General features: G+C 33.8%; 55 protein-coding genes (1 of these 55 only partly in view). 40 read left to right on the top strand and 15 right to left on the bottom strand.

Going from position 1 to position 57,671, the window contains the following annotated elements; translation table 11 throughout:
- The first annotated feature begins 44 nt into the window (after positions 1 to 44).
- On the top strand, positions 45 to 1,487 hold the full coding sequence (locus EDD62_RS07655; protein WP_123808316.1) for a phosphate--AMP phosphotransferase: 1,443 nt from the start codon (positions 45 to 47) through the stop codon (positions 1,485 to 1,487).
- A 630-nt stretch (positions 1,488 to 2,117) separates the two neighbouring features.
- Here the strand turns inward: EDD62_RS07655 and EDD62_RS07650 are convergent.
- Positions 2,118 to 2,885: a CPBP family intramembrane glutamic endopeptidase gene (locus tag EDD62_RS07650; protein ID WP_123808314.1), complete on the bottom strand. Its 768-nt coding sequence runs from the start codon at positions 2,883 to 2,885 to the stop codon at positions 2,118 to 2,120.
- A 203-nt stretch (positions 2,886 to 3,088) separates the two neighbouring features.
- Between EDD62_RS07650 and groES the strand changes: the two genes are divergently transcribed.
- On the top strand, positions 3,089 to 3,373 hold the full coding sequence (gene groES / locus EDD62_RS07645) for a co-chaperone GroES (protein WP_123808311.1): 285 nt from the start codon (positions 3,089 to 3,091) through the stop codon (positions 3,371 to 3,373).
- Positions 3,374 to 3,393: 20 nt separating this feature from the next.
- On the top strand, positions 3,394 to 5,022 hold the full coding sequence (gene groL, locus EDD62_RS07640; RefSeq protein ID WP_123808308.1) for a chaperonin GroEL: 1,629 nt from the start codon (positions 3,394 to 3,396) through the stop codon (positions 5,020 to 5,022).
- A gap of 61 nt (positions 5,023 to 5,083) precedes the next feature.
- On the opposite strand, the gene EDD62_RS07635 is transcribed toward groL, so the two are convergent.
- On the bottom strand, positions 5,084 to 6,223 hold the full coding sequence (locus EDD62_RS07635) for a TIGR04053 family radical SAM/SPASM domain-containing protein (protein WP_123808305.1): 1,140 nt from the start codon (positions 6,221 to 6,223) through the stop codon (positions 5,084 to 5,086).
- Between the two features lie 312 nt (positions 6,224 to 6,535).
- Here EDD62_RS07635 and nrdD point away from each other — a divergent pair, with 312 nt between their 5' ends.
- Together nrdD and nrdG are read left to right on the top strand one after the other, a co-directional pair.
- Positions 6,536 to 8,377: an anaerobic ribonucleoside-triphosphate reductase gene (gene nrdD / locus EDD62_RS07630; RefSeq protein ID WP_123808302.1), complete on the top strand. Its 1,842-nt coding sequence runs from the start codon at positions 6,536 to 6,538 to the stop codon at positions 8,375 to 8,377.
- Positions 8,377 to 8,868 carry an anaerobic ribonucleoside-triphosphate reductase activating protein gene (gene nrdG, locus EDD62_RS07625; protein ID WP_123808299.1) on the top strand — a complete coding sequence of 164 codons (492 nt, stop codon included), beginning with the start codon at positions 8,377 to 8,379 and terminating at the stop codon, positions 8,866 to 8,868. Before nrdD ends, nrdG begins: the two co-directional genes overlap by 1 nt.
- A gap of 64 nt (positions 8,869 to 8,932) precedes the next feature.
- On the opposite strand, the gene EDD62_RS07620 is transcribed toward nrdG, so the two are convergent.
- Positions 8,933 to 9,136 (bottom strand): cold-shock protein, encoded by a 204-nt coding sequence (locus EDD62_RS07620; RefSeq protein ID WP_077139844.1) that lies wholly within the window; start codon positions 9,134 to 9,136, stop codon positions 8,933 to 8,935.
- Between the two features lie 266 nt (positions 9,137 to 9,402).
- Complete coding sequence (locus tag EDD62_RS07615) at positions 9,403 to 10,293, bottom strand: fructose bisphosphate aldolase (protein ID WP_123808296.1); 891 nt, start codon at positions 10,291 to 10,293, stop codon at positions 9,403 to 9,405.
- Positions 10,294 to 10,541: 248 nt separating this feature from the next.
- Between EDD62_RS07615 and EDD62_RS07610 the strand changes: the two genes are divergently transcribed.
- Positions 10,542 to 11,924 carry a hypothetical protein gene (locus tag EDD62_RS07610; RefSeq protein WP_123808293.1) on the top strand — a complete coding sequence of 461 codons (1,383 nt, stop codon included), beginning with the start codon at positions 10,542 to 10,544 and terminating at the stop codon, positions 11,922 to 11,924.
- A gap of 352 nt (positions 11,925 to 12,276) precedes the next feature.
- On the opposite strand, the gene EDD62_RS07605 is transcribed toward EDD62_RS07610, so the two are convergent.
- Complete coding sequence (locus EDD62_RS07605) at positions 12,277 to 12,927, bottom strand: SDR family oxidoreductase (protein WP_123808290.1); 651 nt, start codon at positions 12,925 to 12,927, stop codon at positions 12,277 to 12,279.
- 217 nt (positions 12,928 to 13,144) lie between these two features.
- Here EDD62_RS07605 and EDD62_RS07600 point away from each other — a divergent pair, with 217 nt between their 5' ends.
- The 5 genes from EDD62_RS07600 (at position 13,145) to EDD62_RS07580 (ending at position 17,579) form a co-directional block, all read left to right on the top strand.
- Positions 13,145 to 13,573: a VOC family protein gene (locus EDD62_RS07600; RefSeq protein WP_123808287.1), complete on the top strand. Its 429-nt coding sequence runs from the start codon at positions 13,145 to 13,147 to the stop codon at positions 13,571 to 13,573.
- A 196-nt stretch (positions 13,574 to 13,769) separates the two neighbouring features.
- Positions 13,770 to 14,222 carry a DUF6886 family protein gene (locus EDD62_RS07595; protein WP_123808284.1) on the top strand — a complete coding sequence of 151 codons (453 nt, stop codon included), beginning with the start codon at positions 13,770 to 13,772 and terminating at the stop codon, positions 14,220 to 14,222.
- A gap of 169 nt (positions 14,223 to 14,391) precedes the next feature.
- The gene (locus EDD62_RS07590; protein ID WP_123808281.1) at positions 14,392 to 15,828 is read left to right on the top strand and encodes an FAD/NAD(P)-binding protein; all 1,437 of its coding nucleotides are present in this window, start codon (positions 14,392 to 14,394) and stop codon (positions 15,826 to 15,828) included.
- A gap of 18 nt (positions 15,829 to 15,846) precedes the next feature.
- Positions 15,847 to 16,719, top strand: coding sequence for a patatin-like phospholipase family protein (locus tag EDD62_RS07585; protein WP_249037358.1), 873 nt, complete (start codon positions 15,847 to 15,849; stop codon positions 16,717 to 16,719).
- 8 nt (positions 16,720 to 16,727) lie between these two features.
- Positions 16,728 to 17,579 carry an N-acetylglucosaminidase gene (locus EDD62_RS07580; protein ID WP_123808279.1) on the top strand — a complete coding sequence of 284 codons (852 nt, stop codon included), beginning with the start codon at positions 16,728 to 16,730 and terminating at the stop codon, positions 17,577 to 17,579.
- Positions 17,580 to 17,633: 54 nt separating this feature from the next.
- On the opposite strand, the gene nagA is transcribed toward EDD62_RS07580, so the two are convergent.
- Positions 17,634 to 18,776 carry an N-acetylglucosamine-6-phosphate deacetylase gene (gene nagA, locus EDD62_RS07575; protein ID WP_123808275.1) on the bottom strand — a complete coding sequence of 381 codons (1,143 nt, stop codon included), beginning with the start codon at positions 18,774 to 18,776 and terminating at the stop codon, positions 17,634 to 17,636.
- 85 nt (positions 18,777 to 18,861) lie between these two features.
- On the opposite strand from nagA, the gene nagE reads away from it, so the two are divergent.
- From nagE to EDD62_RS07560, 3 genes are all read left to right on the top strand, one after another.
- Positions 18,862 to 20,325: an N-acetylglucosamine-specific PTS transporter subunit IIBC gene (nagE, locus tag EDD62_RS07570; RefSeq protein ID WP_123808273.1), complete on the top strand. Its 1,464-nt coding sequence runs from the start codon at positions 18,862 to 18,864 to the stop codon at positions 20,323 to 20,325.
- 5 nt (positions 20,326 to 20,330) lie between these two features.
- The gene (locus EDD62_RS07565; protein ID WP_123808271.1) at positions 20,331 to 20,855 is read left to right on the top strand and encodes a GNAT family N-acetyltransferase; all 525 of its coding nucleotides are present in this window, start codon (positions 20,331 to 20,333) and stop codon (positions 20,853 to 20,855) included.
- Between the two features lie 66 nt (positions 20,856 to 20,921).
- On the top strand, positions 20,922 to 21,299 hold the full coding sequence (locus tag EDD62_RS07560) for a hypothetical protein (RefSeq protein WP_123808269.1): 378 nt from the start codon (positions 20,922 to 20,924) through the stop codon (positions 21,297 to 21,299).
- A 105-nt stretch (positions 21,300 to 21,404) separates the two neighbouring features.
- Here EDD62_RS07560 and EDD62_RS07555 read toward each other — a convergent pair whose 3' ends face one another.
- The 5 genes from EDD62_RS07555 to EDD62_RS07535 form a co-directional block, all read right to left on the bottom strand.
- Positions 21,405 to 23,291, bottom strand: coding sequence for a PTS fructose transporter subunit IIABC (locus EDD62_RS07555; RefSeq protein WP_123808267.1), 1,887 nt, complete (start codon positions 23,289 to 23,291; stop codon positions 21,405 to 21,407).
- Between the two features lie 96 nt (positions 23,292 to 23,387).
- A complete protein-coding gene (gene pfkB, locus EDD62_RS07550; RefSeq protein ID WP_123808265.1) occupies positions 23,388 to 24,302 on the bottom strand; it encodes a 1-phosphofructokinase in 915 nt (304 codons plus the stop codon).
- A gap of 23 nt (positions 24,303 to 24,325) precedes the next feature.
- The gene (locus EDD62_RS07545) at positions 24,326 to 25,096 is read right to left on the bottom strand and encodes a DeoR/GlpR family DNA-binding transcription regulator (RefSeq protein WP_123808263.1); all 771 of its coding nucleotides are present in this window, start codon (positions 25,094 to 25,096) and stop codon (positions 24,326 to 24,328) included.
- Positions 25,097 to 25,257: 161 nt separating this feature from the next.
- Positions 25,258 to 26,103, bottom strand: a complete 846-nt coding sequence (locus tag EDD62_RS07540) for a YitT family protein (RefSeq protein ID WP_123808261.1) — start codon at positions 26,101 to 26,103, stop codon at positions 25,258 to 25,260.
- 116 nt (positions 26,104 to 26,219) lie between these two features.
- Complete coding sequence (locus tag EDD62_RS07535; RefSeq protein WP_123808259.1) at positions 26,220 to 26,645, bottom strand: Ohr family peroxiredoxin; 426 nt, start codon at positions 26,643 to 26,645, stop codon at positions 26,220 to 26,222.
- A 233-nt stretch (positions 26,646 to 26,878) separates the two neighbouring features.
- Here EDD62_RS07535 and EDD62_RS07530 point away from each other — a divergent pair, with 233 nt between their 5' ends.
- The 3 genes from EDD62_RS07530 (at position 26,879) to EDD62_RS07520 (ending at position 29,145) form a co-directional block, all read left to right on the top strand.
- Complete coding sequence (locus EDD62_RS07530) at positions 26,879 to 28,240, top strand: Na+/H+ antiporter NhaC family protein (RefSeq protein ID WP_123808257.1); 1,362 nt, start codon at positions 26,879 to 26,881, stop codon at positions 28,238 to 28,240.
- A gap of 184 nt (positions 28,241 to 28,424) precedes the next feature.
- Positions 28,425 to 28,799 (top strand): PaaI family thioesterase, encoded by a 375-nt coding sequence (locus EDD62_RS07525; protein WP_123808255.1) that lies wholly within the window; start codon positions 28,425 to 28,427, stop codon positions 28,797 to 28,799.
- Between the two features lie 43 nt (positions 28,800 to 28,842).
- Positions 28,843 to 29,145, top strand: a complete 303-nt coding sequence (locus tag EDD62_RS07520; RefSeq protein WP_148086844.1) for a hypothetical protein — start codon at positions 28,843 to 28,845, stop codon at positions 29,143 to 29,145.
- Between the two features lie 48 nt (positions 29,146 to 29,193).
- Here the strand turns inward: EDD62_RS07520 and EDD62_RS07515 are convergent, their stop codons facing one another.
- Positions 29,194 to 29,598 (bottom strand): RrF2 family transcriptional regulator, encoded by a 405-nt coding sequence (locus EDD62_RS07515; RefSeq protein WP_123808251.1) that lies wholly within the window; start codon positions 29,596 to 29,598, stop codon positions 29,194 to 29,196.
- Positions 29,599 to 29,840: 242 nt separating this feature from the next.
- Here EDD62_RS07515 and EDD62_RS07510 point away from each other — a divergent pair, with 242 nt between their 5' ends.
- From EDD62_RS07510 to EDD62_RS07485, 6 genes are all read left to right on the top strand, one after another.
- Positions 29,841 to 31,001 carry a globin domain-containing protein gene (locus tag EDD62_RS07510; protein WP_170152807.1) on the top strand — a complete coding sequence of 387 codons (1,161 nt, stop codon included), beginning with the start codon at positions 29,841 to 29,843 and terminating at the stop codon, positions 30,999 to 31,001.
- A 263-nt stretch (positions 31,002 to 31,264) separates the two neighbouring features.
- On the top strand, positions 31,265 to 32,236 hold the full coding sequence (locus tag EDD62_RS07505) for an ABC transporter ATP-binding protein (RefSeq protein ID WP_123808247.1): 972 nt from the start codon (positions 31,265 to 31,267) through the stop codon (positions 32,234 to 32,236).
- Positions 32,233 to 33,747 (top strand): ABC transporter permease/substrate-binding protein, encoded by a 1,515-nt coding sequence (locus EDD62_RS07500; protein ID WP_123808245.1) that lies wholly within the window; start codon positions 32,233 to 32,235, stop codon positions 33,745 to 33,747. The genes EDD62_RS07505 and EDD62_RS07500 overlap by 4 nt, the downstream gene beginning before the upstream one ends.
- 191 nt (positions 33,748 to 33,938) lie before the next feature.
- The gene (locus EDD62_RS07495) at positions 33,939 to 34,928 is read left to right on the top strand and encodes a DUF6612 family protein (RefSeq protein WP_123808243.1); all 990 of its coding nucleotides are present in this window, start codon (positions 33,939 to 33,941) and stop codon (positions 34,926 to 34,928) included.
- 72 nt (positions 34,929 to 35,000) lie between these two features.
- A complete protein-coding gene (locus EDD62_RS07490; RefSeq protein ID WP_077139868.1) occupies positions 35,001 to 35,456 on the top strand; it encodes a YaiI/YqxD family protein in 456 nt (151 codons plus the stop codon).
- A 78-nt stretch (positions 35,457 to 35,534) separates the two neighbouring features.
- Positions 35,535 to 37,019 carry an MDR family MFS transporter gene (locus tag EDD62_RS07485; protein ID WP_123808241.1) on the top strand — a complete coding sequence of 495 codons (1,485 nt, stop codon included), beginning with the start codon at positions 35,535 to 35,537 and terminating at the stop codon, positions 37,017 to 37,019.
- Here EDD62_RS07485 and EDD62_RS07480 read toward each other — a convergent pair.
- Entirely contained in the window at positions 36,950 to 37,348 is a 399-nt protein-coding gene (locus EDD62_RS07480; RefSeq protein ID WP_123808239.1) for a YolD-like family protein, read from the bottom strand. The genes EDD62_RS07485 and EDD62_RS07480 overlap by 70 nt on opposite strands.
- Before the next feature lie 138 nt (positions 37,349 to 37,486).
- On the opposite strand from EDD62_RS07480, the gene EDD62_RS07475 reads away from it, so the two are divergent.
- Positions 37,487 to 38,488, top strand: coding sequence for a lactonase family protein (locus EDD62_RS07475; protein WP_123808237.1), 1,002 nt, complete (start codon positions 37,487 to 37,489; stop codon positions 38,486 to 38,488).
- Positions 38,489 to 38,568: 80 nt separating this feature from the next.
- On the opposite strand, the gene EDD62_RS07470 is transcribed toward EDD62_RS07475, so the two are convergent.
- A complete protein-coding gene (locus EDD62_RS07470; RefSeq protein ID WP_123808235.1) occupies positions 38,569 to 39,495 on the bottom strand; it encodes a manganese-dependent inorganic pyrophosphatase in 927 nt (308 codons plus the stop codon).
- Between the two features lie 65 nt (positions 39,496 to 39,560).
- Positions 39,561 to 40,745 (bottom strand): MFS transporter, encoded by a 1,185-nt coding sequence (locus tag EDD62_RS07465; RefSeq protein WP_123808233.1) that lies wholly within the window; start codon positions 40,743 to 40,745, stop codon positions 39,561 to 39,563.
- Positions 40,746 to 40,852: 107 nt separating this feature from the next.
- Between EDD62_RS07465 and EDD62_RS07460 the strand changes: the two genes are divergently transcribed.
- The 16 genes from EDD62_RS07460 to EDD62_RS07385 all read left to right on the top strand — a co-directional run.
- Complete coding sequence (locus EDD62_RS07460; RefSeq protein ID WP_170152806.1) at positions 40,853 to 42,313, top strand: nicotinate phosphoribosyltransferase; 1,461 nt, start codon at positions 40,853 to 40,855, stop codon at positions 42,311 to 42,313.
- On the top strand, positions 42,310 to 43,134 hold the full coding sequence (gene nadE / locus EDD62_RS07455; protein WP_077139874.1) for an ammonia-dependent NAD(+) synthetase: 825 nt from the start codon (positions 42,310 to 42,312) through the stop codon (positions 43,132 to 43,134). The genes EDD62_RS07460 and nadE overlap by 4 nt, the downstream gene beginning before the upstream one ends.
- 155 nt (positions 43,135 to 43,289) lie before the next feature.
- Positions 43,290 to 43,859, top strand: a complete 570-nt coding sequence (locus EDD62_RS07450) for a DUF2179 domain-containing protein (RefSeq protein WP_077139875.1) — start codon at positions 43,290 to 43,292, stop codon at positions 43,857 to 43,859.
- Positions 43,840 to 44,022: an NETI motif-containing protein gene (locus EDD62_RS07445; protein ID WP_123808229.1), complete on the top strand. Its 183-nt coding sequence runs from the start codon at positions 43,840 to 43,842 to the stop codon at positions 44,020 to 44,022. Before EDD62_RS07450 ends, EDD62_RS07445 begins: the two co-directional genes overlap by 20 nt.
- A gap of 307 nt (positions 44,023 to 44,329) precedes the next feature.
- Positions 44,330 to 45,316, top strand: coding sequence for a phosphate/phosphite/phosphonate ABC transporter substrate-binding protein (locus EDD62_RS07440; RefSeq protein ID WP_077139877.1), 987 nt, complete (start codon positions 44,330 to 44,332; stop codon positions 45,314 to 45,316).
- A gap of 68 nt (positions 45,317 to 45,384) precedes the next feature.
- Positions 45,385 to 46,167, top strand: coding sequence for a phosphonate ABC transporter ATP-binding protein (phnC, locus tag EDD62_RS07435; protein WP_123808226.1), 783 nt, complete (start codon positions 45,385 to 45,387; stop codon positions 46,165 to 46,167).
- A complete protein-coding gene (phnE, locus tag EDD62_RS07430; protein ID WP_077139879.1) occupies positions 46,160 to 46,951 on the top strand; it encodes a phosphonate ABC transporter, permease protein PhnE in 792 nt (263 codons plus the stop codon). Before phnC ends, phnE (EDD62_RS07430) begins: the two co-directional genes overlap by 8 nt.
- A complete protein-coding gene (phnE, locus tag EDD62_RS07425; protein WP_077139880.1) occupies positions 46,948 to 47,757 on the top strand; it encodes a phosphonate ABC transporter, permease protein PhnE in 810 nt (269 codons plus the stop codon). The genes phnE (EDD62_RS07430) and phnE (EDD62_RS07425) overlap by 4 nt, the downstream gene beginning before the upstream one ends.
- Before the next feature lie 172 nt (positions 47,758 to 47,929).
- On the top strand, positions 47,930 to 49,225 hold the full coding sequence (gene purB / locus EDD62_RS07420; RefSeq protein ID WP_123808225.1) for an adenylosuccinate lyase: 1,296 nt from the start codon (positions 47,930 to 47,932) through the stop codon (positions 49,223 to 49,225).
- Positions 49,226 to 49,384: 159 nt separating this feature from the next.
- The gene (locus EDD62_RS07415; protein ID WP_123808223.1) at positions 49,385 to 50,200 is read left to right on the top strand and encodes a M15 family metallopeptidase; all 816 of its coding nucleotides are present in this window, start codon (positions 49,385 to 49,387) and stop codon (positions 50,198 to 50,200) included.
- Positions 50,201 to 50,242: 42 nt separating this feature from the next.
- Positions 50,243 to 50,929 carry a geranylgeranylglyceryl/heptaprenylglyceryl phosphate synthase gene (locus EDD62_RS07410; RefSeq protein WP_123808221.1) on the top strand — a complete coding sequence of 229 codons (687 nt, stop codon included), beginning with the start codon at positions 50,243 to 50,245 and terminating at the stop codon, positions 50,927 to 50,929.
- Positions 50,930 to 50,968: 39 nt separating this feature from the next.
- Entirely contained in the window at positions 50,969 to 53,155 is a 2,187-nt protein-coding gene (gene pcrA / locus EDD62_RS07405; protein ID WP_123808219.1) for a DNA helicase PcrA, read from the top strand.
- Entirely contained in the window at positions 53,152 to 55,137 is a 1,986-nt protein-coding gene (ligA, locus tag EDD62_RS07400; RefSeq protein WP_170152809.1) for an NAD-dependent DNA ligase LigA, read from the top strand. Before pcrA ends, ligA begins: the two co-directional genes overlap by 4 nt.
- Before the next feature lie 10 nt (positions 55,138 to 55,147).
- Entirely contained in the window at positions 55,148 to 56,332 is a 1,185-nt protein-coding gene (locus EDD62_RS07395; RefSeq protein ID WP_123808215.1) for a CamS family sex pheromone protein, read from the top strand.
- Positions 56,333 to 56,573: 241 nt separating this feature from the next.
- Positions 56,574 to 57,206 (top strand): hypothetical protein, encoded by a 633-nt coding sequence (locus EDD62_RS07390; RefSeq protein ID WP_123808213.1) that lies wholly within the window; start codon positions 56,574 to 56,576, stop codon positions 57,204 to 57,206.
- 184 nt (positions 57,207 to 57,390) lie between these two features.
- Positions 57,391 to 57,671, top strand: the 5' portion of a protein-coding gene (locus EDD62_RS07385; RefSeq protein ID WP_123808211.1) for a PD-(D/E)XK nuclease family protein. 3,943 nt of this gene lie beyond the right edge of the window; only the first 281 of its 4,224 coding nucleotides appear in the window; its start codon is at positions 57,391 to 57,393; the stop codon falls past the right edge of the window.

Below are 57,671 nucleotides of genomic sequence, written 5' to 3'. Positions count from 1 at the left end.
TTAATTATGATTAATTATTGTAAGGTTTGGAGAGGTGAGAGGAAATGTCGAGTAAAATAGAGAAGTTAGAAAATAAGCTTGGTGAGTTATCACGAGAAATCAATGAAAAGAAAATACCTGTGATGATTTTATTTGAAGGACCTGTTGCATCTGGTAAGTCACGTTTATCTAATGAATTATATATGAAGTTAGATGCTAAGTATACTGAATTTATTGCGACTAAAATGCCCTCCGAAGATGATTTAAGGTATCCATTTTTATATTCATATTGGAAGACGTTACCAAAGCGTGGAAGTTTTAATTTATATTTTAGAAGCTGGTATGCCCAGTTTATTCAATATAAAGAAAACCGTCTAAAGAAATCTGTTTATGAAGATTATGATGTGTTAATCGAGCAAATTAAACATTTTGAAGAGATGTTGATTGAAGATGATTATGAAATTATTAAGTTTTATTTAAACATTGATGATGATAAACGAAAAGAACATATCGAAAAAACAAAGAAGAACCCTCTGACAAAATGGAAAGCAGAAGAATATGAGCAAGCGATTGATGAGAGTGTATATAAAGAAACTATGGATAAACTCATGAAGAAAACAGATAGTAAACTTAGCCCTTGGCATAAAATTGATTATACAGAACGTGAAGAAACCGTTGAAGAAATGTATGAAATCATTATTGAAGCATTGGAAGATGCGTTAAAACGAAAATCTAAAAAAGATGAAAAACGTGAAGTCGATGGTGACTTCACAAAAGATTATAAAGCAGAAATTTTAACGAATAATAAAGAGAAAATTGATAAAGAAGATTACAATGAAATATTACCTAAGCTCCAACATCGCATGCGTGAATTGCAATACGCGCTGTATGAAAGAAAGATTCCGCTTGTATTAGTCTATGAAGGCATTGATGCAGCAGGTAAGGGTGGAAATATTAAACGGATACGCAAAGAATTGGATCCGACAGGATACAAAATCAATGCAATTAGTGCACCGACTGATGTTGAGTTAGACCATCACTACTTATGGAGATTTGCTACAGATATGCCACGAAGCGGTCATATAGAATTCTTTGATCGTAGTTGGTATGGACGGGTTTTAGTTGAGCGTGTTGAAGGATTCGCTTCAGTTAATGAATGGAAACGCGCTTATGACGAAATTAATCAATATGAAAAAATGTTATCAGATGATGGTGCGATTATTATGAAATTTTTTATTACAATTGATAAAGATGAACAACAAGAACGTTTTGAAGATCGACAGGAAGACGAGCATAAGCAATGGAAGATAACTGAAGAGGATTGGCGTAATCGAGAGAATTGGGATTTATATATTGAAGCAAGTGAAGATATGATCAATAAAACCTCTACAGATTATGCACCATGGCATGTTGTCCCAGGAAATCAAAAGAAATATGCAAGAATTTATGCACTGAAAGAAATTATTAAAGCATGTGAAAAACGTTTATTTGGTGTGGAAAGATATTAAAGAAGAAATACAAAGACACTACTTTATAATGTAAGTATTTATAATAAAGGAAGTGTCATTATGTATAAAAATATAATATATAACATCTTAATTGACCACTGTTCACAGATATTCTATTCAAAAAAATTGTGAAATCGAACCTAATTATACCTAAAAACTTCAACTCTTTTTCTGTATTCAGAGTAAATCGAAAATACTCTGAATACGAGAGAGAAATGGGTCAAAAATAGGTTGGTATTCAGAGTAAATCGAAAATACTCTGAATACGAGAGAGAAATGGGTCAAAAATAGGTTGGTATTCAGAGTAAATCGAAAATACTCTGAATACGAGAGAGAAATGGTCGAAAAATAGGCTGGTATTCAGAGTAAATCAAAAATACCCTGAATACAGAAAGGAAATGAATCAAAATCCCAAACGGAAGAGTGATATGGTTCATGAGTTAAAAGCCGAAAGTATAAGAAAATTAGTTACTGCAAGTAGTTAAATCTTTAATAAAATAAAAGAAATAGCGATAAAATTTGATCCTCATCAAATTTTATCGCTATTTTTATTGTGCGGTTTACTTACGTCCCAGACTCTATTGTAATTAAAGTAATGATGCACACCTTTTTTAATCAAATTAGGATTTATTAAATAAAGAAATAGAATATTAGATTTGATAATTCTTGGAATTGTTCTAAATCTTTAATCGTATCTTTAAATGTAAATTGTAAAATCACTACAATAGTATTCATTAAAGCATGTGCAATAATAGGTACAATAATTCGGCCTGTCATGACATAGATTAATGAGAATACAAATGACATACCTAAATAAATGATAATGTGTGTGAAGTCCATATGTGCGATTGCAAAAATAAATCCACTAATTAAAAAGGCAATGGTAAATGCAACGTATTTATTAATTTTTAACGCATTGAAAATTTCACCAAATAATACTTTACGAAATACGAGTTCTTCAAGAATTGGCCCTAAAATTGCAACAATTAATATAAAGAAAGGATATTGAAAAGCGATTTCCATAATTTCCATCGTATTCTCGGATTGCATTGGATTTTTGAGTACTTGTGTATTAATGATTGAAGTAATGATTTGTGTAATATAAGCAAAGACAACTCCAAATACTAACCACCCAAGTGACACGAGCCAAGGTTGTCTATACTTCAGTTCGAAGTCAAAGGGTGCTTTAATCTTTATGAATAAAATACCTATAATGATTAAAGCAATAACAAATCCGATAATATTTGCAATCAATGATATTCTTGTTACGGCTTCTTCATCAACTTGACCTTGATTCATAATCATATATACTAACGCAACTGGCAGTACAATAAGTTGTGCCATAATATATAAGACGATGATACTAATGTGTTTGATCCAACGTGCTTTCTGATTCATTTAATAATGCTCCTATTCTAATTAATTCATTCAATGGACCTATTATATCATGGATTAAATTTTTAAAAAAACAAGAACAAAATAGTTGCAATTTTGACCAACTTTGATTAATATAATAAATGTATTAGCAATCAAATGTATAGAGTGCTAATACATTTGATAATATTTATAATAAAAAAATACTAAATAAGGGAGGATTTACAATGTTAAAACCTATAGGTCATAAAATTGTCGTAGAACGTACAGAAGAAGAAACTAAAACAAAAAGCGGAATAATTCTGACTGAATCAGCGACTGAGAAACCAGCAGAAGGAACGGTTGTTGCAATTGGTAATGGACGTTTGTTAGACAATGGAGAGCGAGCTCCAATCGAAGTAAATGTTGGAGAGCGTGTTGTGTTTGGTAAATTTTCTGGGACTGAAGTAAAACAAAATGATAAAGAATATTTAATTTTAGATGCTGATGAAGTATTAGCGGTTATTGAATAACTACAAGGAGGAATCTTATTATGGCTAAAGATCTTAAATTTTCAGAAGATGCTCGTCAATCAATGTTAAAAGGTGTTGATAAGCTTGCAAATGCAGTGAAAGTGACATTAGGACCTAAAGGACGAAATGTCGTATTAGATAAACCATATACAGCTCCACTCATTACAAATGATGGTGTCACGATTGCTAAAGAAATCGAATTAGAAGATAAGTTTGAAAATATGGGGGCAAAACTTGTCGCTGAAGTAGCTAATAAGACAAATGAAATTGCAGGTGATGGAACAACAACTGCAACTGTTCTAGCACAAGCTATGATTCAAGAAGGATTAAAAAACGTAACAAGTGGTGCAAATCCAGTTGGAATTCGTTCTGGAATTGGTAAGAGCGTCGAGAAAGCTGTAGCACAATTAAAAGAAATATCAGAAGAAGTAAAAGATAAAGAAGCGATTGCGCAAGTTGGTGCAATTTCAGCTGCTGATGAAGAAGTAGGTCGCTATATCGCCGATGCAATGGAGAAAGTTGGTAATGATGGTGTTATTACCATTGAAGAGTCACGTGGGCTTGAAACAGAATTAGAAGTTGTAGAAGGTATGCAATTTGATAGAGGATATGCATCACCTTACATGGTAACTGATAATGAAAAGATGGAAGCAGAACTTGAAAATCCATATATCCTGATTACGGATAAAAAAATCTCAAGCTTCCAAGATATCTTACCGTTATTAGAATCAATCGTTCAACAAAGTCGCCCAATTTTAATTATCGCTGACGATGTAGAAGGTGATGCGATGACGAATATCGTGTTGAATAAAATTCGTGGAACATTTACTGCTGTTGCTGTTAAAGCGCCTGGATTTGGTGACCGTCGTAAAGAGATGTTAGCAGATATCGCAACGTTAACAGGTGGTCAAGTGATTACAGATGATTTAGGTATCGATATAAAGAATGCAACACAAGATATGTTAGGAACAGCACAGAAAGTTAATGTGACGAAAGACAGTACAACAATTGTGGAAGGTGCTGGAAGTACTGAAGAGATTGAGAATCGTATTAGTGTCATTAAAGCACAAATTGAAGAAACAGATTCATCATTTGATCGTGAAAAGTTACAAGAGCGCCTTGCTAAGTTAGCAGGAGGAGTTGCAGTCATTAAAGTTGGTGCTGCAACAGAAACTGAAATGAAAGAACGTAAACTCCGTATTGAAGACGCATTGAACTCTACAAGAGCAGCTGTTGAAGAAGGCATTGTTGCAGGTGGAGGAACAGCATTAATCAATGTATATAAAGAAGTTGAATCATTACAATTAGAAGGTGATGAAGCGACAGGTCAACACATTGTGCTGAAAGCTTTAGAAGCACCAATTCGTCAAATAGTTGAGAATGCTGGACTTGAAGGAAGCGTAATTGTAGAACGCTTGAAGTCAGAAGATGTTGGTGTTGGATATAATGCAGCAACAGGTGAATGGGTCAATATGATTAAATCAGGTATTGTTGATCCAACGAAAGTAACACGTTCTGCATTACAAAATGCAGGAAGTATTGCATCAATGTTCTTAACAACAGAAGCGGTTGTAGCAGATATTCCTGAAGAAAATAGTCAAGATGCTGGCGCAGGAATGGGCGGCATGGGCATGCCTGGAATGATGTAATTATTTATCTTCATTTATAGAATTAAAACAGCGCGTAAAATTGTTTACGCGCTGTTTTATTTCATGAAATTCTTTTCTTCTTTTTCTTTCTTAACACTTCTGGAATATAGACGCAATATGGTTCGCTTTCCATGTAATCACCCGTCATTGCGTAAGCTCTTGATCTAGATCCTCCGCATACATTTCTAAACTCACATACTCCACATTTACCTTTATATTTATCTGGATTTCTTAAGTCTTTTAGAATTGGTGAGTTACGATATATTTCAGATAGTTTCTCTTCTTTTACACTGCCGACTTTGACAGGCAACAATCCACTTGGATAGACATCACCAGTATGTGAGACGAAGATAAATCCATTCCCGTCATTCACACCTTTAGGCGCTCTGCCTAAACCATCAATTGTTCCAGTTGTACCATTCATTAATGCTTGTTGGTATTGGATTGGAACTTCATCATGACCTTCTTTTTTATGTTCACGTTGTTTAGACTGAATGACAACTCGACGAAAATGTTGTGCAGCGGTTGTTTTAATATCGAAGTCTACTTCTTTCGACAATTGATACAACCATCTGAAGACTCTTTCATGCTCTGCGGGACTAATCATATCTTTCGTTTGACCACGTCCAGTTGGTACTAAGAAGAAGACACTCCACAATACACAATTCAGCTCTTTCACGAGTGCAGCCATTTCATCGAGTGTGTCTAAATTGTAGTTAGATACAACCGTGTTAATTTGTAATGGCATCTCAAGTTCATTTAAGTAGTTAATAGCATTCATTGTCAGGTCAAATGATCCACTCGTTCCTCTGAAATGATCGTGAATTTCAGCAGTAGGACCGTCTAAGCTGAATGCCCAACGTGATAAGCCGATATCTTTAGCAGTTTGCATTGCTTCTTTTGTCACATTAGGTGTTGCTGATGGCGTCATTGAAACACGTACACCTTTGTCTATGGCATATTTGGCTATATCAAAGACATCAGGTCTCATCAAAGGATCGCCACCCGTAAAGACTAACATCGCATTACCCATTGTTTTAATATCATCAATTAAAGCTTTACCTTGCTCGAATGATAGTTCTCTCGGATCTCTTCTAAATTGAGCTTCTGCACGACAGTGTAAACATTTTAATTCACAAGCACGTGTTAACTCCCATATTACAATAAATGGATTTTCATCGTAGTTCATATTGAATTGCATCGTCATCATCCTTTATTTAATCATATATTTATTTTACAACTTTATTGGTAGTATGAAATAATTTATTGAATAATGTCATTGTATCGTGTTATTTGATATTCAGTTGTGATAAATATCACGATTATAAAATAAGGTTCATAATAAATATATTATAAAAAGCATAAAAGTATATTGATATGTATGGTTTTGTCTTTTTTAAAATAATTATTCTGATGTGACGATTTATTAAAGCTTTAGTAATACACTTGAAAACGCTATATATAGTGTTAAATTTAAATTGTAAACACTATATAAAGGAATGGGGTATATTCTATGCATCATCAATTAGAAGATAAATTGCAACAACTTGTCCAAAGGGAAGAATCGATAGTTAATGAAAATGCGAATAAAGACGCTAATGTGTTTAATACATTACGTGATTTAACAGCAGGAACGGTTGCAAAGCATATTGGATTAGAGATGTTACCTGAGCATGTTAGAAAAGCTCATTTGAATGGTGATATTCATTTCCATGATCTAGATTATCATCCGTATATGCCGATGACAAATTGTTGTTTAATTGATATCGAAGGCATGCTAAAGCATGGATTTCAAATAGGAAATGCAGTAGTAGAGCCTCCTAAATCGATTCAAACGGCAGCAGCACAAATTTCACAAATTATTGCTAATGTCGCAAGTAGTCAATATGGTGGTTGCTCGGTCGATCGAATCGATGAGGTATTAAGTACATATGCACAATTAAATGAAGAGAAACATAGAATCGTTGCAAATCAATTTATTGCTGAAGCACGACGAGATGAATATATAAAACAAAACGTAGAGAAAGATATTAATGACGCAATCCAATCTCTCGAATATGAAGTGAATACTCTGTATACATCGAATGGACAAACACCGTTCGTCACATTTGGCTTTGGATTAGGGACTGATCAATATAGTGTATTAATCCAACGCGCGATATTAAATACTCGTATTAAAGGACTTGGGAGAGATGGAACAACTGCAATTTTTCCAAAACTTGTTTTTAGTTTAAAAGAAGGTGTTAATTTAAAACCTAATGATCCAAACTATAATGTGAAGCAATTGGCTTTACAATGCAGTATCAAACGGATGTATCCTGATGTATTGAACTATAAGGCATTGTCTGAAATGATCGGTGACTTCAAAGTGCCAATGGGGTGCCGGAGCTTCTTAAATGCGTATGAGGAACATGGCGAATATATCAATAATGGGCGATTTAATATGGGTGTAGTGACACTCAATTTACCGAGAATTGCGATTGAATCAAAAGGTGATCTTGATGTATTTATGAATATATTGGATGCAAAATTAGATATCATTAAAGATGCATGTCTTTACCGAATAGAGCGATTAAAAGAGGTTGAGATCAAGAATGCACCCATCTTATATGAACATGGTGCTTTCGGTAAAAAATTTAAAGATAATAAAGAGGTTGAGGCATTATTTTACAATAAGCGCTCAACTATTAGCATAGGTTATATTGGACTATATGAAGTTGGAACGTTGTTGTATCATCCCCAATGGGAGGCAGATGACGAAGCAATTGATCACGTTGAAAACATCTTAAAACATATACATCAATATGCGTTGAACCTATCTAATGAATACAATGTACAATTTAGCGTGTATGGTACACCGAGCGAATCTTTAACAGATCGTTTTGCAAAACTTGACATGGAACGATTTGGGTATATAGAACATGTGACGGATAAAGAATATTACACAAACTCCTTTCACTACGATGTTAGAAAGAAAGTATCACCTTTTGAAAAATTGGACTTCGAAAAAAGGTTTGCTAAATATTCTACAGGTGGATTTATTCATTATGCGGAATATCCAACCTTAAAACATAATCCAAAAGCGCTAGAGACAGTGTGGGATTATGCTTACGACAAAATAGGATATTTAGGGACAAATACACCGATAGATCATTGCTATGAATGTGAATTTGAAGGTGACTTTACACCGACTGAGAAAGGTTTTAAATGTCCCAACTGCAATAATACGAATCCTGACACGACAGATGTCGTCAAAAGAACATGTGGTTATCTAGGTAATCCATTAAAGCGTCCTATGGTAAATGGGCGACATAAAGAAATATCAAATCGTGTGAAGCATATGGAGAATAAGTGATGTCTAAGTATGATGGACAAGGGTATATCGCCAGAGTGATGCCTGAAGTATATACGGATGGGGAAGGGATTAGAGTGAGCGTATATGTATCAGGATGTACTTTTCATTGCAAAGATTGCTTTAATGCAAGCATTTGGGGTTTTAATAAAGGACGTCAGTTCGATGAATTAGTACTTGATGAGATAATTAATTATTTAAGGAAACCTTATATTCAAGGGGTATCAATCTTAGGAGGGGAGCCATTACAAAACTTAATTATTGTAAATCCCCTTATAAAAAGAGTAAGAAAAGAATTTGGTCAGGAAAAAGATATTTGGATGTGGTCTGGTTATATGAGAGAGTATATCGAACGAGATCCTGATTTAAAGGATGTATTAGATCAAATTGACGTATTAGTAGATGGACCATTTGTTAATTATTTAAAAGATTTGTCTTTGAAATTTAGAGGGTCGCATAATCAGAGAATACATTATTTATCAAACCAACAATAAATAGGCAAAACAAAAAAGGCACTGACTAAGTCAGTGCCTTTTTTAAGGTTTCATTTAAATTATATTATAATTTAACGATGTTAGCTGCTTGAGGTCCACGTTGGCCTTCTTCGATTTCGAATTCAACAGCTTGTCCTTCTTCTAAAGTTTTGTAACCTTCACCTTGAATTGCTGAGAAGTGAGCGAATACATCGTCTCCACCTTCAACTTCGATGAATCCAAAACCTTTGTCTGCGTTAAACCATTTTACTGTACCTTGTTGTGTCATAATATAATGACCTCCATATAAATTATTATAAAACCTTGCCTTACTAAATACTAAAAAAATTCACATATTACAAAAAGTACCGAACAATTACACGAACACGATTACTTTTTGTAATATGTGAATTAGTTGTTCTTTGTAGTTATTGATCTTATAAACCAATTGTACACTGATAGATGACCTTTGTCTAGTAAAAACAACAAATATTTTAAAATAATACAAGCGATGCAAGCCAAAAGGCTGTCGCATCACTTGTTTATGAGAGAAAATTATTTTTTATTTACAGATGCATCGTAGATAGAATCGATTGTATCTTGTAAGTTTTTGTTAAATTCTTCATCAGATTGAGATTTACGTAAATCATTGATTAATGCACGTGAGAAGCTTGCAATGACACCTTCGTTTTGAGCAAGTTTTTCATTAGCATCTTCTCTAGAGTATCCACCAGATAAAGCAACTACACGAACTACACGTGGGTGATCTACTAATTCTTTGTATGCATTAGGTTTAGTAGGGATCGTTAATTTTAACATTACTGGTTGTTCTTCTGATAATTGATCTAATTCTTTTAAGATTTCATTTTTAAGTACTTCTTCAATTTGTTCTTTATCTTTTGCGTCGATATTTACTTCTGGCTCGATAATTGGAACTAAGCCTTTAGCAATGATTTGTTTACCGACTTCAAATTGTTGCTTAACAACTTCTTTAATACCTTCTTCATTTAATTCCATAATGTTAGAACGCATTTTAGTACCAAAGATGTTACGCTCAACAGCGCGGTCTAATAATGCATCTAATTCAGGCATAGGATTCATCAGTTGAACACCATTTTCAAGATCAGCTAACCCTTTGTCTACTTTTAAGTACGGTACAACACCAATATCTGATAAATAATCAGCAGTGTATTTACCGTCGATTTTTGAATCCATAGTACGTTCGAAAAGAATAGCACCAACGACTTTATCTGAAGTGAATGCTGGTGATGTAATAATACGTGAACGCATTTCGTGAACTAAATCGAACATTTCTTGTTCATTTGAGTATTCACTTTCGTCTACACCATAAGATTTCAATGCTTTAGGTGTTGAACCACCTGATTGGTCTAATGCAGCGATAAATCCTTTACCATTTTTTGCGATTTCTAAGTGTTCTTTATGCATGAACAACTCTCCTTTGAATTTATATTTAATCCACTTATATTTTATAATAGTTACTCGGTATATACAATCGTTTAACCTTTATATTGGTGTCTCTTTTGTGAATTTTTTTACAAACATTTAGCTTTATCATATAAATTTATATATATATATATATATATATATATATATGAGTTAAAAATTTACAAAAAATTAAACAATTGTTATTTGTCGAATGTTAAAATAAATGTATATCAATAGGGAGGTAAATAATGAAAAAAATATACATAGTTTCTATTACTAGTTGTTTGTTACTGTCAGCATGTCAAAGTTCATCAGAAGATAATAACGAAAATTCAACAGAAGTAGTTGAAGATAAAGAAGTGAATGAGAATGAACAATCATCACAAGAGAATTCTAATGAAGAAGAAACAACAGAAGAGTCAAAAGCTAAGAAAGCAGAAGGTGATGAACAGGAAAATTCTACTGAAGAAATAGCAGCAGTTGAAGATAATGAAGGTTCTGAGGATGAAGTAACTGAAGAGTCAGAAGAAGATACATCTAATAATAGTAACTCGTTAAGTGGAGATGTGAGTTGGATATCTGAAGATGGTTCAATAGATATAATGGATGAAAACTTTATCAAATCAGCGTTAGATGTTAACACTGAAGGGTTTGGCAAATTTAAAAATGGACTTCCTATGAGTGAAATAGAGAATAAGTATGAAGTGACAAGTAGACGTGGAGGTCTAATTGGTATTGGACCAACATTTGAGTTTAATGAATTGGTAGTTTTACCTGATGAGAAAAAAGGTGAAGTTGCTAAAGTTGGAATAGCGGATATCCATAACGATGAATATGGCGAAAAAGAAATTCGTGAAAAGTATGGCGATCCATTCCACAGAATTATTAGTAATACTACTGATCAAACGGGTAAAGTTTTATATTTTCATGAAAATCCTCTTCAAAATGAAATGTTAGTGATGAATTTTGATGGTGAAAAAATAAGAATGGAAAAGGTACCAATAAATAGTACAATGTTTCTAACAGTAAATTCAACAACATTAGATGCAAGTGAATTTGCATTGAATTATAGTAATATGGATTCAAGTATTGGTCAACAAATAAAGGATGAATTTAAAACAATGGGTTACATTCCGAAAGTCATTGGCAATGATAAGATGATTACAAGTAGGACCTTTTTCTTTGGGAATCATGGTGGTGGTGACACATACATTAAGTCTAGTGATGGTGAAATTATGATAGCAACTCAAGATTCACCAGGGTATGATGGATATGATATTCATGCTTTATTTTACTTTACTGCTTATACACCGAATGATGGGGTAGTCGACTTAACTCAAGATCCAATTTCTAATCTTTCAACTGCTGAAGCATATGGTAATGAAGTGAAACCAGAAACTGAAATGGAGAAATATGTATTTGCTGATAATGGTAAAGTGTATAAAGCTACATTCAATCAAGATAATATTGCGGCAGGTACGTATGCAAAACCGAATATAAAAATTGATAGACATGGGAGAGACATGTTGTTTAAGCCAATTGATGATGCAGAAGTACTCAAACTGTTTAAAGAAAGTATTAATAGACATATCTGGCCTTACAACAATGAACACGAATATCAAGGGGAATAAAATTTTAAAAGAGTCTAGGATAAAAGTAGTTCAATAAGCTCAAAAAAGAGTTATAAAAAATGAATTACTTATGCCTAGACTCTTTGTATTTCTTGTCGTAATCAGAGTATTTGTGATTTTCTCTGAATACGAGGTTGATTTTGATTGATTTTCCTGTGGTATTCAGAGTATTTACGATTTACTCTGAATACGAGGCTGATTTTGATTGATTTTCCTGTGGTATTCAGAGTATTTACGATTTATTCTGATTGCAGAAAAAGAATCGAAGTCACTAAATAGTATTTTCTTATCTAGTTAAAAATAAATAGAATATTTATCTTGTAATGTCCAAACATCTTTCTATTATAACAAATTAATAGTTTTGAACCGCTTCTATAATATCCTCATCACCGTCTATAATTTGAAATTCCTTACCGATGGTATTATCGTTGTTAATTACTTGTAACAACACATCTGCAACTGCTTCTCTTGAAATAGAACCTAATTCAACCTGTTCGGCTAAGTTTACTTTACCAGTACTCGGTGTGTTTTCAAGTTTACCAGGATGAACAATTGTATAGTCTAGTCCTGATCCTCTTAACCAAATATCCGCATAGTGCTTTGCAATGACATACGGTCTGAACGATTCAGGGGCTTCTTCTATCGCCTTACGTGTTGTATCAAATGATGAAACCATAATGAATCGCTTAATATTTTTTGATTTAGCAGCTTCTATTACTTTAACCGCACCATCTAAATCAATAAACATGGTTTGATCCGCACCAGTATGACCACCAGAACCAGCCGAGAATACGATTGAATCGATATTGTTCAAACCATCTTCAATGGTTTGTTGGTTGTCCATTAAATCAATCAATCTCGTCTCAACTCCGATTGAGTTAAATTGTTCTATCTGGTCTTCACGTCTAACCATAGCGATTGGATTATGCTTACCTTCGTCCTTCATTTTATGAACAAGTTGTTTCGCAACTTGTCCATTTGCACCTACGATTAATATATTCATATGAACACTCCTTATCGATTAGTTATTTTAAGTGTAACAATGGAATGATTTTGTGTGAAATATATGGCTTATAAAAGTCAGTAGAGACTAGAAGCTTGAAAGATGAGTACATCTACATATATAAACTATTAAGATTTATATTTTGTTTAAATCTATCTTAATGAGTATATTAATAAGTATAAGTAAATAATATAATTACAAAGAAAGAAGGATTTAAATGACACAATTAATTCCATATTTAACTTTTGAAAACACGAAAGAAGCTTTAGAATATTACGAAAGTCTATTCGGAGCAAAAAACATTAACCGCATGCCTGTATCAGCGGAACAGGCAGAACATTTTGGTGTTGAGCAAAGTGATGCGGATAACAGTACGATGCATGCGGAGTTCGAAATTTTAGGTCATAAGCTTTATGCTGCGGATCGATTTGGTGATGATGCTGAATTTACAGATGCAATGAAACTATCGTTGTCTTATGACAAGACCGATAAAGAAAATAGCGAAGCGGTGAAACAATTATTCAAAAAAGTAGCAGGCGATACTAATTCGATCGTTGTTGCAGAACTAGACGTTCAATTTTGGGGTGGAGAGTTTGGTGCTGTAAAAGATAAGTATGGTATTCATTGGATGTTTAATGGTAATTAAAATTGTTTTAGACTACTAATGATGACCAGTGATAGAACAATAGTGATTATTTATTAAATGAATAGCATTTAAAATAAGGTTAAGACAATATAGCGAATATGCCATATTGTCTTTTTTGTAAGTTTTAAAAACAAGTAATTAAGGTATAATATACATATAATTAATAGAATATAAACAAAATGAGGGGTATACATCAATGAGACTATTTCATGTGAGTGAGCAGAGTGATATTGATCAATTTGAGCCGAGAATGCATGATGAATTAAAACGTGAGGTTGTATGGGCAGTGGATGATGATCATTTACCTAATTATTTGTTACCTAGAGATTGCCCAAGAGTTTGTGTCATTAACCGCAAATTAAATACGTATCAAATTGATGTGCCTAAATCTTATAAAGAAGAAGTGTTGAAGAAGAAAATTTATATTTATGAAATGCCTCTAGAACAATTTGAAGAAATTGACTCAAATGCAGGTTACTATATTTCTACTGACGTTGTTAAACCATTAAGTGTGAATACTGTAGCCGATTGTGTTCGAGCTCAACGTGCTTTTGATGTGAAACTTGTATTTAATGAAGCGTTCAGAGAAAGAGCTGAGAAAGTTGCTAAATCAAAAGGTGAATGGTCAATTATTCGATATAGAATATAAGTAAATAAATTATTAAAGAGTTTAAAAATTAATTGATATAATTAATAACTGCATATAATAATATCCAATACAAAAATTAAATTTCTTATATGTCTATACTTGTTATAGCAATAAAAGTACATAATAAAATAAATGAATAAACATAAATTAATAGAATTGTGGTGATTGTATGAAAGTTGGTATTGTTGGTTTCGGATTATCTGGTGTCAGTGTCCTTCATGAGTTAGCTTCTTATCCTCTATTTAAAGAAATGGATATTTATATCTTTGATAAACCTTCTCGTTTTGCAAAAGGAGAACCGTTTGAAGATGATGATAAGACATTATTGTTAAATATGGAACGTAAAGATATGAACTTCAAAGCACATACGACACCGCTGACATTTGATAGTTATGTCAATTTACATCATCCACAATATCAATCATTAAATTATTTACCTAGGAAGTTTTTTGGTGAATATTTATATAGTCAATACGAAGCGTTATATGACAATATCGGTGATGGTATTACCGAAGTGTATCAACGTGTTGACAGTATAGAACGTAATAATGATGGATCCTTTGATTTGAATGTCAACGATGCCATCTATCGCGTTGATGCACTTTTCTTATGTATTGGAACATTACCGTTGCATGATCCTTATGAACTTCAAGGCACACCAGGCTATCATTATTTACCATATCCATTGAATAAAAATATTACCAATATTAACGATGATGAACATATTGGTATCTTAGGTTCTGGTCTTGCTTCTATTGATATCATGAGGTATTTAATTATTAATAGTTATAATCAGCATATTCACATCGTGAGTCGTGGTGGTGAGATGCCAGCGGTACGTGGTTATGAGCAAGATGTTAGTTTGAAATATTTTATTTTGGAAGATTTAAAGAATTATGTTGATGACTATGAAACAATCCCATTAAATGTGCTAATCAAATGGTTCATAGAGGAATGTGAATTAAATGGAATTCCATACAAATCACTAGTTCATAGAAAACAAGGTCAAGTGACTGAAGAGTTGCAATATGACTTAGAACATTTAGATGAAGTAGGTCGTTATCAATCACTAATTAAAGCGGTTAATCCTGTTATTTCTTTTATATGGATACATATGACCATTGATGATCGTAAGAAGTTCTTAGCTGAATATGGTGATGCACTTAAATTAGACCTATCTCCAATGCCGCCACATGTTGCGGCGTGGATTATCGAACAGATTGAAGAAGGTTCAATCAAGTCATATGAAGATGTAGAACAGATTGAGTCGACTGAACAAGGGTTTAAGATTCATTTTGATTCAAGTCAGGAAGATTTAATGGTGAATCGATTAATTAATGCTACAGGTCAAATTTTAAATATCGAATCATTAAATGAAGATCATATACTTCATCAACTTTATAAACAACGTGTTATCGATGATCATCCATTAGGTGGAATTAATGTAGAACCGAGTAGTCAATGTGTTATCAAACCGGATGGGGAAGTATTAAATCAATTTATGGTGCTCGGTCATACAACTTCTGGTGTCAATTACGTGTCTAATTCAGTAAGTATACTACAAAAACAAGCCGCTCAAGTTGTGAGGCATTGGATGAATAATTAGGTTGAGGGGGATGAGAATATGTTGGTTAACAATACAGCATTAGTACTCGAAGGCGGTGGACTTCGTGGTATGTATACTGCAGGCGTATTAGAGTATTTCATGACGCAGTCATTATACTTCAAATATAATATTGGTGTCAGTGCAGGATGTAGTGTTGCGGCAAGTTATATTTCACGACAACCCGGTCGAACACGGACGGCCAATGTAGATTATGTTAGAGATAAGCGGTTTTTGTCGATTGGTAATTATATAAAGAATCAAGAGTTCCTAGGTATGGATTTTATTTACCACACCATTCCTAACGAGCTCGTACCATTTGACATGGACACTTTCTTAAAATCCGAAGAAGATTTAGTCATTGTCGCGACGGATGCACATACAGCGCATCCAATCTATTATAAGAAGTCGGACATTAAAGAGGATATTATGACAGCGCTTCGTGCAAGTAGTGCATTACCGTTTATGACGCAACCTGTCCATTTCAAAGGTTATACACTATATGATGGAGGAATTGTAGACCCTATCCCTTATCGAAGAGCGATGACGGATGGATATGATAAGCAAATTGTCATACTCACTCGACCGGTTGGTTATCGTAAAAGTGAGAGACGTCATTTAATGAAACTAAGACGCTACCCTGAAGTAAATAAAGCACTTAGTAAAAGAGCACGACTTTATAATGATACGTTGGACGCATTAGAACAAAGGGTCACATCGAATAATGCGTATATTATTCAACCATCTGTTGATTTAAAGGTAGATCGGATGGAAAAAGATCAACGTAAATTACTAAAGTTGTATCAATTAGGTTATGAAGATGCAAAGAGACATCACAAAACATTACTAGACTTTATTTACGAACATGAGCAGAGTGAAAAGCATATCAAGTGAGGGAATATATGGGTCACATTACATCATCTAAATCTACCAATACAAGCACAACAAAAAAACAGCCTTTAAGACAAGTATTGCATACATGGGAACTTTGGTTCTTATTACTTATGATGGCGTTGATTATATTATTAGTACTGTCTGAGCAAAAGTCTGATAAGGAGAAAGCAATGATTCAATCAAAATATAGTTTGGAAGAAAATGCTGCAATGCAACTTGATAAAGCACAACCAATGATGACTGAAGGTAATCAATTTGAAAAAGCAGAGCTAAAAGATATTGAAAGTGCAATGAAATTACCTTCAAGTGATACGACATCTGTGCAGCTTTTGAAGATCAATCAATATCGTCCACTTGATATAAAAAAGGCGACTCAATATTTGAAGAAGAAAGGTATATTAAAAGGATTGGCAAAAGACTTTGATGAAGCAGGGCAAAAACATAACGTTGATCCGAGGTATTTAATCGCACACGCAACAATTGAGACTGGTCATGGTCAATCAAAGCTTGCTAAAGGGATTGCAGATAAAGAAGAAAATCAAACGTATTATAACTTTTTTGGGATTGGTGCATTTGATTCTACTGCAATTTCTTCAGGGACAGCACATGCAAAAAAAGAAGCATGGACATCCCCGGAAAAAGCAATTGACGGTGGTGCAAAGTTTATTCGAGATGAATATTTTGATCAAGGTCAAATCACATTATATGAAATGCGCTGGAATCCAGAGAAACCAGCAACTCATCAATATGCAACAGATATTAAATGGTCACTTCATATCGGTCAAATGATGAAGCAACTCATTGATGAAACAGAACTCGAAGAGAATGATTTTCGGAAAGTGGTTTTTAAAGATGAATAAGTAAATTATCAATAACTGTTCATTCATCAATTAATACATCAGTCTTTGAACCGTTCAATTCTCCTTACTTGTATAGACTAATTGACCTTCAACAAATGTGTATAACACTTTGAAATTTTGATCATAGATAACTAAGTCGGCATCTTTTCCGACAGAAATGCTTCCTTTACGATCATATAAATTAAATAGTTTAGCAGGATTTGTTGCTGACATTTCAATTAATGCATTGATATCACATTGAGTATATCGATGCATATTTTTTAATGCTTGATTCATCGTTAAAGTACTTCCAGCGATTGTTCCATCTCGAAGTGTAGCTTTCTGATCTTTAACATACACTGGTTGTCCTCCTAAGTCATAATCGCCATCGGATAGACCAGCTGCGCGCATACTATCGGTAATCAATATGATACGTTCACTTGATTTACTTTTATATGTAAAGTGAACAACATCTTCGGTGATGTGAATCCCATCGACAATGAGTTCAACATCAATGTCATCATTCATTAAGCTATAACCAACGACACCAAGTTCACGATGATGAAGCGGACGCATTGCATTGTACAGATGTGTCGCTTTATTAATACTTGTATTCTTTAACTGATCTGCTGTGGCGTTCGTATGACCAAATGATGGGACAATTCCATTGTCATTTATTAATTGATAAAAAGAAGAATCCTCAACTTCTTCAGGTGCGAACGTCATTTGTTTTATTAAACCAGGATACTTTGAAACCAATGAATACAAATGATTATGTGTTGGTTTCATTATATGCTTTGGATCTTGGGCACCAGGATAGACCGGTGAAATGAATGGACCTTCAAGATGGACACCGATAATGCATGCGCCAGATACTTTTTCTTGATATTGATACACAGTGTTCAATGCATTATTGATTGAAGATATGTCAGTCGTCATTGTTGTCGGCATAAATGAAGTCGTACCTGTGCTTGGTAAATAATTTGATAATCCTTCTAAGCTTTCAAATGTAGCATCCATCGTATCAAAGGAATTTGCGCCGTGAATATGTGTATCTATCGCCCCAGGAATAATGAGTGCATCATCATCGATATGCAGATCCACCACTAAATCATTAACGTTGTTGTAAATTGCTTTAATTTTTTTACCCTCTATCTCAATAGCACCATTTTTAATTTGACGATTCTCTGAACAAATTGTTCCACCTGCAATTATCATAAAATACTCCTCACTTAAATATAGATTTACTCAGAAGCTATTGGTATACTCAAGTTAATTATATAGATTAGGAGGGTGTTGTACAATGATGGCATATTTACAAAGAATGGGTCGTTCATTAATGTTGCCAATTGCAGTATTGCCAGCTGCAGCCTTATTACTAGGCTTTGGATATTTAATTACTAATTTAAATGGTGGAGAAGAGATGATGATCTCAGCTTTAATGACAAAGGCTGGAGATGCCATTTTAGGGCATATTGCAACGTTATTTGCTGTTGGTTTAGCATTTGGTATGGCCAAGGAGAAAGACGGAGCGGCTGCAATCACTGGTATTGTTGCGTTCCTTACAATTACGACATTGTTGTCGCCTGAGACTGTGGCAAGTCTTAAAGGAATAGATGTTGAATCTGTTGATATGGCATTTGAAAATATAGAAAAGAACGTATTTATAGGGATATTATCTGGTTTAATTGCAGCAGCTACATATAATGGATTTAGTCAAATAAAGTTACCTGATTTTCTCGCGTTTTTTAGTGGTAAGAGGTTGCCATCAATTATGGTTGCTGGAATGATGATTATCATTTCTTTGATTATGTTATTTTTATGGCCAATATTGTTTGGTGGCTTAGTTGCTTTTGGTACTTCAATTAGTGAGCTTGGTGCTGTAGGTGCAGGAATATATGGGTTCTTTAATAGACTTTTAATACCTGTAGGCTTACATCATGCTTTAAATTCAGTATTTTGGTTTGATACAGTAGGAATTAATGACATTGGTAACTTCTGGAGTGGAGAAGGTGAGAAAGGTATTACTGGTCGATATCAAGCTGGTTTCTTCCCTGTAATGATGTTTGGTTTACCAGCAGCGTGTTTAGCGATGTATCATACTGCAAATAAAGAAAATAAAAAGATGGTTGGATCATTACTATCAGCAGCGGCATTAACTGCATTTTTAACGGGTGTAACAGAGCCGATTGAATTCTCATTTATGTTCTTAGCCCCAGTTTTATATGTAATACATGCGCTATTAATGGGATTATCTTTATTTATGGCAGCATCTTTTCAATGGATTGCAGGTTTTGCGTTTAGTGGCGGTGCGATTGACTTCTTTTTAAGTTCATCACTGCCATTAGCAAACAAACCGTATATGCTTATTTTACAAGGGTTAGTATTTGCTTTAATTTATTATTTCGTGTTTAGATTTGCTATTTTGAAGTTTGATTTGAAAACGCCTGGAAGAACACAAATGAAAGAGAATGTAACGGATTTGAATACATTAAATAAAAATCAAAATAGTAATGATAAATATGACCAACAGGCAGTTGGTATTTTGAAAGGATTAGGTGGAGCAAGTAATATTAAAGAACTGAACTATTGTACTACGCGTCTAAGACTCGAAGTAAAAGATGCAAAATTGATCAATGAGTCACAGATCAAAGATGCAGGAGCATATGGTGTGAAGAAAATTAGCGATGAAAATGTTCATGTTGTCGTGGGTACGCACGTAGAACATGTCGCTGAAGCATTTAAAAAGTGCCTTACTAAAGGTTGAACCAAATGATTAGAAAATGTACGATGAATGATTTGGAACAATTAAGAGATATCGCACATGATACATTTGATGATACGTTCAGACCTCAAAATAAAAAAGAAAACATTGATGCTTATTTAAAACGAACGTTTACATTAGATCGAGTGAAAGAAGAGTTAGTAAACCCGAATTCAATGTTTTATTTTTTAGTGAATGACGATGGGAATCACGAGGATATTATTGGATATTTAAAGTTGAATATTAATGATGCTCAAACAGAATCTATGGGTGATGATGCTTTAGAGATTGAGAGAATATACGTGAGGAAAGAATACCATCGCAATGGGTATGGTCAACAATTGTTTGATTATGCTGTAATGAAATCTAAATTATTAGAACGTAATTTTATTTGGTTAGGCGTATGGGAGAAGAATCAACAAGCGATTGAATTTTATCGAGCACAGGGCTTTGATAAAATTGATGCGCATTCATTTATGATGGGTGATGAAGAACAAGTGGATTATATTATGAAAAAAAGTATTCCAAAGTAATTCATTGATTGTATGATGAGTTGGATTCAAGTATTCTTAAAGTACCTAATCATAAAGGATGGTTATATGAAACAACTTGAGATTTATATAAGAGAAACGATTCAAGACTTATGGAATGGTGAAGAGTTTGTAAGTAACATCCAAGAAGCGATTGCTGAGAAGGTTAAAGAAATTCGTGAGTATATTGAACAAGAACTCGTATCAATGAATGAGACAATATCGAACCAAACCTCATCAGTTCAAGAACAGGTGGATGGTTTATTATCTCTACTTCAATTGGGACTTTTTATGGTGATAGCATTACCCTTTGTGTTTTTTTTAATGACGTTATGGATTATGAGAAGTAATCATAAAAGACGTACAGAAAATCTAAAATTAGAAATTGAGAGAGAGTTAATTAAGAAATATGATATGAAGCCGAAAGACTTAAGTCGTTATAAATAAATTGTGATAGAGAAAAGTACCGTAACATTTGAGATGTTACGGTACTTTCTTTGAGTTAAGATTATAAAGTATTAATCTAATTTTTTGAGTTTAAATTATTAATATTTATGCTTTTTTAGGCTTTAATACACCAAGTAATAATGCTTCGATTACTGTTCCTACTATTAATGAAATGAATAATCCGAGTAGGTGAGGTTTGTCTAACCAAAATACGAATACACCGCCGTGTGGTGCATTAATATTTGCACCAAATGCCATTGCTGTTGCAGCAGCTGTAGCACTTGCGATCACCATTGATGGGATAACACGTAATGGATCTTGTGCTGCGAATGGAATCGCACCTTCTGTAATAAATGACAGTCCCATAATAATGTTCGTCGGACCTGATGCACGTTCAGCTGGTGTAAACTTATTTTTGAATGCGATGGTTGCAACACTGATAGCTAGTGGAGGGATCATACCACCAATCATCGCGGCTGTAATTGGTGCAGCATTACCGCCTTCGAGTGCTGCGATTCCAAATACATACGCTGCTTTATTGAAAGGACCACCCATATCAATCGCCATCATTCCTCCAAGTACAAGGCCTAAAATGATAACACTTGAACCATTTAATCCTTCTAGAGTTGTGTTCATCCATTCATTAATTGAACTTGCGACTGGGTTGATTGCAAAAATCATGAGCAAACCAGTTATTGCAATACCGAATAATGGGTATAATAACATCGGTTTTAATCCATCTAAAGCTTGAGGTAGTGGTGCAAATACTTTTTTTAGTAATTGAACTAAATAACCAGCTAAAAATCCTGCAATTAATCCACCGATAAAACCAGAATTTCCGTTCATTGCAATCATCCCGCCAACCATACCTGGTGCAAGACCTGGTCTATCTGCAATACTCATTGCGATAAACCCTGCAAGTACTGGGACCATCAGTGCGAATGCATTAGCGCCACCAATTGTATTCAAGGCTTCTGCAAAAACGTTATACTGTTCGCTGTCAGGGTCTGCTGATTTAATTCCCCAGAAGAAAGATAATGCAATGAGTATACCACCACCGACAACAAATGGAAGCATATTAGATACACCATTCATTAGATGTCTATATATTGTGTTACCAATACCACCTTGTTGTTCATCTGATTGGTTTTGCTCTGATTGTGACTGATTAGCTTTGAAAGGAACTCTCGATGAATCTTGAGCTTTGCTAATTAATTCTTCAGACTTATGAATACCGTCTGCAACAGGGACTTGAACAACATTCTTACCATTAAATCGAGCAACATCGACATTAACATCTGCTGCAACGATAACGCCATCAGCATGTTCGATATCTTCTTTCGTTAGTTTGTTCTTCACACCACTTGAGCCATTTGTTTCGACTTTCATATCGACATTCATTTCTTTGGCTTTATTCATCAATGCATCTTTCGCCATATAAGTATGAGCGATACCTGTAGGGCAGGCAGTGACAGCGATGATAAAAGGTTTATCACCTGATGTTGAAGCGTCAACAACTTCTTCCTCTTCAGAGTTATCTGATTCATATTGATCAATTATGCTTAGAATTTCTTCTTTACTCTCTGCATTTAATAATTTATTTCGTATTTCTTCATTCATTAGCATACCTGAAAGTTTAGCAAGTGCATCTAAATGCGTTTGAGCACCATTTGCTGGTGCGGCAATCATGAAGAAAAGATTAGACGGTTGACCATCGAATGCTTCGTATTCAACACCGTCTCTAGAGCGACCGAACATGATAGCAGGTTTATTGACAGCATCTGTCTTTGCATGAGGAATTGCGATGCCATCACCCATTCCTGTTGTTGATTGTTCTTCACGAGCAATGATTGCATCGGTGAATGATTGTAGATCATTGATAAAGTTATTCTTGTATAAAACACCTGCTAATTCAGAGATTACTTCTTTTTTAGAAGACGATTTTAAGTCCATTAACATATTTTCTTTCACGAGCAGGTCTGTAATTTTCATTTTTTTCACCCTTTATTTTTTATTTTTCTTTTTTAATTAGTTTATATACTTTATTTATCGATCATATATCTATATCTATATCTATCGATGATTTACCTATGATAACTTTTGAACTTTAATTTCATTAATCAATTTTAATACTTCATCTTTTTGCGCAAGGTCACTACTGAACGCTGTTGCACTCCCACTCGCGACAGCGTATTTCAATGTCTTTAAGTGATTATATTGGTGCTCACGGGCATAAATGAATCCAGCGACAGTCGAATCACCAGCACCGACGGTATTGATGACTTCACCTGTTGGGGTCAATGCTTTGTATACTTCATTATCGGTAATTAATAGAGCACCGTCTTCACCCATTGATACGATAACTGTTTGAACACCTTGATCAATAATTTTGCGGGCATGTGAAATAATATCTTCATCAGATGTAAATGTAGTGTCAAACATTGCCTCAAGTTCATGGATGTTAGGTTTATAGAGTAGCGGTTTATATTCGAAAGTCTGGGTTGCTAATTCTTTTTCGGCATCGATGATAAATGGTATTTGTTTTTCATTACAAAGTTTGGCAATTTCTTTGTAAAGTGTTTTGCCGTGACCTTTAGCGCTACTACCTGATACTACGACTAAATCATTAGGTGTTAGTATGTTAATTTGATCAAGTAATTGTTTGCACTGTGATTCATTGACGATAGGGCCACTAGCGTTAATTTCGGTCTCATTTTCAGATTTAATTTTGACATTGATGCGTGTGTCACGGTCGAGTGTTATAAATTGTGACTTGATGTCATATTTCTCTAATTCATCAAGAATGAATCGACCTGTAAAGCCGCCGATATATCCAGTGGCTGTTGAATCTATTTCAAGCGTTTTTAACAATCTTGATACGTTAATCCCTTTGCCACCAGCATATTTTTCTGTTCGAGTTGTTCGATTTAGTTCGCCAACCGTCATCTGTTGAGTGAACATGACATAATCGATAGATGGGTTTAAAGTGATTGTATAGATCATAGTTGACCTCCTAATTGTAATGATTATTTTGATAGGTGAATGGATGACATATTTGAGTATTGCTTGATATATGGATTATCTTTATTCGTAATAATTTCACATTCATCGAGTTGTGCAAAACGATGAAAAGCAATTTCATTAAATTTACTTTCATCGGCAAGAATAAAGCTTTGTTTTGATTGACTAATGGCAACTTGTTTCATGTTGGATTCTAAACTATCGGGTGTTGTAAAGCCTGCTTTCAGGTCAATACCATTCGCACCGATAAAAGCGATGTCAAAATTAAGTTGTTCTAACATTTTAATCGCTTGATAGCCGATAATCGCTTGTGTATTCATCTTAATTTGACCTCCAACTAGAGTCGTGTTAATGCCTTGTTGTAACAATGCATGGGCATGATTTAATCCATTCGTTACAACATGAATATGTTTAGGTAAAAAAGCAATTAACTCATAAGTTGATGAACCAGCATCAATAAATAATAAACTTTCCTCTGTAATCAATTTGCTTGCAGCTTTGGCGATTGCAACTTTCTCATCATGAAAAAGTTGTTGCTTAATCGTCATATCTTGATCAATAATTTGCCGTGTTATCTTTTGAGCACCACCGTGCACACGTTTGAGCTTATTTAATGATTCTAATGTCGATAAGTCTCTTCGAATTGTTGATTCACTTGCACCTGTTAAATCGCATAGTTGTTGAAGTGTTGCGGAATTATAATCGTTTACATAATTTAGTATTTTTTCATGTCGATTGACTGTTAGCACTATATCATCCCCTTGATTTAAGTTCATTATAAAGCGCTATCAAAAATAAGTCAATCAAAAACGATATAAAACAATCAAATACAATCAATTGGAAATTGACTTTTTAAAATACGATAAAAAAACTGAAGACTTCATCTTTAAAAATGATTTGTCTTCAGTGTTTTAATTGTTAGTATTAAGTTATGTTGCTACATCATCTGTTTATAAAAATAATTTCCAAGTACATCATTTACATCATGTACGACAACGAAAGCATTTTCATCGTATTCAGCGATCAGTCTTTTAACACGTGTTAATTGGTTCTTAGTAATAACGACATATAGAATATCTTTATCTTCTTGAGTGTAGTATCCGCGACCATTCATGATCGTCACACCGCGCCCTATATATTGTGTAACTTGTCTTGCGATGAAGTCAGGACGATCTGATATAATTGTTACTGCTTTTTTCGGATTCATCCCTTCGATGATGAAATCCATTGTTTTAGTTGCAACATATAATGCAATCACGGTGAGTAAAACATTTTCTAATGGTATGACGGTTACTGAAACCGCAACGATCATTAAATCAAAAATAAGAAGTGCAATAGGAATACTGATTTCGAAATGTTTGTTTATTAATCTAGCTAAGATCGTTGTCCCAGCAGTTGTTGCACCGATTCTAACAATAAGTCCTATACCAATTCCAACAAATAAACCACCGAACACCGTATTAATTAATAGTTGATCAGTTTCAATTTGCCATGACTCAGTGAAATGAAGGAATAAAGAAATCATTATAATGGCTAGAATTGTATAATTCATAGAGCGCTTACTTAAATATTTATATCCGACAAAAAGCAATACTAAGTTAATAAGAAATGATGAAATCGCAGGTGAAATACCGAATGCATAAAGTAATATAAGAGAAATACCTGTGACACCACCTTCTCCAAGCTCGCCAGCGATCATAAATGTATTTACACCAATGGCAAATATGAATGAACCAATGATGACAGATGAGATATTAAATAGAGTATCTTGAGTGAACTTCATAATAAACCTCCTTATTCATAAAGTGAAGAAGCCCTCTAAAATAAGAGGACTTCTTCTATACACACTTCAATTATACAGATTATTATCATAATTAAAAGTGCAACTCAATAATTTAATTAAACTGTTAACTCAACGTCTACGTTGCCATCAATTGCTTTAGAATAAGGGCAGAATGCGTGTGCTTTTTCCATATATTCTTTAGTCTTCGCTTCGTCTAAACTATCAATCTCTGACTTCAATGTTACTGCGATGCGTAAGTCTTTATCATCACCTTCAGCGTAATCATTTAATGAAACGTTAGCGCTTGTCTTACATTCGTTAAATTCAACGTTGTCGTTTGAAAGCATTAATTGTAATGCACCATTGAAACAAGAAGCATAACCAGCAGCGAATAATTGTTCAGGGTTTGTATTTGTCCCTGATTCAGAATCAGAACCACCTGGTTTTTTAATTGTAAATTCACTTTTACCTGATGGAGATACAACTTTACCTTCACGACCACCTGTGTTAATCATTTCTGTTGAGAATAATTCTTTAGCCATTTCAAATCTCTCCCTTAATAATAAAATTTATATTCATATTTAGTTTATATTTAATGTTATTCCCAATATTATTAAATATAAACATAATAGTTTAGACAAAATATAATATAAGATATATAATCTATGGAATATCGTTCATAAAAGTAAAATAAGTATTAAATTGAATGATATCAAATTGAATTTAATAACATCTAATTGATTCGTAAATATAATTATATCAATGAAGTAGGTAGATGAATATGTTTGAAGTAACGCTTGTGATGCTATTAATCATAGTTCTTAGCATACGAAAAATGAATATAGTATTAGTGCTAACGTTAGCGAGTATCATATTAGGTTTTTTAGCACATATGGATATACTTTCAATGATTGAAACATATAGCCACGGTATTATGAACGGTGCTGAGATTGCATTAAGTTATGCATTGCTCGGTGGGTTTGCGGCGTTAATATCTTATAGTGGTGTTACAGAGTATATTGTCATGCAAGTGATTGAAAAATTGAATCTTAGTAGTACAAAGAAGCATAAAATTATTGTCAAAATAATTTTGATTATGATTTTAACAACACTATCTATGATGAGTCAAAATTTAATACCGATACACATTGCTTTTATACCAATCGTCATTCCACCAATGTTAAGTTTATTTAACGAGCTTCAAATGAATCGTAAACTCATCGCAGTTATTTTAACTTTTGGATTAACATTTCCATACATGTTATTTCCTTTTGGTTTTGGTCAAATTTATCATAAAACTATTCAAAGGGCGTTTATCGATCAAGATGTGACTATTCCATTTAATGAAATTTTCTATGCAATGCTTTATCCCGCTTTAGGAATGTTGATTGGATTAGTTATTTCAGTATTTGTTTATAATAAGGATAGAAAATATAGAAAAGCTTTTGAAGGTGGGTATAATCAAAACAAGGTAAATCATAAATTTAATAATAATAATAATAAAAGTAAACCATTTAAAAAGTATGATATTGTTGTCATATTGATTGCGATTATAAGTATGTTAATTGTGCAACTTTATACAGACTCAATGATATTTGGAGCCTTATGTGGTATTTTAAGTTATTTTTTATTTTATATTAAGCAATGGTCCTTACTTGATTCGAAAGTTATTGAAGGAATGCAAACGATGGCTTATATATCAATGATTATGTTATCAGCGAATGGTTTTAGTCATGTTCTCACTGAAAGTGGAAAAGTTAAAGAAGCGGTAAATGAAATTGGGAAGTTAGAAAATAGCCCTGATAGTTTAGTGATCTTTGTTATGCTAATCATTGGCTTAGTCATTACGTTAGGTATAGGTTCATCTTTTGCAACAATACCTATTATCGGCTCTATTTTTATTCCACTCGGTTTGGAACTTGAATTATCGTTGACTTCTTTATTAATTATTGTTGGCACAGCAGGAGCATTGGGAGATGCCGGGTCACCGTCAAGTGATTCAACACTTGGTCCGACAGCTGGTTTGAATATGGATGGTCAACATGACCATATTAATGATACTTGTATACCAACCTTTATTTATTTAGCAATTCCCTTATTTATCTTTGGATGGGTGAGTGCTGTCATTTTTGCATAACGAATAAGAAGAACTGCGATAACAAAATTGCAGTTCTTCTTATTCGTATTATATTTTAAAATGATATAAAATCTTCAATATCTATTGATGATTTTTTTCGATACACTAATTTCTAGCAATGTTTCGTTATTTTATACCATCTATATCGATTAATTAATTTAATGGGGAAAGGACAATTCAAGATATGAATAATTTTGTAGACTTATTTGAAATTAAACAAATAAATCATGATCAAACAAATGGAATATTTAAATTTGAAATGCCTATTACTGATATATGTAAGCAACCGTTTGGATATTTACATGGTGGTGTGAGTGTTGCATTTGCTGAAACCGCATGTAGTATGGCAGCGATGGAGGTCATTTGCGATGATCAAATTGCTTTCGGTATAGAAATTAACGCCAATCATGTTAAATCAAAGCGTGAAGGTATTCTTTATGCAACTGCTAAGTCTTTACATATTGGTAAATCAAGTCATGTGTGGAGCGTTGAAATTACAGATGAAGCAGATGAGCTCATTTGCGTTTCAAGATGTACAATGGCAATTCGTAATAAATGATAGAAGGTTATATCTAGAAGGTTAAAATCTAAGGAGTGTTAAATTGTATATGAATGAAAGTTTCGATGGGTTATATGAATCAATTGTAATTGATAAAGTGTTATTGAAGTCTCAAGGAGAGTATAGTAAAGGTTATGGAAGCTATAAAATAGATGGCAATGAGTTTATCTTTATTGAGTGTGTTAATATCGATATATTAACGAAATTGAACGACTATGCGAATGCTCAACAGTCGTTCAATCAATTAACAATTAATACTAAAGACGATAGAAAAATTTATATTAAAGGGACGATTCACGTTCAAAGTAGAGTTGGTAATATTGTTTGTTTACATGTCGTTCACTAATAAATAGATTAATTGCATCATTTATTAATTTGTTAAATTATTAAATGATTATATAATATCTTTTAACGTTTTTTGGTCAAACACTTTCATGAACGCATGTAGTCCCTCATGTAATAACAATTGAAGTCCACATTGATCAATAATTGGACAAGTATTGTTTTGACGATCAAAACATTCTACTAAATTGAATGATTCTTCCGTTTCTCTTAATAAGGTACCAAGGTTTATTTCACTTGGTGCTTTTTTTAGTTTGATACCACCACCACGACCTCTAATCGTTTCGATATATCCTGTTCGAGCTAAATGATTAACGATTTTTGTCAAATGATTCTTACTTATATTATAAAATTTAGCAACATCAGAAATCTGTGTGATTTGTTTATTGTCTTGCTCATTACGAGCTAAAAATATTAATGTTCTTAATGCATAATCAGAATACATAGTTAATCTCATCACTATTCACTAACCTTTCATTAGCTTTTCAATATATTACACACTTATATTGATGTCAATATGTTCATAATTATTCTTCTAAAAAATATCTTTAATTCAAAATAATTATATATTAAATATACTTTAAAGGAAAGCGTACATTTTTATGACAATTTATTAAATTCATTGAATGAATAAGTTAATTATTCTACAATTAGTAAAGAAGTATATTAAATGTATGTTATTTAGGAGGATTATTTATTATGGAAGAATCGAAAAAAGATATCATCAAAGCAACCGTACCTGTACTAGAGCAACATGGTGAAACAATCACGACGGTTTTCTATCAAAATATGTTCGAAGAGCATCCGGAACTATTGAATTTCTTTAATAAAACAAACCAAAAAGTTGGGCGTCAACCGAACGCTTTGGCGACGACGGTCTTAGCAGCTGCTAAACATATTGATAATCTAGATGCCATTGTGCCTTTCGTTATTCAAATTGCTCATAAACATAGAGCGTTACAAATCATGCCGGAACATTATCCGATTGTTGGTAAACATTTAATTAAAGCAATTAAAGAAGTATTAGGTGAAGCTGCAACACCTGAAATTATAGATGCGTGGACTGAATATTACGGAGTAATTGCAGATATATTCATCAAAGTAGAAAAAGATATGTATGAAGCAGCAGATTGGGAAGCATTCAAACCATTTAAAGTGGTCGATAAAATTAAGCAATCTGAAGACGTGACAGAATTTATCGTAAAGCCAGTTGACGGAGAAATGCCAAACGTTCAAGCTGGATTATATATTACAGTAAATATTCCATCTATTGATGGAGAATACGATGCTAAGCGCCATTATTCAATTTCTTCAATTGATACGACTAAAGGGATACATTTCGCTGTCAAAAAAGAGGGTCAAGGAGAAACAACTGGTGTTGTGAGTCATTATATGCATGATCAATTAAATATTGGTGATTCTATTGAGTTATCTGCACCAGCAGGTGACTTCGTGCTAGAAGATATAGATGCTCTAGAAGAAGTACTGTTCTTATCTGGTGGTGTTGGCGTAACTCCTATAATTAGTATGTTGGAACAGCTTGTTCACGATGAATATAAAGGTCAAGTGAACTGGGTTCAATCGTGCTATAATGCATCACAACATCCATTTAAAGAAAAAGTGGAGTCATTAAAAGGTGAAATAGAAAACTTCAATGAAAATATTGTCTATTCTGAAGTAGACGGTCACTTATCGAAAGAACAGTTAGCACAATACGTTAACGATACAACTCAAGTGTATATGTGCGGATCACCATCATTTATGGAAACAATGTTAGATCTATTACAACAACTTGATGTCGATATGAATCGTATTCATTTCGAGCCACTAGGACCTAAGATGAGTGTTGTACAATTATAATTTAACATTAAAGCAAAGTTATCGAAATATAAAATATTAGATAAAACATACAGATTTTAAATGGCTTCTAAAAGTTCAACTTTTGGATAGTAGTTAAAATCTGTATGTTTATATATAAAGGTTAATTATTTTCAAATAGGGAATACTTATAAAGGTTATATATAGAAATTATAAATGATTAGAAAACTATACATAAATTAAGTATCCATTAATAGTAATCAATATTTAGATGTGGTTGAATGAGTATATGAGGTGAGCTTTTGATGATTAAATTTAGCAATGTAACAAAAAAATATGGAGATAAAGTTGCAGTGGATGGGCTATCTTTTAATGTTGAAGAAGGAGAATTCTTTGTACTCGTTGGTCCGTCTGGTTGTGGTAAAACAACTACACTTAAGATGATCAATCGATTAATTCCGTTGACATCGGGTTATATTTATTTCAAAGATAAACCGTTATCAGATTATAATATAAATAAAATGCGATTTGACATTGGATATGTACTGCAACAGATTGCATTATTCCCACATATGACTGTACGTGACAATATCGCTCAAGTTCCAATGATGTTAGGTTGGGATAAAAAAAGAATCAATGACCGGGTAGAATCATTACTTGAGATGGTCGGCTTAGAAGGTAAACAATATATGAATCGTTATCCTGATGAATTATCTGGCGGGCAGAAGCAAAGAATCGGTGTATGTCGAGCTCTAGCTGCTGATCCACCCGTCATTTTGATGGATGAACCATTTAGTGCACTTGATCCAATTAGTCGAGAATCATTACAACAAGATTTATTAGATTTACAAGCGAAAATAAAAAAAACAATTATATTTGTTACTCATGATATGGATGAAGCCATGAAACTTGCTGATAGAATTTGTATATTGAAAAATGGTGCAATTGAACAAATTGGAACGCCAGATGAATTAGTGAATCAACCAGCAAGTGAATTTGTTAGACAATTTATTGGAACTAAGCATTCAATACATACGGCTAAAGATATTATGGTACCAGTAGAGTTAAAAGAGGATATTAATAATTATGGTTCTAAATCTAATGAGTATATGGTTGTTAATATCAATGAACCATTAGATCATTTATTGAAACATTTAACAAATAACGAAAAAATATTTGTAGTCAATGATGAAGAGCAACTAGTTGGTTATGTTACAACGTCAAGTATGATTGAATTTCTAGCTCAAAATGGCTTAAATGGAGGTGGTAAATCATGATGGAATTATGGTCAACCTTTATTGAACGTCAAGATACATTATGGAATACATTAGTTGAGCATATGCAATTATCCTTAATTTCACTATTTATTGCTGTATTGATTGCTGTTCCAATAGGGATTATACTAACGAAATTTAAATCCATTGCTGAAATCGTCATTAACATTACTGCGATTATGCAGACAATTCCTTCTCTTGCAATATTAGGTTTGATGATTCCATTGTTTGGGATTGGTAAAGTTCCTGCAATCATAGCGTTAGTTATTTATGCATTGCTACCTATACTTCGAAATACATATACAGGTATTAAAGAAGTAGATCCTTCATTAATTGAGGCAGCACGTGGTATCGGAATGAATAACCGAAGAAGATTATTGCAAGTTGAATTACCCCTTGCAATGCCTGTTGTGATGGCAGGTATTCGTACCAGTATGGTATTAATTATTGGAACAGCAACACTTGCTGCACTTATTGGAGCAGGTGGACTTGGTGATTTAATATTGCTTGGAATTGACCGTAATGATACAAGTCTCATTTTACTTGGTGCAATTCCCGCAGCAGTACTTGCGATTGTGTTTGATTTAATTTTAAGATGGTTACAACATCGATCGTTCAAGACAATGATGATTGCATTGTTAAGTTTTATTGTCATTATCGCATTGACGATGTTAATCATGTTTGCCTTTAATAAAGATAAAGACGTTGTCATAGCAGGGAAACTCGGTGCAGAACCAGAAATTATTACATCAATGTACAAGCAATTAATCGAAGAAAAAACAGATTATAATGTTGAAGTGAAGCCTGGTTTAGGTAAGACAAGCTTCTTGTTTAAGGCACTTCAAAATGATGATATTGATGGGTATTTAGAATTTACTGGAACCGTTCTTGCGACGTTTACCGAAGAGACACCTACATCAAATGATGAACAAGCTGTTTATGAGCAAGCAAATAACGCACTTCAAGAAGAGTATGGTATGACAATGCTAAAACCGATGAAGTTCAATAATACGTATGCGCTGGCAGTAAAAAAAGAATATGCTAAAAAACATGAACTAAAAACAATATCTGACTTGAAAAAAGTAGAAGATGAAATAAAAGTAGGATTCACATTAGAATTCAACGATAGAGAAGATGGCTATAAAGGAATTCAAAAGGAATACAACTTGAACTTTGAAGAAGTAAATACGATGGAACCTAAAATTCGATATCAAGCGATTGAAAGTGGAGATATTGACTTGATTGATGCATATGCAACAGATGGTGAGTTAAAGAAATATAATATGGTTGTGTTAGAAGATGATCAGAAATTATTCCCACCATATCAAGGCGCACCATTATTTAAAGAAAATTTTATTAAAGACAATCCTGAAATAAAAGAAGCATTAAATCAATTAGCGGGTAAAATTACACAAGAAGAAATGCAAGCAATGAACTATAGAGTTGGCATTGAAGGTGAAGATGCATCAACTGTATCAGAAGAATTCTTAAAATCTAAAGGCTTAGTTGACTAATTTACTTATATTTTGGATATTAATTTTTAATGTTAAGAGAATGTATTGAAAATGATTCAATAAATAGTGATTGAATCATTTTGACTTAATTTCTTATTGATTGATGAAATATTTGAATTTATTGCGTGCACTCGTTACACTATTGAAAACAATTCAATTTAAATTAATTATAACTAAAAGGAGTTCTCAACATGAAAAAATTATTTATATTATCCATATCAGCGATCATGTTAGCATCATGTAGTAATGAATCAAACGAGTCGAAAGAAACTTCTGAAAACACAACTGAGCAATCGACAGAAGAATCTATTAATAAAAATGAAGCATCAAGTGATTCTGAAAAAAATTCAAATGAAGAAGATGCTGATGAAAAAGAAAAAGATGATGACAAAGAGAGTTCATCTGATGACAAAGAAAAAATCAAAGATGCAAAGGCAATTTATGAAAAAATTAAAGAGAAGTCTGCAGCTGTCGATAGTTATACGACAGAAGTGACTACGACAACAATTTCTGGCGAAGAAGAGTTTGTTACAAAGATGAATACTGAAGTTGGTAAAGAAAAGAATTCTATAACTACTTTAGAAATGCAAGGACAACAATTGAAGTTACTTACTTTTGATGATAAATTAGTTGCTGAAATCGAAGGTGGTAATTTCATCGACATTACTGACGATTCAAATTTACCTAAAGGTATTACCGATGTTCAAACTTATGAAGAAGTTGTGGAAGCAAGTGAATATTTGAAAGATGGAGACATAAAGGAAGTTGATGGTAAGTATGAGGTTACTGTTAAATTTGATAATAAAGAAGACTTCAAAAAGATGCTGGATAGTGTAAATAGTGGTATGAAATCTATGGTTGATTCTGCTATGGAGAATATTGAGGATGTTAATGGAGAAGTGAAATATGTTATTAATGATGAGTTTATGTTGGAATCTGCTAATACGGATTCAAAGCTAACAGTTAAACAAGGTGAGGAATCAGTAAAACTTACTTCGAAAAGTGATATTAAATATTCAAATCATGGAGAAGTTGGTTCAATTGAAATTCCTGATAAAGCGAAGAATGCAAAATCAAAAGAACAATTGATGAAAGATCAAGAAAGTTCACCGGAAGAACCTAAAGATTCATCGACTAAAGAAGAAAGTAAAGAAGAAAGTAAGGAAGAAAAAAATAATTAATCGATACAGATGTGTTATTCAATAAGGTTATCTCTAGATAACCTTATTTTATTTTGTGAAAGGGGTTATTGTATGAATATTATTGTGGATGGTGATGCGTGTCCGGTGATTTCAGAAGTAATCGATTGTGCTCAATATCGTAATTGTGTAGTGACGATTGTAAGAAGTTATCATCACTATACAACGTCAGAGTATCCTTCATTTGTCACGATGAAATACGTTGATGATGGACCTGATGCGGTCGATTTTGAAATCGTCAAAAATAGTTTAATGCACGATATCGTGATTACTCAAGACTATGGTTTAGCTTCTCTTTTACTTAATAAAAATGTAATTGTTGTACATCATACGGGATTAATAATTGATCATGATAATATAGATCGATTATTAATCCAACGATATGAAAGTGCGAAAATCAGACGTCAACATCAAAAATCCCGCATAAAGGGGCCTAAGAAGTTAACAACTCAAGATAAAAATATGTTTAAAAAGAAATTGTTACAAATCATTGAGAGATACGAGCATTAATATTGTGTTCAATCAGTTAATTAATATATAATTTGAAAATCTGTAATACAATTTTAATGTAAAAGGTGTGTTGTCTTGATGATTGAGAAACAAAGTGTAAATCGCAAAATGATTACGATCAGTTTATTGATTGGTGCGTTTTTTGCGATTTTAAATGAAACTTTACTAAACATCGCACTCGTTGAGTTGATGGATGTATTTAATATTTCCGCACCAACGGTTCAATGGATGGCAACTGGATTTATGCTCGTGATGGGTGTTGTGATGCCTTTATCTGCGTTGATTATCCAATGGTTTACAACACGACAATTATTTATCGGTGTGTTATCTATCTTTACACTTGGAACATTAATTGCTGGATTAAGCGTTAACTTTCCAATGTTACTAACAGGTCGAATGATTCAGGCCGTTGGGACAGGTTTATTAATACCTGTTGTAATGAATACGATGCTACTCATTTATGAACCGAGTGTGCGTGGCCGTGTGATGGGCTTCTTTGGAATGGTGATCATGTTTGCGCCAGCGCTAGGTCCAACATTATCAGGTGTTATTGTAGATTTGTTTGGCTGGCGCTATTTATTTTTACTCGTTGTACCGTTCACTTTATTTGCTATTTATTTCGGTTATCGATTTCTAGAGAATGTTGGAGAAGTGACCAAGCCTAAGATTGATTGGCTTTCTGTTGGGTTAAGTTCATTTGGGATTTTCTTAATTATCTTTTCATTCTCAAGTATCGGGAATCAACAAGAAGGTGCGTCATTTAATCCATGGTTTATCGCATACATCATTTTAGGGCTTGTAATGTTGGCGTTATTTGTCATAAGGCAATTTAAACTAGATGTACCTATTTTGGATTTCTCAGTATTTAAGTATAAAAATTACAAATACGGTACGATCATTTTTATTATTGTTGTCATGGCGATGATGGCTTCTGAAATCGTGATGCCGATGTATTTACAAGGACCGATGGAATTTAGTGCTAAAATAGCAGGGATTATACTATTACCGGGCGCTTTATTAAATGGATTAATGTCACCTGTTATGGGTGGTATCTTTGATAAATTAGGACCTCGTAAAATGATTATACCAGGTACGATTGTGTTGCTCCTTGTCATGTTCTTCTATAGCACGATTCACCCAGGCATTTCAATGTGGGTATTTATACTCGTTTATATGGTGTTAATGCTAGCCATTTCTGCAACACTTATGCCTGCTAATACGAATGGGATGAATGAGCTACCTGAGTCAATGTATCCGCATGGTACAGCGATTATTAATACGATGCAGCCGATTGCTGGAGCACTTGGTGTGAGTATATTTGTCACGATTATGACGAAAGGTAAAGAACGCGCGTTAGAAGGAATCGCTTCACCGACGACTGAGCAAGTTCATATGGCTATGACCGAAGGAATACATTATTCTTATTATTTCGGCATGGCATTAGTTTTCATTGCTCTATTATGCTCACTAAGATTGACAAGAGCAACGGTATATCAATCTGGTGCAGGTAATACATCGATGGAAACGACATCTATGAATGGGACAAACGATACTTCATCATGATTGAATTGTCTACCGATAATGAATTCTGCAAATCGATCGATGGATTCTATATACATTTCTGTGTAATGAATGAATCCGTCATGGTAATACTGTAATGCGATATATGATGTCGTTCGTATAGCCTCGTCCAATTGTTGATTGATAATATTTAATCTATCATCAGTTAGTATTGGACGAGGTTTTTTAGTTTGCTCATACTGTGTATGTTTTAAGCTTTTAAAGAGCTCAGGCATCGTTGCAAAAGGAGCCCATTTGATCATTTTTCGACCTTTTGGAATATTAGAGTTTAATTGATGAATTGGAAGCATTCGGTAGTCAAGATGATTCATAAAGACACCTCATTTCTGTATGTATATTATACGAACATACGTTCTTTTTTTCAACTATTATTTCGTATTTTATATGTAGAATGTATAATGTAACTAATCACAATTAATACATGGTCATAAAGGAAAGGTGGTACACCAATGACAATGAAAGGTTACTTTGGAACGTATACGAAACGAGACGGTGAAGGGTTTTATCAGTTTGATTTTAATGAAAAAAAAGGCATCATTGAATCGGTAGAAGTCGTAGATTCATTAGCTAATTCAACGTATTTAGCGCATACTGATCAGGCGATATATGCAATTTATAAAGGAGAACACTCAGGGATTGTCGCATATGATAGATCGACGCATAATAAGTTAAATGATTGTTTATATCCGTGTGGCTCTGGATGTTATTTAGCTGTGACGAAAGACCAACGATATGTACTTGAAGCGAGCTATGGTGACGGTGAGTGTAGACTGTATAAGTTAAATGAAGATGGTTCTATCCATGATCGAGTGGATGTCTATAAAGTGAGTGGGAATGGGCCGCATGAACGTCAAGATACGGCGCATACACATTTTTTAGATGAGGCACCAGATGGTTATATTATTGGAGTAGATTTAGGGGCGGATAAACTATTGACGTTTACGATAGAAGATGAGCATTTGAATCTTATTCAATCATTTGATGTCCCAGAAGGTGCAGGTCCACGACATATCGCCTGGAATGCAAATGGGGATATTGCTTATGTATTTACAGAACTATCGAATGAAATCCTTGTTTATCGTTATCGAGAAGGATCTTTTGAAATGATTGAACGTCATTCAACATTACCGGTAGAGTATACAGGGCATTCACAAGGTGCGGCGGTTCGATTGTCTCATGACGGGAAGCATTTATATGCATCGAATAGAGGTCATCAATCGATCGCCATTTTTGGAGTGAATGGGGCAGAGTTGAACTTGATTGATATCGTATCGACTGGTGGGGATTGGCCTCGAGACTTCAATATTACTAAAGATGATCAATATTTAATTGTCGCGCATGAAAAGAGTGATAATGTGACTACGTTTAAGCGTGATGAAGTTACTGGAAGGCTTCAAAAGTTAGAAGATGAAGTACACGTCCCTGAAGCGGTGTGTGTAATGTTTACTTAAAGAATTATGAATAGGACCTAATCAACTCATTTTGATTAGGTCCTATATTTTATCTTTTTTAGTAAATGTATAATGTTAGATTAAGCGTTAAACGCGTTCGTTAACGGTGGTACAATTTGTTTTTTACGTGATACAACATCTTTTAAGAGCGCCTCAGAATCTTCAACTTTAACGTCAAACGCAGCGTCCACTTTGTCTGTTAATCCTTTAGTTAATACAATTGAGTCATTATCAAGAATATTTGTAATGACAAGCATATATAAGTCGTAATTGTCACGCTCGATACGTTCATCGATGTTTTGTAGTAAGTCATCTTTTAATGCTAAGATTTCGACAGGGTCAACAGTGTTGATTTGAGCAATGCGTACAGTATGACCATTTAATTCAAATGATTTGGCATCGTTTCCAACAATATCTGCAGCACTCATTCCGTCAATTGATGCACCTTTTTTCAACATTTCAAACCCGTATGTGTTGATGTCAACGTCAGCAATTTTTGCAAGTTGATTGGCAACTTCAATGTCACGCTCAGTGCATGTTGGTGATTTAAGTAATAATGTATCAGAAATAATGGCTGATAACATTAATCCTGCAATATGTTGAGGGATTTCAACTTGATGTTCTTTGTAAATCGTGTAAAGCACAGTTGCTGTACATCCAACTGGCTCTATTCTCATATAGAGTGGTCCTTCAGTTTCGAAGTTTGACACACGATGGTGGTCAATAACACCGTGTATTGTTAACTCTTTAATATTGACAGCTGATTGTTGAAACTCGTTATGATCGACTAATACAACATCTTGATGGTCAGCTTTCATATCTTCTAGTAATCTTGGAGCTTCAACCTCGAAGTAATCCAATGCATACTGTGTTTCTTGATTAATTTCACCTAAACGAACCGCTTCTGCTTCTTCACCAATCGATTGCTTTAAGTGTGAATATACAATCGCTGAAGTAATTGTATCTGTATCAGGACTTTGATGTCCAAAAACTAATAGTTTTGTCATAGTATCTCTCCTCGAAATTAAAGTCATACAAATCGTACCAAAAATTGTTCTAGAATGAAATTGTTTTATTCATGCTCCATCTTCTTCAATTGAATTTGTTTAATTTTCTCATATGGATAAATCAGTAGTAACAACAATATAATAATGATCAGTATAGAAATGAATGTAAAGTATACTGTATGATTGGACTGTTCGATGACAACCCCGCCAATGTAAGGTGCGAACATGCTTCCGATACTAAAGGCAATACCACATAGTAAATTCCCACTTGGAAGCATGTCTTTCGGTGTGATCTCTGCCATAAAACTCATACCGAGTGAAAACATTGATCCTAATAAAGCGCCAATCACAATAAATAGTAGTAATAATAAAATGGGTGAATGCATGAAAAACTCACCTAAAAACACAACACCCGCTCCAAAAACTAACAAGCAAATCATTAATGATTTACGACTCACAGAATCACTTAACGTACCAATTGGATATTGAAATATAATCGACCCAAGTGAGAACGCCGCAATAATATAAGAAATCCATACAATAGAAACGTCATAATGCAATGCAAAGACTGGAAAGTTACTGCTCAAAGATGATTCTAATATGCCATATAACATCGGAAATAAGAAGGCAATCCAACTCACTTTTAATGTTTCACGGAATTTAATGAAAGTCCTTCTAATCGATTGATATTCATTCATTGTCGCTGGTGCATACTGTCCAATAAACACAACACCAATCCAACTCAATAATGTTAGAACACTTGATACAATGAATGGTAATGCAAGATTGATCTCACTTAGCTGAGTGAGCAAAGGCCCAAGCATGAATCCACCAGAGAAACATAATCCATACAATGAAATATATCGTCCGAGTTTTGGTTTAGGAATAATATGTGTAACCCACGTTTGGGAAGCAAAGTGCAACATATTATCACCGATACCGATGAATAACCTTAAGACAAACCATATCCAAATATTATCTAAAAAAGGGAAAAGTAATAGCGATACGGTGACAATAAATCCACCAGAAACGATTAACTTCATATAACCAAAACGTTGTAATGGAATTTCTATAAATAATGAAGTAACTAAAATTCCTATGTATAAACCTGTTGCATGTAAGCCGTTTAATTCTGCTGGAATACCACGTTGATCAAAAATGATTGAAATGAGTGGTAATAACATGCCTTGTGATAATCCAGAAGTGATCACGGTTAACGACAATATATAGAAGATACGTTTGAAGTGCATAAATAGCCCCCTCTACTAAAGCAATATCTCTTAATATTTTATCACAACTGTGTGATAATAAGGCTATAATAATGATGAAAATAAAAACCACCAGAGGAGCGAAAACAATGAGCAATACACATCATTTTTTACATACAGATTTATACCAAATTAATATGGCAAAAGCTTATTATGATGAAGGCGTGCATCGTCGACGTGCAGTCTTTGACTTATATTTTAGGTCGATGCCATTTGATAACGGGTATGCAATTTTTGTTGGATTAGAGCGTGTGCTCCAATATTTACAAGAGTGGCAGTTAACAGATGAAGATGTCGCATATTTGAAATCATTAAACTATGATGATGACTTCTTAAATGTATTAAAGTCATTAAGATTTAGTGGAGATGTTTATTCAATGTTAGAAGGTGAAGCGTGCTTTAACAATGAACCACTAATACGAGTAGAAGGCCCTTTAATCGAAGTACAACTTGTAGAGACTGCATTATTAAACTTTGTCAATTATCAAACATTAATTGCAACGAAAGCAAGTCGAATTAAACAAGTTACAACGGATAACCAACAATTGATGGAATTCGGTACACGACGAGCGCATGAAATGGATGCTGCCCAGTGGGGCGCAAGAGCCAGTGTCATCGCGGGATTTAATGGAACGAGTAATGTCGAAGCGGCGAAGCGATTCGATTTAGTACCTGTCGGAACACACGCTCATTCATTTGTGCAAGCATATAATGACGAGTATGAGGCATTTAAAGCGTACGCAAGAAGTCATAAAGAATGTGTATTCTTAGTGGATACATTCCATACATTAAAATCAGGTGTTCCAACAGCCATTAAAGTTGCTAATGAATTAAAGGATTCGATTAATTTCAATGGGATTCGATTGGATTCAGGAGATATCGCATATCTCTCTAAAGAATCACGTAAATTGTTAGACGAAGCAGGGTATACAGATACTAAAATTATCGTCAGTAATGACCTTGATGAATATACAATTCAAGACTTAATGCATCAAGGTGCGAAAGTTGATTCATGGGGTATTGGAACGAAATTGATCACAGGCTATGACGATCCAGCACTCGGTGCGGTATACAAATTGACAGCGATTGAGAATGAAGAAGGTCAGTTGGAGGATCGGATTAAGTTATCGAACAATGCGATTAAAGTGTCAACACCAGGACGAAAAGATGTGTATCGAATTATCAATAATGTGACAGGTAAATCAGAAGGTGATTACATCACATTAGCAGATGAAGAGCCAGAAGAAGAACAGATGATTCATTTGTTCCATCCGGTCCATACATTTAAGCAAAAGTTTATTCACGATTTTACAGCAAGACCGTTATTACAACTCGTGATGGAATCAGGACAACGACGTTACGCTAAAGAATCTATTGAAGCAATTCAAGAGAGAGTTAATCATTCATTAGAAGAGCTATGGGATGAATATAAGAGACCGAGCAACCCAGAAGAATACCCTGTCGATCTAAGCGAAGCGTGTTGGGAAAATAAAAATCAAATCATTAAAAATGTTGGTAAATACGTTAAACAAGTGGTGAACAAGAAATGACATTGCAAGATGAAATTATTGAATTACTTCATGTAAAAAAGACTATCGATCCGAAAGAAGAAGCAGAACATATTGTTCAATTTATGATGGATTATGTTAAGTCGCACCCATTCATTAAGTGTTTTGTCCTTGGTATATCTGGTGGACAAGATTCAACATTGCTAGGAAAATTAGCACAACAAGCCGCTGAATTATTAAGAAATGAAGGCTATACAGCACAATTTATTGCAGTAAGATTACCTTATGGTGAGCAAAATGATGCTGAAGATGCTATCGATGCGATTAACTTTATTCAACCAGACCAAACGTTTACAGTAAATATTAAGCCATCTGTCGATGCGACGTATCAATCATTAGAGGATGCTAATGTAGAAATATCAGACTTCACCAAAGGAAATGATAAAGCAAGAGAGCGCATGAAAGTGCAATATGCGATTGCCGCACAACATAATGGTATTGTATTAGGAACAGACCATGCTGCTGAAAATGTAACAGGCTTTTTTACTAAGTTTGGAGACGGTGCTGCAGATATTATTCCATTATTTGGATTAAACAAAAGGCAAGGTAGACAAATATTACAGTATTTAGATGCACCCTATCATTTAAGTCATAAAATACCAGTTGCAGATTTAGAAGAAGAGCGTCCAATGATTTCAGATGAAGAAGCACTTGGAGTTACGTATGATGAGATTGATGATTATTTAGAAGGAAAAGAAATCAATCCATCAGCAAGAAAGGCAATAGAAAAATGGTATAAAAAGACAGAACATAAAAGAGTACTTCCGTATCATCGATTTCATTTACCTGAACAAATGCAGTAAATCAAAATAATATAAAATATAAGATAAATTAATATACAGTGAAAATAAAATGTGATATATTCCACCCACTCAGATGAAAAACGAATCATAAATAATTGCTTATTATTTATTTTTCATAAGGTTTAACAAAATGATAAGAAAGAAGTGGAAAGCATATGCAAGAAATTATGAATCATCCGATCGCGATGATTTTCATCATCTTTGTCGTCAATATCGTTTATGTTACATTTCTAACGATGAGAACGATTATGACATTGAAAGGCTACCGATATGTGGCTGCTGGATTTAGCGTGTTAGAAATCCTCGTCTATGTTATTGGGCTAGGTCTTGTGTTAGATAATTTAGACAACTTCTTTAATGTCATTGCTTATGCATTAGGATTCGGAGTTGGTATTATTGTAGGGCTTAAGATTGAAGAGATGTTAGCGTTAGGATATCTTGTCGTTAATGTGACCATTAGTGGTAAAGAACCTGACATGCCGAACCAATTAAGAAATTTAGGTTACGGTGTAACACACTATTTTGCATACGGACGAGACGGTCAGCGGACGGTAATGCAGATTCTTACGCCCCGTAAATATGAAAGAAAGTTAATGGCAACGATTAAAGAGTTAGATGACAAAGCGTTTATCATTACGTATGAACCAACAAATATTAACGGCGGGTTCTGGGTGAAAGGTGTACGTAGAAAGAGGTTAGCACAGTATGAACCGGAAGAACTATAAAGTTGGTAAAAATCAAAAGATTGAAGATGTATTAAATCAAATGAAAAAAGAAGGTTATACGCCAATTAGAAGAATGGAAAAGCCAGTGTTTATTGAGCGTGATAATGGAGAAGTTGTTGTAGATCATCAAGAAATTGTTTTTGTCGGTCAACGAACTGATTGATATATGATAAATAGTGTACGTGCGCGCAAATCGTTTTTGTGCGCACGTACACTTTGTTTAGAGACCTTTTTTGTCATACATGCGCGCAAATCAATTTTGCGCGCATGTATGGTCACTCTGAAATTTTTATTTGGGATAAGATAAATTTAATTAAAATTATTATTCGAATACAAGAAGTTACTCAGAGATACTAAGTTAAAAAAATTACTATATTTTCATTCATTTTAATAATGATATACTAAATTTGTATTGTTTAATAAGCGATACGATATACATATTAAATTATTCCTAATGAGGAGGATATTTTATGAAAAAGTATTTAATGTTAATTTTAGCAGCAATGATTTCTATTGTAATCGTTGCATGTGGTAATGAATCTACTGAAAAATCTGAGGACAGTGGATCAAAAGAATCATCTGAGACAGCAAAAGAAGGAGAAGACAAGAAATCAGATGAAGGTGAACTTGAAAAGTTACGTGTTCAATTCGTTCCTTCTCAAAATGCTGATACACTTGAAGCAAAAGCGAAGCCGTTAGAAAAATTATTAAAAGAAGAATTAGGTATTGATGCTGAAGTATCAGTATCAACAAACTACAATACAATTGTTGAAGCGATGAAATCAGAAAAAGTAGATGTTGGTTTCCTACCTCCATCAGCTTATACACTTGCTAAAGAGCAAGGTGCTGCTGAAGTACTTTTACAAGCACAACGTTATGGAGTGAGTGATGATGGTTCACCAACAGAAGAATTAGTAGACTTCTATAAATCTCAATTTATCGTCAAGAAAGATTCAGACATTAAAGATCTTAAAGATATGAAAGGTAAGAAAATTGCACTTCAAGATACTACATCAACTGCTGGTTATGTATACCCAGTTGCTGAGCTAAAAGAAGCGGGAATTGATGTGTTGAAAGATATGGAACCTGTAACAGTTAAAGGACATGATCAAGCTGTTATGGCAGTATTGAATGATGATGTAGATGTTGCAGTTACATTCCAAGATGCACGTAATATTGTAAAAGAAGATGCACCAGAAGTATTTGAAAAAACTGAAATAGTAAAATTAACAGAAAAGATTCCTAACGATACAATTTCAGTTCGCCCTGGAGTATCTGATGATATGAAGAAGAAAATTACAGAAGCTTTCATTAACATTGGTAAAGATGAAGAAGGTCAAAAAATTATTAAAGATGTATATTCACATGAAGGATATATCGAATCTGAAGATTCAAACTTTGATGTAGTACGTGACTATTATAAAAAAGTAGATCCAGAGAATAAAGAAAAAGAATAAGTTCATTACAGTGTTTATATAAAATTAAAAAGCTAACCGAAGGGTTAGCTTTTTCTAGGAGAAATAATATGAGTCAGATAGAATTTCATAATGTATCAAAAATATATCCTAACGGCCATATTGGTCTAAAGGATATTAACTTATCAATTGATGAAGGTGAGTTTGTTATTGTTGTCGGATTAAGTGGAGCTGGTAAATCTACTTTGCTTCGCTCGATTAACCGACTTCATGATGTCACTTCGGGTGATATTATAATTAGTGGTGAATCTATTACGAAAGCGAAAGGGAAAAAGCTTTTAGAAATAAGAAGAAATATTGGCATGATATTTCAAACATTTAACTTAGTAAAGAGATCTTCTGTTTTGAAGAATGTCTTAAGCGGTCGTGTTGGCTATCATTCAACATGGAAAATGATTCTCGGTTTATTTCCGAAGAAGGATAAAATTATTGCACTTGAAGCATTAGATAGAGTGAATATATTAGAAAAAGCCCATGATCGGGCCGATAGCTTAAGTGGAGGTCAACAACAGCGTGTCAGTATTGCGAGAGCATTAAGTCAACAGCCTAAAATTATTCTAGCGGATGAACCGACAGCATCATTAGACCCTAAGACAACTAGGCAGGTTATGAATGATTTAAAGCGTATCAACGAAGATATGGGTATCACAATTATAATTAATCTTCATTTTATCGACTTAGCATTAGAGTACGGTGAAAGAATTATAGGAATGCGAGATGGGAAAGTTGTCTATGATGACCTAAAAGTGAATACATCTGAAGAAGATTTCGAAACAATTTATGGTCGTTCGATTGAATCATCAGAAACGTTAGGAGACAATTCTCATGAGTAACGAGCGTATTGAGTCTCAACTGAATCGAAAGAAGAACTATAAAAGTGTATTTACTATCCTCTTTGTATTACTTTGTGCTTATTTAAGTGCCCGTGCAACAGAGTTTCAATTCAGTACATTAGTCATGGGTGCTACAGAAATGCAAAATTTAATTATTGAAATGTGGCCACCTGATATGAACCATTTTAAAGAAGTGACAGAGCCAATGTTAGATACGATTCGTATGGCTGTATTAGGAACAACTACAGGATCGATTTTAGCATTACCAGTTGCATTTTTATGTGCGAGTAATGTATTCAAGTCTCATTGGGTATTTATACCCATTAGAATAATATTGAATGTTATCCGTACAATACCCGACCTATTGCTTGCCTCTTTATTTGTTGCTATTTTTGGAATTGGTGAGTTTTCAGGGATTCTTGCGCTATCAGTTTTATCATTTGGTATTGTTGCAAAACTATTTTATGAATCATTGGAAGGAATAGATCCTGGACCATTAGAAGCAATGACTGCAGTAGGTGCGAACAAGGCAAAGTGGATTACATATGGTGTTGTTCCACAATCTATTGCAGCATACTTTAACTACGTCTTATTTACATTTGAAATAAACATTAGAGCGGCAGCTGTTTTAGGTTTAGTTGGTGCAGGTGGTATAGGATTGTACTATGATCAAGCATTAGGTTACTTTGATTATCCTAAAGTAACGACTTTAATTATATACACGCTTGTTATCGTGATGGTGATTGATTTTGTAAGTAAGCGTGTGAGGAGGTATTTCATATGAGGAACTTGGATCAATATATGAAACCTCAAGTGACAATGACTCAACGATTGAAGTGGATTACAATAGCGATTATAGTCATTGCAATATATTTATGGGCAATATTGGGACTTGATGAGATTAATATTAAAGAGAATGCAATCCCAACGATGCAATCTATGTTAGATGGGCTAATGAATCCGGATTTAGATTACATATATGATCCAGAAGGTGAAGATCTTTTGAGGATGCTTCTACAAACATTAGCAATCGCATTTTTAGGTACATTTATTTCTGCAATTTTATGCATTCCGTTTGGCTTTTTAGCGGCATACAATATTACTCAAAATAAATATATCGCAGAAGCGAATAAATTTATATTAAGTTTTATACGTGTATTTCCAGAAATTATTATGGCTTTAATATTTATTAAAGCAGTTGGACCTGGTGCATTTGCCGGTGTACTTGCAGTTGGAGTCAACTCAATAGGAATGCTTGGAAAATTATTTTCAGATGACATTGAGAATCTTGATATGGGTGCAACTGAAGCTTTAAAATCAGCAGGAGCCAATCGATTTAAAAGTATTATTTTTGCTGTGGTACCTCAAGTACTACCTGCTTACCTATCATTTGTACTCTATCGTTTTGAGATTAACTTGAGAAGTGCATCTATATTAGGTTTAATTGGTGCTGGTGGGATTGGAACACCGTTAATATTTGCACTACAAATGCGAGATTGGAACAGAGTCGCTATTATTTTAATTGGAATAATTATTTTAGTGATTACAGTTGATATGATATCAAGCTATATACGAAAAAAACTTGTCTAAACAAAGTGTACATGCTCGCAAATTGTTTTTGCGAGCATGTAAAAAATATTATCATTTTCAAAAAAATTAACGAACATTCACTAAAAATTATTGTGAAATGTTCGTTTTTTAATGAATAAACTTCAAATAATTGATATACTATAATCGATATAAAATAATTGGAGGTCTGTACATGATATCACGTTATTCTAGAGAAGAGATGGAGAACATTTGGAGTGAAGAGAATAGGTTCAAAGCATGGCTAGAAGTTGAAATTCTAGCCTGTGAGGCTTGGGTTGAAGAGGGGCATATACCTAGTGAAGATGTGAAAAAAATTAGAGAGAATGCTTCGATTGATGTCGATCGCATTAAAGAGATTGAAGCGTCTACTCGTCACGATGTCGTGGCTTTTACACGTCAAGTGTCTGAAACTTTAGGTGACGAGAAAAAGTGGGTTCACTATGGTTTAACATCAACAGATGTTGTAGATACAGCGTTAAGCTATTTAATCAAACAAGCAAATGATATCATCGAAGACGATTTAGAACGTTTTATCGAAGTGATTAAAAACAAAGCCATCGAACATAAAACGACATTGATGATGGGTAGAACGCATGGTGTCCATGCCGAACCGACAACATTCGGAATTAAAATGGCATTATGGTATATGGAAATGAAACGTAATTTAGAGCGTTTCAAACGTGTTCGTAAAGAAATCGAAGTTGGAAAGATGAGTGGAGCTGTTGGAACGTTTGCTAATATTCCACCAAGTATTGAAGCGTATGTATGTAAAGAATTAGGGTTAGATACAGCAGAAGTATCAACTCAAACATTACAACGAGATCGTCATGCGTATTACATTGCAACTTTATCCCTCATCGCAACGTCGATAGAGAAATTTGCTGTAGAAGTTCGAGGCTTACAAAAAACTGAAACGCGTGAAGTTGAAGAAGCATTCGGTAAAGGTCAAAAAGGATCATCTGCAATGCCGCATAAACGTAATCCTGTAGGTTCTGAAAATGTTACAGGGATTGCACGTGTCATTCGTGGTTACTTAACAACAGCATATGAGAATGTACCGTTATGGCATGAACGTGATATTTCACATTCATCTGCTGAACGTATTATGTTACCTGATGTGACAATCGCACTAGATTATATGATGAATCGCTTCACAAATATTTTAGATAACTTAACAGTATTCGAAGAAAATATGAAAGAAAACATGAATAAGACGTTTGGTCTAATTTATTCACAACGTGTCATGCTCGCTTTAATTGACAAAGGATTAGTTCGTGAAGAAGCTTACGACTTAGTACAGCCTAAAGCAATGAAATCATGGGAAACTAAAGTACCGTTTAGAGAATTAGTTGAGCAAGATTCTGATATTACAAAACATTTATCTCAATCTGAATTAGATGAATGCTTTAATGAAAACCATCATTTAAAAGAAGTTGACACAATATTTGAACGTGCTGGAATACAATAAAGTATTAAAAATTTATAAACATACCAAAGTTGTACCGTTATATTTTAACCACTTACATTTATTTTATTTGTAAGTGGTTTTTCATCTGTTTTAGATTAATTACATTCAATTTCATGATAAAATGATAATAGTAAATATTTTGTAAAGGTGTTTGATTGAATGAGATTCAAACTGATGTCTATACTTTCTTTTGTCCTACTCACAACAGGCTGTGAAAATGATACTCAGCAATACTCTTTGAAAGAAATTGATGACCGTGCTAAACAACAAGTTTCTGATGAAAATAATCACTCTGAACTGTTATTAGATGAGCAGTCAACGCGTTCGACTGAACAAGTTAAAGAAGAAATAGCAACAACGGAGAAACCAACGACAGAAGCGCCGACGACAGAAAAGCCGACCACTGAGGAACCGTCTTCAGAATCATCACGTGATGGTCAAGTAGAGTATAAAGATGGTATACCGTATGTTGGAGGTCATATTATCGTCAACAAAGATTATAAGTTGCCAGCAGACTATAATCCCGGTTTAAGTCATGAAGCGAAAAAGCAGTTTGATAAAATGCAACAAAATGCACTAAGTGAAGGCTATCAGTTGATCATTGTAAGTGAATTTAGATCATATACATATCAACAGAATTTATATCAAAATTACATTCAACAACATGGCAAACAAGCAGCAGATCGATTTAGTGCACCGCCGGGCCATTCGGAACACCAAACAGGGCTTGCAATTGACGTTGCAACACCGGAAAGTGCACAAAATAGTATGACGTCGTTTGGTCAAACGAAAGCGTCGGATTGGGTTAAAGTGAACGCCCATCGATATGGTTTTATTGTGAGATATCCTAAAGGAAAAGAGCATATTACTGGATATATGTATGAGCCTTGGCACTTAAGATATTTGAATATCGATGATGCGACTAAAATATATAAATCTAAATTAACAATGGAAGAGTACTATAATTTGAAATAAGTCTTCATATAGATATTAGATAGAGGAATAAAGGATGATTGGATGAATTTAAAAGATTATCAACATATTTTTAAACTTGACCCTGCAAAAGAGATTTCAGATGATGAATTAATGCAAATTTGTGAAAGTGGTACAGATGCAGTGATTATCGGTGGCTCAGATGATGTGACAGAAGATAATGTCTTAAACTTAATGAGTAGAGTAAGACGTTATGCTGTCGATTGTATTCAAGAACCGAATGATGTTGAAGTGGCAACATTAGGATTTGATGGCTATATTTTTCCATATATGATTCAATCAAAAGAAGTACAATTTCATACAGGATATTTATTCGAAGGGATTCGGTCATATGGTCATATGATCGATTATTCATCTATTCAATGGGTTCCATATATCGTGACGAATGATAAAGCTAAAGTTTTTCATGCCGCAAAGTGTCACACTGTAGTCCAAGATGTTGATTTGCTTTCATATATAGATATTTTGGATAAGGTAATGAAGAGTCCGTATATATACATTGAACATAGTGGAGATCTTATAGACATTGAACGGTTAAAGATGATTAAAGAGCAAGTAACTCATAGCCATATTATTTATGGTGGTGGTATTACAAATGAGCGCATTGCCAAAGAAGTCATGCAGTATGTTGATACAATCATTGTCGGAAATGGAGTATATGAAGATATAAAGTCGGCATTGAAAACCGTTAAAGTCATAAAATCAAAGTGAATTCACAGACAAAACTTATCAATTAAAGGATGGTCATAAATGGAACAATACGTAAGACATATGAATGAAGAACAAAGACAAGCAGTACTGACAACAGAAGGACCTTTATTAATTATGGCTGGTGCTGGGTCTGGGAAAACAAGAGTACTGACACATCGCATTGCTTATTTACTTGGTGAAAAAGAAGTGAATCCATACAATATATTGGCCATCACCTTTACGAACAAAGCCGCAGAAGAGATGAAGCAACGTGTGACAAAGCTTGTTGGAGAAGCCGGTAAAGATGTATTTGTCGCAACATTCCATGCGATGTGTGTCCGAATTTTAAGACGCGATATCGATAAAATTGGCTATGAAAGAAACTTCACAATTATTGACCCAAATGATCAGAAAAGTGTCATGAAAGACGTCTTCAAAGAAGAAAACATAGATAGCAAAAAATTTGAGCCAAGAACTGTTCTTCAAACGATATCGAATTTAAAAAATGATCTCATTACACCTGATGAGTATAAAAAGCAAGTTGAGTCTTACTACGATGAAATCGTATCTAGATGTTATGAGCGTTATCAAAAGAAATTACATCGAAATCAATCATTAGATTTCGATGATTTAATTATGGTGACGATTGAATTATTCACTAGGGATGAAGATACATTAGGCTATTATCAGAATAAATTCCAATATATTCATGTCGATGAATATCAAGATACGAATGAAGCGCAGTATAAACTCATTCAACTGTTAAGTAAACGTCACAAAAATTTATGTGTCGTAGGAGATTCAGATCAATCTATTTACGGATGGCGTGGTGCGAATATTGAGAATATCCTTAACTTCGAAAACGATTATTCGAATTGCAAAACTATCTACCTAGAACAAAACTATCGCTCGACAAAAAATATATTGAATGCAGCAAATGAAGTGATTCGACATAACACAACACGTAAACCAAAAGCACTATGGACTGAAAGTGAATATGGAGAGAAAGTCGGATATTATAAAGCAAGTTCAGAAAGAGACGAAGCGGAGTTTGCAATTCGTGAAATGATTAAGTTAACAGAAGACGGATATGATTATAATGATATCGCTGTACTTTACCGTACTGGTGCGCAGTCGAGAGTTTTTGAAGAAATGTTTATGAAATCTAACATTCCATATAAAATGGTCGGAGGAACGAAGTTTTACGACCGTATGGAAATCAAAGATTTACTTGCATACTTAAGACTTGCTGAAAACCCACATGATGATATTAGTTTTGCACGTGTAGTGAATACACCGAAGCGTGGCATAGGCAAAACGAGCGTTGATAAATTGCAACAGCATGCTTTAATCCATGACATTTCACTGCTTAATGCATGTAGTGATGCAGATTTTATCGGCGTAAGTAAGAAGGCGACTTCCGCATTGATTCAATTCGTTGACATGATTCAATCATTTAATCGATATAGTCAATCCCATACAGTACAACAAACTGTTGAATATATCATCGAAGTCACACAATATTATGAAATGCTCGCTAAAGACAAACCGATAGAGGCTCAATCAAGACGTGAAAATATCGAAGAATTTTTGACCGTTGCGAAAGAATTTGATGAAGCAAATGAGGAGGAGTCACTGACTGACTTTTTAACAGAGTTATCTTTATCTTCAGCGCAAGATGAAGTTGATGAAGAGAGCGAAGTGACGATGATGACAATGCATGCAGCGAAAGGATTAGAATTTAAAGTGGTATTCGTTGTCGGAGTAGAAGAAGGGTTATTCCCACATCGTAGAGCGTTATTTGAAGATAGTGAGATGGAAGAGGAAAGACGTTTAATGTATGTCGCCATCACACGTGCAGAAGAACAATTGTACTTAACACATGCATCGAGCCGAACGATTTATGGTAAGACTCAAATGAACAAGAGATCAAGGTTTCTTGATGAAATTCCAGAAGATTTGTTAGAAAGTTATAATGCCTCAACGAGACCTAGCTATAAATCAAAGGATAATAATTCTGCGACATCAATTTTTCAACAACCTAAGCGTCGTAGCGTAAGACCAACACCAAATCAAAACGTTAACTTTAATATTGGCGATAAAGTTCAACATAAATCATTTGGACAAGGTTTAGTTAGTAATATTAAACAAAAGAAGGGTCAAACAGAATTAGATATTGTGTTTGATAAAGTAGGTCCAAAAAGATTAATTGCAGAGTTTGCACCAATCGAAAGGGTAGAGAAATAATGACTGTAGAAGCACGAATCAAATCATTACAAAAAAAATTAAACCAATACAATTATGAATATCATGTGCTTGACCAACCGACGATTGAAGATAGTGAATACGATGCACTGCTTCGTGAATTAATCGAATTAGAGCAACAACATCCGGAATTCAAAACCGACGATTCACCGACCGTTAGAGTTGGAGGAGTAGTGTTAGATAAGTTCGAAAAAGTTAAACATGATACACCAATGTTAAGTTTAGGTAATGCATTTAATGAAGAAGATCTACGTGCATTCGACCATCGGATTACACAAGCTGTGGGCTCAGTTCAATATATGTGTGAATTGAAGATTGATGGGCTCGCAGTATCACTAAAGTATGAAGATGGTAAGTTCATTCAGGGATTAACACGTGGCGATGGTACAACAGGTGAGAATATTACAGAGAACTTAAAAACAATCCACAATATACGGTTATCTATTGAAGAACCATTGTCATTTGAAGTCCGTGGAGAAGCTTTTATGAGTAAGGATGTCTTTAAATCATTAAATGAATCACGTGAAAGTGAAGGATTAGATACATTCAAGAACCCTAGAAATAGTGCGGCTGGAAGCTTAAGACAATTAGATTCAAGGCTTGCGAGTAAACGAAAGTTAGATATTTTCTTATATAGCGTCAATGATTTAACAGAGATTAATGCATCAACTCAACACGAAGCCCTGTCACGTTTAGATACATTGAAGTTCAAAACAAACCAAGAAAGATCGCTAAAAGATAATATAGAAGGTGTATTGGATTATATAAAATATTGGACTGAACATCGTCATGATTTACGATACGAAATTGATGGTATTGTCATCAAAGTGAATGACTTAGAACAACAACAACAACTGGGATTTACTGAGAAATCACCACGTTGGGCGATTGCGTATAAATTTCCAGCTGAAGAAGTCGAAACCTATTTACATGATGTAGAACTATCAATTGGTAGAACGGGGGTCGTCACACCAACGGCAATTTTAGAACCCGTTGAAGTACAAGGGACTGTTGTGAGTAGAGCTTCCCTTCATAATGAAGATTTAATCCATGACAAAGACATTCGCGTAGGTGATTATGTCATCATCAAGAAGGCTGGTGATATTATTCCTGAAGTTGTTAGACCTATATTAGAAAAGCGTGACGATACTCTTCAAAAATATAAGATGCCGACGCATTGTCCAAGCTGTGAACACGAACTCATTAGGGTAGCTGGTGAAGTTGCATTAAGATGCATTAATCCGAAGTGTCCTGCTCAATTAAAAGAAGGTTTGAAACACTTCGTTTCACGAACAGCAATGAATATTGACGGATTAGGAGATAAAATTATCGATCAGTTTTATGATGAATCTCTTATATCAGATGTCGCTGATCTATACTATTTAAATAAAGAGGATTTAATTCAACTCGAACGAATGGGGGTCAAAAAAGCAACAAATATATTGAATGCTATTGAACAAAGCAAACATAATTCGTTAGAAAAGCTACTCCATGGACTTGGTATTAGACACCTTGGCGGTAAAGCAAGTCATAGTGTTGCAAAGCATTTCAAGAATATAGATATGCTCATGGAAGCTACTGAAGAGGAAATTATAAATATTGATGATATAGGTGAAATTACTGCACAATCTATAGTACAATATTTAGATAATGAAGATATTCATCATTTAATCGAAAAGTTCAAAGCTAAAGGCGTCAATATGGACTATTTAAATGATGAAAGTCTAGTATCAAGTAAACTAGAAGGACAAACTTTCGTACTGACAGGCAAACTTGAACAATTAACAAGAGATGAGGCGAAAGAACAACTGACACAATTAGGAGCGAAAGTTACAGGTTCTGTAAGTCGGAATACAGATGTGTTAGTCGCTGGAGTTGATGCCGGTAGTAAACTCGATAAAGCGAAATCGCTAGGTATTACGATATGGGATGAAGCGCAACTATTGAATGAATTACAAGAATAGAGGTTAAGATATGAAGAAGATTTTGTTGATACTGACAACAACATTACTCCTTACAGCATGTGCTAATACGAATGATCAAGACGAGAAGGTGGACGATAAAGAAGTCACGAAAGAAGAACAGAAAAGAACGACAAAAGTTCAAATTTCTAAGGATTATTATCGCCATTTATTACCATTTGAACCGACAGATACAAGAGGATTAACGAGTAGTAACATGGTATCTTCGTATAACGCTGAACATTTTGAGAAAGGATTACTGACCATTAGTCAAAAAAATTTCAACCCGAATGATTATCTTTACTCAGAAGGCGAAGTGTTGAATAAAGACATCATCGAAGGCTACTTGAATCCTAAATATACTAAATCAGAAATTAAAGAGATGTCTGATAGTGAGAAAGAAGAAAAAAGAGCATTCGCTAATTTAGGACTGAATCCATCTCACAAAGGTGAAGACGATCCAGAGAAAATTGCAGAAAATTCTCCAACATATTTGGCACATATCCTAGAACAGGACTTCTATATTGAAACCGATGCAAAGAATAACAAACTGAGTGGAATGACACTTGGACTCGCGATGAATAGTGTTCACTACTATCAAAAGGAAAAAAACGGCCCAATTCTTTCAAAAAACTTAGATGAAGATAAAGTGATTAAAGAAGGACAAAAAATGGCACAAGAAATATTAAATCGAATTCGAGTGAATGACCAAGTGAATGATATTCCAATTACATTCGCGATTTATGTTCAATCAACGGATACATCATTGTCACCTGGTGAATTCGTGAAATATGCGCATGTGAGTAAAAAGAGTAAAAAAATTGGGAAATGGGAAAATGTTGATCAACAATTTGTAACTGTTCCAACGAATGAAGCAGCAAAACTTGATAAAAATATAAATGAAAATTATAAACGATTCAATCAAGACTTGAAAGATTTCTTCCCGAACTATACGACATCAATCGGACTGTTAGAAGTGAAAGACGGTAAAGCTGAAGAATTGAAGATTGATATACCAATGGATTACTACGGTCAATCAGAAGTCGTTGCATTAACCCAATTCGTAGGAGACTTATTAAATAAATATTTTAGTAGTGTACCAAACATCGAATTAATCATCTCAGATAATCAGAAACCGAAAGCAACAATCATTAAAGAAGCAGGTGAGGAAGAGCCGTTTATTCATATTTTTGAGTAGATATTTTTGAATACGGTGTAAATAATGACTTTTAACTAAAAATGAAATAAGTGAGCAAATTATTAAAGATGTAATATCACAAAATCTAATATTTATTTTACTTAAAATCTTTAATACATTAAAAAAAGCAGACACTAGTCTGCTTTTTTTATATCATTATAACCATTTTTATACAGAAAATTATATTATGTTAAAATGAAGTTGAAGATTTGGTTTCAATAACATTAAAGGGGAAATTTCAATGGGAATTTTTGATTCAATTCAAGAACATGGTATTACTAGCATCGTAGTTGCTATTGTTTTGATAGGGATAAATTTATATATGACTAATCGTATGCAAAATAGGAGTATTAAAATTGAAACGATTACTAAAGAAAGAAATTTAAATATAGAAAAGGTTAGAGGTTTAATGGCGGATAACTTATCTTCAGCACATAAAGTGAGAAGTCACGTGAGTAAGTTGTGTTCATGTCAGAAAAAATATAATCAAAATCCTGAAGAACATAAAGAAGAACGTATTCAACTAGAAAGTGAATATTATGAATTGATTGCAGAACATTCACATCTGTATAATTTACTCTCCTTATATTTATTGTCTATAGACCCGCTTGTGGATACTAAGAAAATTAATGAGCGTTATACAGAATTAAGCAATGTGATTAAGATAAACATTAAAGAATGTGTTGGAAAGATTGATGATGAGACATTGGACGAACAAGTTATAAATAAAAATTTAAAAAAATATAAAGAAGACTATAATTATTTTATGAAAAATATTATCAAAGAATCATCAGTATTTATAAAGCAATGGCTCGAAGAAAGTTATATTGAAGTTATAGGGAAAAAGAGATATACGAAATTAAAGAAGAAATAAATAGGATGAATATAAATTAATTCAATAGACAATTAAACATAGCCTTTTATTAGGAGGCTATTTTTTTAATGAAAAATGTCATTTTTTTGTCGTAATAGATAAGTATTACTGGATATCAATTTAATATTTTCCTAATTTCCGTCATAATTAAATATATAAACATATATTTGGAGGTAGACTTATCGTGATCAAACTAGTTGATGCAGTCAACACGAATCATTTGTTTGAACGTATTATAGAGGAAGATTCAAAATCAGGTAAATTATTTGGTTCACCGATTTATGTATTAACACGTGCTGATAATGTTTTAAAATATCAACATACTATGACGAATACAGTTCAAAATAATGGATCTTTTAATATTGCAGTATTTACATATACACGTTTAATGTGGCATATATATAATGAAATTGGTTTTGGCAAAAAAATACAAGCCTCAAAAGATGCTCATGCATTATTAATTTA

It is taken from the genome of Abyssicoccus albus (genome assembly GCF_003815035.1).
Classification (GTDB): domain Bacteria; phylum Bacillota; class Bacilli; order Staphylococcales; family Abyssicoccaceae; genus Abyssicoccus; species Abyssicoccus albus.
This window is presented reverse-complemented; position numbering and strand designations above follow the sequence as displayed.

Excerpts from the sequence above, each read along its gene's own strand:
- EDD62_RS07440 (WP_077139877.1), top strand. The coding sequence starts at position 44,330 with ATGAAAAAGTATTTAATGTTAATTTTAGCAGCAATGATTTCTATTGTA.
- EDD62_RS07450 (WP_077139875.1), top strand. The coding sequence starts at position 43,290 with ATGCAAGAAATTATGAATCATCCGATCGCGATGATTTTCATCATCTTT.
- EDD62_RS07560 (WP_123808269.1), top strand. The coding sequence starts at position 20,922 with ATGAAACAACTTGAGATTTATATAAGAGAAACGATTCAAGACTTATGG.
- EDD62_RS07510 (WP_170152807.1), top strand. The coding sequence starts at position 29,841 with ATGGAAGAATCGAAAAAAGATATCATCAAAGCAACCGTACCTGTACTA.
- nrdG (WP_123808299.1), top strand. The coding sequence starts at position 8,377 with ATGTCTAAGTATGATGGACAAGGGTATATCGCCAGAGTGATGCCTGAA.
- EDD62_RS07480 (WP_123808239.1), bottom strand. The coding sequence starts at position 37,348 with ATGAATCATCTTGACTACCGAATGCTTCCAATTCATCAATTAAACTCT.
- EDD62_RS07580 (WP_123808279.1), top strand. The coding sequence starts at position 16,728 with ATGGGTCACATTACATCATCTAAATCTACCAATACAAGCACAACAAAA.
- pcrA (WP_123808219.1), top strand. The coding sequence starts at position 50,969 with ATGGAACAATACGTAAGACATATGAATGAAGAACAAAGACAAGCAGTA.
- nrdD (WP_123808302.1), top strand. The coding sequence starts at position 6,536 with ATGCATCATCAATTAGAAGATAAATTGCAACAACTTGTCCAAAGGGAA.
- EDD62_RS07535 (WP_123808259.1), bottom strand. The coding sequence starts at position 26,645 with ATGGCTAAAGAATTATTCTCAACAGAAATGATTAACACAGGTGGTCGT.
- EDD62_RS07475 (WP_123808237.1), top strand. The coding sequence starts at position 37,487 with ATGACAATGAAAGGTTACTTTGGAACGTATACGAAACGAGACGGTGAA.
- EDD62_RS07445 (WP_123808229.1), top strand. The coding sequence starts at position 43,840 with ATGAACCGGAAGAACTATAAAGTTGGTAAAAATCAAAAGATTGAAGAT.
- EDD62_RS07395 (WP_123808215.1), top strand. The coding sequence starts at position 55,148 with ATGAAGAAGATTTTGTTGATACTGACAACAACATTACTCCTTACAGCA.
- nagA (WP_123808275.1), bottom strand. The coding sequence starts at position 18,776 with ATGATAATTGCAGGTGGAACAATTTGTTCAGAGAATCGTCAAATTAAA.
- EDD62_RS07545 (WP_123808263.1), bottom strand. The coding sequence starts at position 25,096 with ATGAACTTAAATCAAGGGGATGATATAGTGCTAACAGTCAATCGACAT.
- EDD62_RS07620 (WP_077139844.1), bottom strand. The coding sequence starts at position 9,136 with ATGACACAACAAGGTACAGTAAAATGGTTTAACGCAGACAAAGGTTTT.
- EDD62_RS07605 (WP_123808290.1), bottom strand. The coding sequence starts at position 12,927 with ATGAATATATTAATCGTAGGTGCAAATGGACAAGTTGCGAAACAACTT.
- EDD62_RS07495 (WP_123808243.1), top strand. The coding sequence starts at position 33,939 with ATGAAAAAATTATTTATATTATCCATATCAGCGATCATGTTAGCATCA.
- EDD62_RS07500 (WP_123808245.1), top strand. The coding sequence starts at position 32,233 with ATGATGGAATTATGGTCAACCTTTATTGAACGTCAAGATACATTATGG.
- EDD62_RS07540 (WP_123808261.1), bottom strand. The coding sequence starts at position 26,103 with ATGAAGTTCACTCAAGATACTCTATTTAATATCTCATCTGTCATCATT.
- EDD62_RS07505 (WP_123808247.1), top strand. The coding sequence starts at position 31,265 with ATGATTAAATTTAGCAATGTAACAAAAAAATATGGAGATAAAGTTGCA.
- nadE (WP_077139874.1), top strand. The coding sequence starts at position 42,310 with ATGACATTGCAAGATGAAATTATTGAATTACTTCATGTAAAAAAGACT.
- EDD62_RS07650 (WP_123808314.1), bottom strand. The coding sequence starts at position 2,885 with ATGAATCAGAAAGCACGTTGGATCAAACACATTAGTATCATCGTCTTA.
- EDD62_RS07635 (WP_123808305.1), bottom strand. The coding sequence starts at position 6,223 with ATGCAATTCAATATGAACTACGATGAAAATCCATTTATTGTAATATGG.
- EDD62_RS07415 (WP_123808223.1), top strand. The coding sequence starts at position 49,385 with ATGAGATTCAAACTGATGTCTATACTTTCTTTTGTCCTACTCACAACA.
- EDD62_RS07655 (WP_123808316.1), top strand. The coding sequence starts at position 45 with ATGTCGAGTAAAATAGAGAAGTTAGAAAATAAGCTTGGTGAGTTATCA.
- groES (WP_123808311.1), top strand. The coding sequence starts at position 3,089 with ATGTTAAAACCTATAGGTCATAAAATTGTCGTAGAACGTACAGAAGAA.
- EDD62_RS07610 (WP_123808293.1), top strand. The coding sequence starts at position 10,542 with ATGAAAAAAATATACATAGTTTCTATTACTAGTTGTTTGTTACTGTCA.
- EDD62_RS07600 (WP_123808287.1), top strand. The coding sequence starts at position 13,145 with ATGACACAATTAATTCCATATTTAACTTTTGAAAACACGAAAGAAGCT.
- EDD62_RS07585 (WP_249037358.1), top strand. The coding sequence starts at position 15,847 with ATGTTGGTTAACAATACAGCATTAGTACTCGAAGGCGGTGGACTTCGT.
- EDD62_RS07595 (WP_123808284.1), top strand. The coding sequence starts at position 13,770 with ATGAGACTATTTCATGTGAGTGAGCAGAGTGATATTGATCAATTTGAG.
- EDD62_RS07465 (WP_123808233.1), bottom strand. The coding sequence starts at position 40,745 with ATGCACTTCAAACGTATCTTCTATATATTGTCGTTAACCGTGATCACT.
- nagE (WP_123808273.1), top strand. The coding sequence starts at position 18,862 with ATGATGGCATATTTACAAAGAATGGGTCGTTCATTAATGTTGCCAATT.
- phnC (WP_123808226.1), top strand. The coding sequence starts at position 45,385 with ATGAGTCAGATAGAATTTCATAATGTATCAAAAATATATCCTAACGGC.
- EDD62_RS07470 (WP_123808235.1), bottom strand. The coding sequence starts at position 39,495 with ATGACAAAACTATTAGTTTTTGGACATCAAAGTCCTGATACAGATACA.
- EDD62_RS07460 (WP_170152806.1), top strand. The coding sequence starts at position 40,853 with ATGAGCAATACACATCATTTTTTACATACAGATTTATACCAAATTAAT.
- EDD62_RS07515 (WP_123808251.1), bottom strand. The coding sequence starts at position 29,598 with ATGAGATTAACTATGTATTCTGATTATGCATTAAGAACATTAATATTT.
- EDD62_RS07615 (WP_123808296.1), bottom strand. The coding sequence starts at position 10,293 with ATGCATAAAGAACACTTAGAAATCGCAAAAAATGGTAAAGGATTTATC.
- purB (WP_123808225.1), top strand. The coding sequence starts at position 47,930 with ATGATATCACGTTATTCTAGAGAAGAGATGGAGAACATTTGGAGTGAA.
- EDD62_RS07590 (WP_123808281.1), top strand. The coding sequence starts at position 14,392 with ATGAAAGTTGGTATTGTTGGTTTCGGATTATCTGGTGTCAGTGTCCTT.
- phnE (WP_077139880.1), top strand. The coding sequence starts at position 46,948 with ATGAGGAACTTGGATCAATATATGAAACCTCAAGTGACAATGACTCAA.
- phnE (WP_077139879.1), top strand. The coding sequence starts at position 46,160 with ATGAGTAACGAGCGTATTGAGTCTCAACTGAATCGAAAGAAGAACTAT.
- EDD62_RS07555 (WP_123808267.1), bottom strand. The coding sequence starts at position 23,291 with ATGAAAATTACAGACCTGCTCGTGAAAGAAAATATGTTAATGGACTTA.
- EDD62_RS07530 (WP_123808257.1), top strand. The coding sequence starts at position 26,879 with ATGAATATGTTTGAAGTAACGCTTGTGATGCTATTAATCATAGTTCTT.
- EDD62_RS07525 (WP_123808255.1), top strand. The coding sequence starts at position 28,425 with ATGAATAATTTTGTAGACTTATTTGAAATTAAACAAATAAATCATGAT.
- EDD62_RS07565 (WP_123808271.1), top strand. The coding sequence starts at position 20,331 with ATGATTAGAAAATGTACGATGAATGATTTGGAACAATTAAGAGATATC.
- groL (WP_123808308.1), top strand. The coding sequence starts at position 3,394 with ATGGCTAAAGATCTTAAATTTTCAGAAGATGCTCGTCAATCAATGTTA.
- pfkB (WP_123808265.1), bottom strand. The coding sequence starts at position 24,302 with ATGATCTATACAATCACTTTAAACCCATCTATCGATTATGTCATGTTC.
- EDD62_RS07410 (WP_123808221.1), top strand. The coding sequence starts at position 50,243 with ATGAATTTAAAAGATTATCAACATATTTTTAAACTTGACCCTGCAAAA.
- EDD62_RS07390 (WP_123808213.1), top strand. The coding sequence starts at position 56,574 with ATGGGAATTTTTGATTCAATTCAAGAACATGGTATTACTAGCATCGTA.
- EDD62_RS07485 (WP_123808241.1), top strand. The coding sequence starts at position 35,535 with ATGATTGAGAAACAAAGTGTAAATCGCAAAATGATTACGATCAGTTTA.
- EDD62_RS07490 (WP_077139868.1), top strand. The coding sequence starts at position 35,001 with ATGAATATTATTGTGGATGGTGATGCGTGTCCGGTGATTTCAGAAGTA.